Source organism: Pseudoalteromonas sp. SWXJ133, assembly GCF_015864365.1.
GTDB lineage: Bacteria > Pseudomonadota > Gammaproteobacteria > Enterobacterales > Alteromonadaceae > Pseudoalteromonas > Pseudoalteromonas arctica.
In genome coordinates this window covers 115,344-173,014 of the sequence record NZ_JADYXJ010000002.1, presented here as the reverse complement: position 1 = coordinate 173,014, position 57,671 = coordinate 115,344, and the positions used below count along the sequence as shown (strand labels likewise).

53 protein-coding genes (2 of these 53 cut by a window edge) are annotated in these 57,671 nt (G+C 39.4%); 22 read left to right on the top strand and 31 right to left on the bottom strand.

The annotated features are described in order from the left end of the window. From purD to rsmD, 11 genes are all read right to left on the bottom strand, one after another. On the bottom strand, positions 1-194 hold the start of the coding sequence (gene purD, locus I6F40_RS02315) for a phosphoribosylamine--glycine ligase (RefSeq protein ID WP_165725127.1). Its footprint begins 1,090 nt before the window's first position; only the first 194 of its 1,284 coding nucleotides appear in the window; the start codon lies at positions 192-194; the stop codon falls past the left edge of the window. Positions 195-209: 15 nt separating this feature from the next. Continuing rightward, on the bottom strand, positions 210-1,031 hold the full coding sequence (locus I6F40_RS02310) for a class I SAM-dependent methyltransferase (RefSeq protein WP_007586523.1): 822 nt from the start codon (positions 1,029-1,031) through the stop codon (positions 210-212). A gap of 106 nt (positions 1,032-1,137) precedes the next feature. Beyond that, complete coding sequence (gene purH / locus I6F40_RS02305) at positions 1,138-2,724, bottom strand: bifunctional phosphoribosylaminoimidazolecarboxamide formyltransferase/IMP cyclohydrolase (RefSeq protein ID WP_197119694.1); 1,587 nt, start codon at positions 2,722-2,724, stop codon at positions 1,138-1,140. Between the two features lie 191 nt (positions 2,725-2,915). After that, positions 2,916-3,206: a DNA-binding transcriptional regulator Fis gene (fis, locus tag I6F40_RS02300; RefSeq protein WP_002957804.1), complete on the bottom strand. Its 291-nt coding sequence runs from the start codon at positions 3,204-3,206 to the stop codon at positions 2,916-2,918. Positions 3,207-3,225: 19 nt separating this feature from the next. Next, positions 3,226-4,197, bottom strand: a complete 972-nt coding sequence (gene dusB / locus I6F40_RS02295) for a tRNA dihydrouridine synthase DusB (protein WP_010553368.1) — start codon at positions 4,195-4,197, stop codon at positions 3,226-3,228. Positions 4,198-4,478: 281 nt separating this feature from the next. Next, entirely contained in the window at positions 4,479-5,360 is an 882-nt protein-coding gene (prmA, locus tag I6F40_RS02290; protein ID WP_197102087.1) for a 50S ribosomal protein L11 methyltransferase, read from the bottom strand. Positions 5,361-5,427: 67 nt separating this feature from the next. Beyond that, positions 5,428-7,275 (bottom strand): RNA polymerase sigma factor RpoD, encoded by a 1,848-nt coding sequence (gene rpoD, locus I6F40_RS02285; RefSeq protein ID WP_007586533.1) that lies wholly within the window; start codon positions 7,273-7,275, stop codon positions 5,428-5,430. Positions 7,276-7,399: 124 nt separating this feature from the next. Further along, positions 7,400-9,151: a DNA primase gene (gene dnaG / locus I6F40_RS02280; RefSeq protein WP_166376408.1), complete on the bottom strand. Its 1,752-nt coding sequence runs from the start codon at positions 9,149-9,151 to the stop codon at positions 7,400-7,402. Positions 9,152-9,395: 244 nt separating this feature from the next. Then, entirely contained in the window at positions 9,396-9,842 is a 447-nt protein-coding gene (locus tag I6F40_RS02275) for a GatB/YqeY domain-containing protein (RefSeq protein WP_024590610.1), read from the bottom strand. Between the two features lie 19 nt (positions 9,843-9,861). Beyond that, positions 9,862-10,077 (bottom strand): 30S ribosomal protein S21, encoded by a 216-nt coding sequence (rpsU, locus tag I6F40_RS02270; RefSeq protein ID WP_002957797.1) that lies wholly within the window; start codon positions 10,075-10,077, stop codon positions 9,862-9,864. Positions 10,078-10,222: 145 nt separating this feature from the next. After that, on the bottom strand, positions 10,223-10,828 hold the full coding sequence (gene rsmD, locus I6F40_RS02265; RefSeq protein WP_166376409.1) for a 16S rRNA (guanine(966)-N(2))-methyltransferase RsmD: 606 nt from the start codon (positions 10,826-10,828) through the stop codon (positions 10,223-10,225). A gap of 207 nt (positions 10,829-11,035) precedes the next feature. Here rsmD and ftsY point away from each other — a divergent pair, with 207 nt between their 5' ends. The 4 genes from ftsY (at position 11,036) to rpoH (ending at position 16,184) form a co-directional block, all read left to right on the top strand. Continuing rightward, positions 11,036-13,258, top strand: a complete 2,223-nt coding sequence (gene ftsY / locus I6F40_RS02260; RefSeq protein ID WP_165727132.1) for a signal recognition particle-docking protein FtsY — start codon at positions 11,036-11,038, stop codon at positions 13,256-13,258. Between the two features lie 87 nt (positions 13,259-13,345). Next, on the top strand, positions 13,346-14,023 hold the full coding sequence (ftsE, locus tag I6F40_RS02255; RefSeq protein WP_007582842.1) for a cell division ATP-binding protein FtsE: 678 nt from the start codon (positions 13,346-13,348) through the stop codon (positions 14,021-14,023). Next, a complete protein-coding gene (gene ftsX, locus I6F40_RS02250; RefSeq protein ID WP_165727133.1) occupies positions 14,020-15,006 on the top strand; it encodes a permease-like cell division protein FtsX in 987 nt (328 codons plus the stop codon). The genes ftsE and ftsX overlap by 4 nt, the downstream gene beginning before the upstream one ends. A gap of 314 nt (positions 15,007-15,320) precedes the next feature. Further along, entirely contained in the window at positions 15,321-16,184 is an 864-nt protein-coding gene (gene rpoH, locus I6F40_RS02245) for an RNA polymerase sigma factor RpoH (RefSeq protein ID WP_166376410.1), read from the top strand. 316 nt (positions 16,185-16,500) lie between these two features. Here the strand turns inward: rpoH and I6F40_RS02240 are convergent, their stop codons facing one another. The 5 genes from I6F40_RS02240 to gpmM form a co-directional block, all read right to left on the bottom strand. Further along, positions 16,501-17,547, bottom strand: coding sequence for a GTP pyrophosphokinase (locus I6F40_RS02240; protein ID WP_166376411.1), 1,047 nt, complete (start codon positions 17,545-17,547; stop codon positions 16,501-16,503). 423 nt (positions 17,548-17,970) lie between these two features. Beyond that, positions 17,971-18,732: a divergent polysaccharide deacetylase family protein gene (locus I6F40_RS02235; protein ID WP_166376412.1), complete on the bottom strand. Its 762-nt coding sequence runs from the start codon at positions 18,730-18,732 to the stop codon at positions 17,971-17,973. Between the two features lie 49 nt (positions 18,733-18,781). Next, a complete protein-coding gene (locus tag I6F40_RS02230; RefSeq protein WP_166376413.1) occupies positions 18,782-20,047 on the bottom strand; it encodes a S41 family peptidase in 1,266 nt (421 codons plus the stop codon). A gap of 34 nt (positions 20,048-20,081) precedes the next feature. Then, positions 20,082-21,221 carry a murein hydrolase activator EnvC family protein gene (locus tag I6F40_RS02225; protein ID WP_024606965.1) on the bottom strand — a complete coding sequence of 380 codons (1,140 nt, stop codon included), beginning with the start codon at positions 21,219-21,221 and terminating at the stop codon, positions 20,082-20,084. 3 nt (positions 21,222-21,224) lie between these two features. Then, positions 21,225-22,769 carry a 2,3-bisphosphoglycerate-independent phosphoglycerate mutase gene (gpmM, locus tag I6F40_RS02220; protein ID WP_166376414.1) on the bottom strand — a complete coding sequence of 515 codons (1,545 nt, stop codon included), beginning with the start codon at positions 22,767-22,769 and terminating at the stop codon, positions 21,225-21,227. A gap of 280 nt (positions 22,770-23,049) precedes the next feature. On the opposite strand from gpmM, the gene I6F40_RS02215 reads away from it, so the two are divergent. Genes I6F40_RS02215 through gpsA form a run of 4 tightly spaced genes read left to right on the top strand, consistent with a single transcriptional unit; the run spans position 23,050 to position 25,301 of the window. Beyond that, complete coding sequence (locus I6F40_RS02215; RefSeq protein ID WP_007376037.1) at positions 23,050-23,481, top strand: rhodanese-like domain-containing protein; 432 nt, start codon at positions 23,050-23,052, stop codon at positions 23,479-23,481. A gap of 31 nt (positions 23,482-23,512) precedes the next feature. Next, positions 23,513-23,770 carry a glutaredoxin 3 gene (gene grxC, locus I6F40_RS02210; RefSeq protein ID WP_165740928.1) on the top strand — a complete coding sequence of 86 codons (258 nt, stop codon included), beginning with the start codon at positions 23,513-23,515 and terminating at the stop codon, positions 23,768-23,770. Positions 23,771-23,804: 34 nt separating this feature from the next. Then, complete coding sequence (secB, locus tag I6F40_RS02205; protein WP_010553360.1) at positions 23,805-24,290, top strand: protein-export chaperone SecB; 486 nt, start codon at positions 23,805-23,807, stop codon at positions 24,288-24,290. 3 nt (positions 24,291-24,293) lie between these two features. After that, entirely contained in the window at positions 24,294-25,301 is a 1,008-nt protein-coding gene (gpsA, locus tag I6F40_RS02200) for an NAD(P)H-dependent glycerol-3-phosphate dehydrogenase (RefSeq protein ID WP_007582822.1), read from the top strand. Positions 25,302-25,370: 69 nt separating this feature from the next. Here the strand turns inward: gpsA and trmL are convergent, their stop codons facing one another. Continuing rightward, on the bottom strand, positions 25,371-25,835 hold the full coding sequence (gene trmL / locus I6F40_RS02195) for a tRNA (uridine(34)/cytosine(34)/5-carboxymethylaminomethyluridine(34)-2'-O)-methyltransferase TrmL (RefSeq protein WP_007582820.1): 465 nt from the start codon (positions 25,833-25,835) through the stop codon (positions 25,371-25,373). Positions 25,836-25,996: 161 nt separating this feature from the next. Between trmL and I6F40_RS02190 the strand changes: the two genes are divergently transcribed. After that, positions 25,997-26,863, top strand: a complete 867-nt coding sequence (locus I6F40_RS02190; protein ID WP_165722175.1) for a cation diffusion facilitator family transporter — start codon at positions 25,997-25,999, stop codon at positions 26,861-26,863. Here the strand turns inward: I6F40_RS02190 and I6F40_RS02185 are convergent. Genes I6F40_RS02185 through I6F40_RS02175 form a run of 3 tightly spaced genes read right to left on the bottom strand, consistent with a single transcriptional unit; the run spans position 26,823 to position 29,856 of the window. Next, complete coding sequence (locus I6F40_RS02185) at positions 26,823-27,770, bottom strand: alpha/beta fold hydrolase (protein ID WP_197192441.1); 948 nt, start codon at positions 27,768-27,770, stop codon at positions 26,823-26,825. The two genes, I6F40_RS02190 and I6F40_RS02185, sit on opposite strands and share 41 nt — an antisense overlap. Before the next feature lie 3 nt (positions 27,771-27,773). Beyond that, positions 27,774-29,189, bottom strand: a complete 1,416-nt coding sequence (locus tag I6F40_RS02180) for an ATP-binding protein (RefSeq protein ID WP_197192440.1) — start codon at positions 29,187-29,189, stop codon at positions 27,774-27,776. After that, positions 29,167-29,856: a response regulator gene (locus I6F40_RS02175; RefSeq protein ID WP_101163286.1), complete on the bottom strand. Its 690-nt coding sequence runs from the start codon at positions 29,854-29,856 to the stop codon at positions 29,167-29,169. Before I6F40_RS02175 ends, I6F40_RS02180 begins: the two co-directional genes overlap by 23 nt. A 165-nt stretch (positions 29,857-30,021) precedes the next feature. Here I6F40_RS02175 and I6F40_RS02170 point away from each other — a divergent pair, with 165 nt between their 5' ends. Next, positions 30,022-30,510, top strand: a complete 489-nt coding sequence (locus tag I6F40_RS02170) for a periplasmic heavy metal sensor (RefSeq protein WP_197192439.1) — start codon at positions 30,022-30,024, stop codon at positions 30,508-30,510. A gap of 235 nt (positions 30,511-30,745) precedes the next feature. On the opposite strand, the gene yacG is transcribed toward I6F40_RS02170, so the two are convergent. From yacG to nadC, 8 genes are all read right to left on the bottom strand, one after another. Continuing rightward, on the bottom strand, positions 30,746-30,976 hold the full coding sequence (gene yacG / locus I6F40_RS02165; RefSeq protein ID WP_007586146.1) for a DNA gyrase inhibitor YacG: 231 nt from the start codon (positions 30,974-30,976) through the stop codon (positions 30,746-30,748). Positions 30,977-31,035: 59 nt separating this feature from the next. Next, positions 31,036-32,712 (bottom strand): type IV-A pilus assembly ATPase PilB, encoded by a 1,677-nt coding sequence (gene pilB / locus I6F40_RS02160; RefSeq protein ID WP_197192438.1) that lies wholly within the window; start codon positions 32,710-32,712, stop codon positions 31,036-31,038. 126 nt (positions 32,713-32,838) lie between these two features. Continuing rightward, on the bottom strand, positions 32,839-33,480 hold the full coding sequence (gene coaE / locus I6F40_RS02155) for a dephospho-CoA kinase (RefSeq protein WP_197192437.1): 642 nt from the start codon (positions 33,478-33,480) through the stop codon (positions 32,839-32,841). A gap of 1 nt (position 33,481) precedes the next feature. Continuing rightward, the gene (locus tag I6F40_RS02150; protein ID WP_197192436.1) at positions 33,482-34,417 is read right to left on the bottom strand and encodes a prepilin peptidase; all 936 of its coding nucleotides are present in this window, start codon (positions 34,415-34,417) and stop codon (positions 33,482-33,484) included. A gap of 137 nt (positions 34,418-34,554) precedes the next feature. After that, the gene (locus I6F40_RS02145) at positions 34,555-35,784 is read right to left on the bottom strand and encodes a type II secretion system F family protein (RefSeq protein ID WP_197192435.1); all 1,230 of its coding nucleotides are present in this window, start codon (positions 35,782-35,784) and stop codon (positions 34,555-34,557) included. An 87-nt stretch (positions 35,785-35,871) separates the two neighbouring features. Next, positions 35,872-37,215 carry an O-antigen ligase family protein gene (locus I6F40_RS02140; RefSeq protein ID WP_197192434.1) on the bottom strand — a complete coding sequence of 448 codons (1,344 nt, stop codon included), beginning with the start codon at positions 37,213-37,215 and terminating at the stop codon, positions 35,872-35,874. A gap of 63 nt (positions 37,216-37,278) precedes the next feature. Continuing rightward, complete coding sequence (locus I6F40_RS02135) at positions 37,279-37,713, bottom strand: pilin (RefSeq protein WP_197192433.1); 435 nt, start codon at positions 37,711-37,713, stop codon at positions 37,279-37,281. A gap of 483 nt (positions 37,714-38,196) precedes the next feature. Then, a complete protein-coding gene (nadC, locus tag I6F40_RS02130) occupies positions 38,197-39,048 on the bottom strand; it encodes a carboxylating nicotinate-nucleotide diphosphorylase (RefSeq protein ID WP_197192432.1) in 852 nt (283 codons plus the stop codon). A 327-nt stretch (positions 39,049-39,375) separates the two neighbouring features. Here nadC and ampD point away from each other — a divergent pair, with 327 nt between their 5' ends. Both ampD and ampE read left to right on the top strand, forming a co-directional pair. Beyond that, on the top strand, positions 39,376-39,930 hold the full coding sequence (ampD, locus tag I6F40_RS02125) for a 1,6-anhydro-N-acetylmuramyl-L-alanine amidase AmpD (RefSeq protein WP_166376424.1): 555 nt from the start codon (positions 39,376-39,378) through the stop codon (positions 39,928-39,930). 13 nt (positions 39,931-39,943) lie between these two features. After that, complete coding sequence (gene ampE, locus I6F40_RS02120) at positions 39,944-40,795, top strand: beta-lactamase regulator AmpE (protein WP_197192431.1); 852 nt, start codon at positions 39,944-39,946, stop codon at positions 40,793-40,795. A 233-nt stretch (positions 40,796-41,028) separates the two neighbouring features. On the opposite strand, the gene I6F40_RS02115 is transcribed toward ampE, so the two are convergent. Beyond that, positions 41,029-41,481, bottom strand: a complete 453-nt coding sequence (locus tag I6F40_RS02115) for an REP-associated tyrosine transposase (protein WP_197192430.1) — start codon at positions 41,479-41,481, stop codon at positions 41,029-41,031. 726 nt (positions 41,482-42,207) lie between these two features. On the opposite strand from I6F40_RS02115, the gene pdhR reads away from it, so the two are divergent. From pdhR to I6F40_RS02090, 5 genes are all read left to right on the top strand, one after another. Further along, the gene (pdhR, locus tag I6F40_RS02110) at positions 42,208-42,957 is read left to right on the top strand and encodes a pyruvate dehydrogenase complex transcriptional repressor PdhR (RefSeq protein ID WP_007586129.1); all 750 of its coding nucleotides are present in this window, start codon (positions 42,208-42,210) and stop codon (positions 42,955-42,957) included. A 90-nt stretch (positions 42,958-43,047) separates the two neighbouring features. Then, positions 43,048-45,714 (top strand): pyruvate dehydrogenase (acetyl-transferring), homodimeric type, encoded by a 2,667-nt coding sequence (gene aceE / locus I6F40_RS02105; protein WP_166376427.1) that lies wholly within the window; start codon positions 43,048-43,050, stop codon positions 45,712-45,714. Positions 45,715-45,724: 10 nt separating this feature from the next. Beyond that, positions 45,725-47,644 carry a pyruvate dehydrogenase complex dihydrolipoyllysine-residue acetyltransferase gene (gene aceF, locus I6F40_RS02100; protein WP_197192429.1) on the top strand — a complete coding sequence of 640 codons (1,920 nt, stop codon included), beginning with the start codon at positions 45,725-45,727 and terminating at the stop codon, positions 47,642-47,644. A 175-nt stretch (positions 47,645-47,819) separates the two neighbouring features. After that, positions 47,820-49,244 (top strand): dihydrolipoyl dehydrogenase, encoded by a 1,425-nt coding sequence (lpdA, locus tag I6F40_RS02095; protein ID WP_007586124.1) that lies wholly within the window; start codon positions 47,820-47,822, stop codon positions 49,242-49,244. Between the two features lie 323 nt (positions 49,245-49,567). Then, positions 49,568-50,248, top strand: a complete 681-nt coding sequence (locus I6F40_RS02090; protein ID WP_197192428.1) for a tRNA-uridine aminocarboxypropyltransferase — start codon at positions 49,568-49,570, stop codon at positions 50,246-50,248. A gap of 12 nt (positions 50,249-50,260) precedes the next feature. On the opposite strand, the gene I6F40_RS02085 is transcribed toward I6F40_RS02090, so the two are convergent. After that, positions 50,261-50,776 carry a hypothetical protein gene (locus I6F40_RS02085; protein ID WP_165727149.1) on the bottom strand — a complete coding sequence of 172 codons (516 nt, stop codon included), beginning with the start codon at positions 50,774-50,776 and terminating at the stop codon, positions 50,261-50,263. Between the two features lie 937 nt (positions 50,777-51,713). Between I6F40_RS02085 and I6F40_RS02080 the strand changes: the two genes are divergently transcribed. The 4 genes from I6F40_RS02080 to I6F40_RS02065 are packed head-to-tail and all read left to right on the top strand — an operon-like array spanning position 51,714 to position 56,347. Continuing rightward, a complete protein-coding gene (locus I6F40_RS02080; RefSeq protein ID WP_024590632.1) occupies positions 51,714-52,718 on the top strand; it encodes a Fe(3+) ABC transporter substrate-binding protein in 1,005 nt (334 codons plus the stop codon). Next, entirely contained in the window at positions 52,718-54,349 is a 1,632-nt protein-coding gene (locus I6F40_RS02075; RefSeq protein ID WP_197192427.1) for an ABC transporter permease, read from the top strand. Before I6F40_RS02080 ends, I6F40_RS02075 begins: the two co-directional genes overlap by 1 nt. Then, complete coding sequence (locus I6F40_RS02070; protein ID WP_197192426.1) at positions 54,350-55,399, top strand: ABC transporter ATP-binding protein; 1,050 nt, start codon at positions 54,350-54,352, stop codon at positions 55,397-55,399. It begins immediately after the preceding gene. A 48-nt stretch (positions 55,400-55,447) separates the two neighbouring features. Continuing rightward, positions 55,448-56,347 carry a Dyp-type peroxidase gene (locus tag I6F40_RS02065; protein WP_166376431.1) on the top strand — a complete coding sequence of 300 codons (900 nt, stop codon included), beginning with the start codon at positions 55,448-55,450 and terminating at the stop codon, positions 56,345-56,347. Between the two features lie 16 nt (positions 56,348-56,363). On the opposite strand, the gene argR is transcribed toward I6F40_RS02065, so the two are convergent. Further along, positions 56,364-56,831: a transcriptional regulator ArgR gene (gene argR, locus I6F40_RS02060; RefSeq protein WP_002957753.1), complete on the bottom strand. Its 468-nt coding sequence runs from the start codon at positions 56,829-56,831 to the stop codon at positions 56,364-56,366. A 225-nt stretch (positions 56,832-57,056) separates the two neighbouring features. Between argR and mdh the strand changes: the two genes are divergently transcribed. Next, on the top strand, positions 57,057-57,671 hold the 5' portion of the coding sequence (mdh, locus tag I6F40_RS02055; protein ID WP_007586102.1) for a malate dehydrogenase. It continues 318 nt past the right edge of the window; the window shows 615 of its 933 coding nt (coding positions 1-615); it begins with the start codon at positions 57,057-57,059; the stop codon falls past the right edge of the window.

Sequence of the window (57,671 nt, the reverse complement as noted above, 5' to 3'; positions counted from 1 at the left end):
ACCTTATTTTGCTGTGCAAAACTAAGTAAACCCTCTAAGTCGTCAACGTTTATTGCTACGTTTTCAAGTTTTGGTTCAAGTGCAGTACCTGCATTACCAGGGGCTACAAATACAGTATTTACTTTGGTGTTTTGAGCGGCTTTAAACGCAAGTGCGTGTTCGCGGCCGCCGCTGCCAATGACTAAAACATTCATGGCGAAAATTCCTATTTAAAGCGGTTTCTTAAATTTCAGCGTCATGCGGTCGCTTTCACCAATGGCTTTATATTTGTCAGCATCTTGTTCGCCGAGTCTTAAGCTTGGTGGTAGCGTCCATACACCTTTAGGGTGATCGGCTGTATCTTTTGGATTTGCATTTATTTCACTGCTTGCTACTAATTCAAACCCAGCTTGTTTAGCAAGGTCTACTACGTAGCTCTGCTTCATATAACCTGATGTTTTTTGATCTTCGTCAGCACGTTCTTCAGCTAAACGGTGTTCAACTAAACCTAATGTACCACCTGGTTTAAGGGCTTTATAAAAAGCTTGGAATGCACTTAATGCACCGCTTTTATCTTTGCCCATATACCAGTTATGCACATTACGAAAAGTTAAAACCATATCGGCACTGCCAGCTGGCGCAATATCTAAATGTGTTACAGGTGCAAACTCAGTAATTTTAACGCTACTAAAGCGCTCATCTTCAGCTACTTTTTGTTTAAAGCCCGCAAGAGAGCGTTGGTAGTAGCCAACTGATGAATCAGCAGGAAAGTGCGCGGCATAATAAGTGCCTTGCTCTTTTAGTGCTGGCGCTAAAATTTCACTATACCAACCACCGCCTGGCGCAATTTCAACAACTGTCATAGTTGGTTTAAAGCCAAAAAATGCAAGTGTTTGAGCCGGGTGACGATATTCGTCACGAACGCTGTTTTTAGCGCTACGTTCGCTTGATTGAAGTGCATGCTCAAGGCTCGATTCGTGGTTATGGCTAAGCGCCATAGTCGATGTCATCGTTAGTGTGGCTACAAGTAGCGATTTTAGCGCAAATTTCATTGTTTGTTCCTTCACATTATAATTTTAAATAGGTTATTGAATAATCAGAATACGTGAATTTATAGCAAACAAAAAGGGTTAAACCAACGTTTAACCCTTTGTGTGATTAGTGGCGGAAATGGCGCATACCAGTAAGTACCATTGCCATGCCAGCTTCATCAGCAGCTGCAATCACTTCTTCATCACGCATTGAGCCACCTGGCTGAATTACCGCAGTAATACCAGCGGCTGCGGCTGCGTCAATGCCATCACGGAATGGGAAGAACGCATCAGACGCCATAACTGAACCTTTAACTTCAAGGTTTTCGTCTGCAGCTTTTATGCCTGCAATTTTAGCTGAGTATACACGGCTCATTTGGCCTGCGCCTACACCAATGGTCATACCGTCACGGGCATAAACAATTGCGTTTGATTTAACAAACTTAGCTACTTTCCAGCAAAATAGTAAATCTTTAAGTTCTTGCTCTGTAGGTTGACGTTTAGAAACAACTTTTAAGTCGCCTTGCGTTACCATGCCTAAATCGCGGTCTTGAACTAAAATACCGCCGTTAACGCGTTTAATATCTTGGCCAGCTGCTTTACCTGTCCACTGTCCACATTCTAATAAACGAACGTTCTTTTTAGCTTCAACAATTTTTGCAGCGTCGCTCGAAATACTAGGTGCGATAATTACTTCAACAAACTGACGATCAACAATTGCTTGTGCAGTTGCTGCATCTAGCTCTCGGTTAAAGGCAATAATGCCACCAAATGCTGATGTAGGGTCTGTTTTAAAAGCGCGCTCGTATGCTTGTAGAATATTGTCCCCAATTGAAACACCACACGGGTTAGCATGTTTTACAATTACGCACGCAGGTACGTCAAATTCTTTAACACATTCAAGTGCTGCATCGGTATCTGCAATGTTGTTAAACGAAAGGGCTTTACCTTGCAATTGAGTTGCTGTTGCAACTGATGCTTCAGCAATGTCACTTTCAACATAAAAAGCAGCATCTTGATGTGAGTTTTCACCGTAACGCATATCTTGCTTTTTAGTGAACTGCATATTAATAGTACGAGGGAATTTAGTCTCTACAGCAGCTTCCTCGGTGTAATCAGGAACCATTTTACCGAAGTAGTTAGCAATCATGCCATCGTATTGTGCAGTGTGCTCGTAAGCTGCAATCGCTAAGTCAAAACGTGTTTTATATGTAGTAGAGCCATTATTGTTTTGCATTTCACTGATAACACGGTCGTAGTCACTCGCGTTTACCACGATTGTTACGTCTTTGTGGTTTTTAGCGGCTGCACGAACCATTGTAGGGCCGCCAATATCAATATTTTCAATAGCATCTTCAAGGCTGCAGTTTTCTTGAGCGACTGTATTCGCAAAGGGGTATAAGTTAACTACAACTATGTCGATAGCAGAAATGTTGTTATCTGCCATTACGCTTTCATCTTGTCCGCGACGGGCTAATATGCCGCCGTGAATTTTTGGGTGAAGAGTTTTTACGCGACCATCCATGATTTCAGGGTGGCCTGTGTGATCTGATACTTCAGTCACTTTTATGCCGTTATCAGCAAGTAGTTTACATGTACCGCCAGTTGATAATATATCAACGCCTTGCGCTTCTAGTGCGCGGGCAAATTCAACAATACCGGTTTTATCAGACACACTTAATAGTGCGCGACGAATGGGACGATGAGTATCCATTGTAGTTTGATTTCCTCAGTTAATGAGCTAGCTTAGAAGCGGGCATTTTAACTGATTACAACTCAAAAAACGACTTATAAAGCGCCGATGAGGGTGAGCATTTTGCAACTCGGCTATTAAACTACGGGCATAAAAAAAGCACCCTAGGGTGCTTTTTTAATAATTAGCTGTGATAAATCACAGCCAGCATATTAGTTCATTCCGTATTTTTTAAGCTTTTTACGTAAAGTACCACGGTTGATACCTAGTAAAATTGCTGCACGAGTTTGGTTACCACGTGTATATGTCATTACTTCTTCAAGTAATGGCGCTTCTAGCTCTGAAAGAACAAGGTCGTAAACGTCTTGCACATCTTGACCGTTAAGCTGCTTTAAATAGTGGTGAACAGCTTTTTTTACTGCATCACGCAATGGCTGCGGTTTCTCGTGTGACTGAACATGAGGGTTAGTGATAAATGGAGAAGTCACGTTTTGTTCGAACATTATTAAGTCTCTTTCTTTCTTAGTTAGCTGCTAGTGTTTTAAAGTATTGCTCTAATGCGACGACCTGTGCTTGTGGGTTGTCGAGCGCATTAAATACTCGCCTAAACTGACCATCACTGTCATGGGTTTGCAAATACCAAGATACATGTTTGCGAGCAATTCGCGCTCCCATTGGCTCACCGTAAAACAGATGGAGGTTTGTTAAATGCTCCATTAAAATACTGCGCACCTCTGCAATAGCAGGCGGCTGTAAGTGTTCCCCAGTTCGCAAATAGTGGTCTATCTCCCTAAATATCCAAGGGCGACCTTGGGCGGCTCGGCCAATCATAATGGCATCTGCACCCGTATAGTCTAAAACCTGTTTTGCTTTTTCTGGTGATGTAATATCACCATTGGCAACAACAGGAATCGACACTGAACGTTTTATATCCCTAATCGTGGCGTACTCAGCATCACCTTTGTACATACATGCGCGCGTACGCCCATGTACAGCAAGTGATGCAATGCCATAACGTTCAGCTATTCTCGCAATCTCTACACCATTACGGTTATCCGGATCCCATCCTGTACGGATTTTAAGTGTCACAGGTATATCAACAGCATTAACGACTGCATCAATAATCTCTTCCACAAGTTCAGGAAACTGTAATAAGGCAGAGCCTGCGAGTTTCTTGTTCACTTTTTTTGCTGGGCACCCCATATTGATATCTATGATCTGTGCACCGTTAGCAACATTGAATTGTGCGGCCTGCGCCATAAGCTCAGGATCTGCTCCTGCAATTTGCACAGCGCGTATACCCGACTCACCGCTGTGATCCATACGGTTCATCGACTTTTCCGTTTTCCAAACCTTAGGATTAGACGATAGCATTTCAGAAACAGCTAGCCCTGCGCCTAAACGACGGCAAAGTTGTCTAAATGGTCTGTCTGTAATGCCAGCCATTGGCGCGACAATTACATTATTCTCAAGTTGGTATTTACCGATACGCACTATATTCAATAGGCCTCTTTTCAAGGGGCGCTAAGTTTACGGTTTTTTTCACAAAAATCAAAGGCTATAAATTGAACAAAAGTAACTTTTTTTTGCCCTTTTCGTATTGACATTTGATAACCACATGACAAGTAGGTTGATTTGTTTGAAATTTATACAAGTTTTATTTTTTACACAATAATCAGAAAACTTTTAATATGTAAAAAAATAGTAAAGCCTGTTAAATACAGGCTTTACATGCAGGTTTTGAGTTAATGCTCTAAATTTGGTTATGCAGTTTATTACGCTTTTTTAGTGCCACTTACTCGAGTCCAATCACCTTCAACGGCAATGTCATCTAGTTCAATAAACGGTGCATAAATATCAGCAACTGATTGTGCTTGTTCTTCTAAAATACCCGACATTGCAATCTTGCCGCCAGGCTTTAATAAACCTAAAATTACACTGTGCAATTCGCGAAGTGGCTGGGCTAATATATTTGCCACTACTATGTCGGCGGTAAACTCAGGTTGGTTTTCTGGAAGGTATACTTCAAGTTTGTCTGCAACGCCATTACGGTTAGCATTATCGAGGCTTGCCTCAAGCGCTTGAGGATCAATATCAATCCCAATCATGCGCTCTGCGCCTAGTTTTATAGCTGCAATACCTAAAATGCCTGAGCCACAACCAAAATCAACAACCGTTCTACCTGTTAGATCTTGGCTTTCTAACCACTTAAGACATAAGGCCGTTGTTGCATGTGTGCCCGTACCAAAGGCAAGGCCAGGGTCAAGCAGTACATTTACTGCATCAGGATCTGGAATGTCGCGCCAGCTTGGACAAATCCATAGCCTTTCACCAAATTGAATAGGGTGGAAGTTATCCATCCATTCACGTTCCCAGTCTTTATCCTCAAGCTGCTCTATTTTGTATACTAAATTGTCTTTTAGTTCATCATGGCGTTTCAATAACGCAACGACTTCATTCATATCGTGATTAGCTTCAAACAAGCCAATTACTGTTGTATCAGCCCAAAATACAACGGTGCCAATTTTGGGTTCGTAAATAGGGGTGTCTTTTGCGTCAATAAAGGTTACTGAAGCACTACCCGCTTCCATTAATAGGTCACTTACTGCATCTGCTGTTGCAGCATTGGCGTTAATACGAATTTGGATCCAAGCCATGATTATTTCCTTCAAATAGAAAAAAGGCCGCTATAGCGGCCTTTTTAGTTTATATAGTAGCGCTAAATTATTTAGCGTCTAAAAAGCTTTTCAGTAAATCTGAGCGAGAAGGGTGGCGTAATTTACGCAGCGCTTTCGCTTCTATTTGACGAATACGTTCACGTGTTACGTCAAACTGTTTACCTACTTCTTCTAAGGTGTGGTCGGTATTCATATCAATACCAAAACGCATACGTAGTACTTTAGCTTCACGGGCTGTTAGGCCTGCAAGTACATCGTTAGTTGCGCCACGAAGAGACTCCATTGTTGCCGAATCGATTGGCGAATCAATAGTTGTATCTTCGATAAAGTCACCTAAGTGAGAATCTTCATCATCACCGATTGGTGTTTCCATTGAAATTGGCTCTTTAGCAATCTTAAGTACCTTACGGATTTTATCCTCAGGCATCATCATGCGTTCTGCTAATTCTTCTGGATTTGGCTCACGACCCATTTCTTGTAACATTTGACGAGAAATACGGTTAAGTTTATTAATCGTTTCAATCATATGTACTGGAATACGGATTGTTCTTGCTTGGTCAGCAATAGAGCGAGTGATTGCTTGACGTATCCACCACGTAGCATAAGTAGAGAACTTATAACCACGGCGATATTCAAACTTATCAACTGCTTTCATCAGACCAATGTTACCTTCTTGAATTAAATCCAAGAATTGTAAGCCACGGTTTGTATATTTTTTAGCAATTGAGATTACAAGACGTAAGTTAGCTTCAACCATTTCTTTTTTCGCACGGCGTGCTTTCGCTTCACCAATGCTCATTCGACGGTTAATGTCTTTAATACGCTCAATGCTTAAACCTGTTGTTTGTTCAATAACAGATAATTTATTAATGCTACGAATGATTTCTGGCTTAACTTCTTCAAGTTTAGCTGAATACTTTTCGTTACCCGAAATTTCTAAATCAACCCATGAAGCGTCAGTTTCGTTATTAGCAAAATGCTTAACGAATGTTTTCTTCGGTAATTTAGCAATTTGTACAGCTTGTTTCATGATTAGACGTTCTTGAACGCGAACACGATCCATCATTTCACGCATGTTATTTACCATGCGGTCAAACTGTTTAGGTATTAATTTAAAGGTTCTGAAAAGCTCACCAATTTCAAAAATGGCGGCTTGTGATTCAGGATGCGAACGACCTTTAGCTTCAAACGTATCACGTGCTTTATTGTATAAATCACGTAAATTTTCAAAATGAATGCGCGCTTCTTCAGGATCTGGCCCTGTGTCTACTTCTTCTTCATCTTCGTCATCGCTATCAGCATCATCTTTGTCATCTTTATCGTCATCAAGTTGCTTAGCACTTAATTCTGAACCGATATTAGTTGCTGAAATTGGCGCTGTATCTTCATTAGGATCGATAAATCCAACGATGATATCGCTTAAACGCATTTCTTCAGCTTCAAACTTATCCCACTGCTCTAGCAGGTAAGTGATTGCTTCAGGGTACTCTGCAACAGAAATCTGTACTTGGTTAATGCCTTCTTCGATACGTTTAGCGATTACAATTTCGCCTTCACGTGTAAGAAGTTCAACAGTACCCATTTCACGCATGTACATGCGAACCGGATCCGTTGTACGGCCGATTTCTTTTTCTACAGTCGCAAGGGCTGCAGCGGCAGCTTCAGCTGCGTCTTCGTCTGTCGTTGTTTCTTGCATCATTAATTCATCAGCATCAGGCGCGTTTTCGCTAACCTTGATACCCATATCATTAATCATGCTTATGATATCTTCTACTTGATCTGAGTCTATAATGTCTTGTGGAAGGTGATCATTTACTTCTGCAAAAGTTAAGTAGCCTTGCTCTTTACCTTTTTGAATCAGAAGTTTTAATTGTGACTGAGGAGTTGGATCCATAGAGATTGTTTCTTCCACTCTGATAAGTTGATACAACAGGCGCCATCATGTAGTTTGCATTAAAGCCAACTAGAATAATGTGACGCAGTGAATAGCACAGTATAACAGTTTAAATCAATTTTGACTAGCTGTTAGTGGCTTTTAACGCTGTCATTAACAAATGACACTCAAGTCTTTCGTCGCTACTAAGGCCTTGAGTCTTGTCCTTTATTAATAGGGTCTCGAGTCGATAATTTAAACACTGATCTTCAATAAACTTGAAAGTATTTTTAAAAACCGTCTCTAAACGCTCTTCATTTATGTCGTGTTGCCACGTTGCAAGCTTGATTAAGGGCTCGTAATCTTCAGTTCCTCTAAAAAATTCGAGTAGTTGCGCTGTGGTAATGCTTTCTTTTTCTAAAGCTTGCTCTTGTAAGCGTAATAATAGCCCTATACCAGCAATATTCATTTGTGCGAGTTCAGGTAAATATGGCACATTTTTAGCTAAGTTAGGGTGTTGAATTAAAATACCAATCGCTTGACGCATTGGTGTTATTTTAAACTTACGTTCAATCGAATGCTGTTGCTTTGGTGTTTTCAAACGGTTATTTAATTGCTCACGTGTTCTTCCGATTAAACGCCCTAATTGTTCAAGAATGTTTTCTTGATAAAATTCACTTGGGATTTTTTCAATTAATGGAAGTGCTGCACTGAGTAATTTAGCTTTTCCTGAGTCGAGTGTTAAATCAACTTCTTGGCTTAATTTATTAAACAATACCTTGGTAAAGTCATCTGCTTGGCTTAGGCGCAATTCGAATTGCTCCTTACCTTCTTTTTGTACAAGAGAGTCTGGGTCTTCGCCATCGGGTAAAAAAGTAAATTGCAGTGCTTTACCATCATTTAAATAAGGAAGTGCGTTTTCAAGCGCTCTCCAAGCTGCATCACGGCCAGCTCTGTCGCCATCGTAACAACAGATTACTTTATCTGTTGTTCTAAACAGCGTATGCATGTGCTCGCTTGTTGTTGCGGTACCTAGTGATGCAACGGCATATTCAATCCCTTGCTCGGCTAGGGCAACAACATCCATGTAACCTTCCACAACCATTACATGCTCAAGTTTTTTATGGGCTTGCTTTGCTTCATAAAGTCCGTATAGCTCAAAGCCTTTATGAAAAATTCGGGTCTCTGGCGAATTTAAATATTTTGGCCCTTGGTCGGCTTGCATTACACGCCCACCAAATGCAATAACGCGTCCGCGTTTATCGCGAATAGGAAACATTAATCGGTCGCGGAAAAAATCAAATTGTCTGCCTGGTGTTTTTTCTGAAGCTAGCTTTAATTCAACTAATTGCTCTTTTTGTTCTTTATTACGGCCAAGCTGAAGACATAATCCATCCCATTCGCTGGGAGCGTAGCCAATCATAAACTTTTTAACTGTTTCACCACTTAAACCACGGCCTTTTACATATTCAATAACGGCGGCAGAATTACTGTGGTGTTTTAATTGGTGCTGATAAAAGCGCGCAGTATGAAGCATTAAATCGTAATCAGAGCGCTTTTGCGCAGCAGTACGTTCTGGTGCTGAGTTTGTGCCCTGTTCTCGAGGTACTTCTAAGTTAAGCATGCTTGCTATTTCTTCAATAGCATCTACAAACTCAAGCTTTTCATACTCCATTACAAACGAAATAGCATTACCATTAGCACCACAACCAAAGCAATGATAAAACTGTTTGTCTTGCGATACGGTAAATGAGGGCGATTTTTCGTTATGAAATGGGCAGCAAGCTTGATAATCCTTACCTGCTTTTTTTAGACCTACTTTTGAGTCTATCAGGTCGACAATATCGGTTCTGGCAAGTAAATCGTCTATAAAGTTACGTGGGATATTTCCAGCCATTAGTAAAATACAGTCCTGAAATAATAAGAAGAATAACGAATATGAAATTTACTTTTTTATACTTGCTTGATGCAAAGTATAGCGTGCTTTAACTTACCAAAATGATAGCAAAATAAATAGGGAAGCTATAAAAAATTTCATTTTAAAGTAACCTAGTAGGTGTACTTTTTATCAAAGTTAAAAACAAAGAAACCGAGCGCAAGGCTCGGTTCACTTCAATCATACTTTAATGTATGTGGGAGTATTAGGCAGTTAATCGTTGCTTAATTAAACCAGAGATTTTGCCCATATCGGCACGACCTTCGGCTTTACTTTTGATTATACCCATTACTTTACCCATGTCTTGCATACCTGCTGCGTTAGTATCAGCAATAGCCGCATCAATGAGAGCAATGATTTCTTCTTCACTCAATTTTTGAGGTAAGAAAGTTTCAAGTGCCACTATTTCATTGGCTTCAATATCAGCTAAATCATCACGCCCAGCATCTTTGTACTGAGTGTAAGAGTCACGACGTTGTTTAACAAGCTTCACTATAACGGAGGTAATACCTGCGTCGTCTAGTTCTATACGCTCGTCAATTTCACGTTGCTTGATTGCAGCAAGTACCATACGAATAGGGTTAAGACGTAATTTGTCTTTAGCTCTCATCGCATCTTTTTGCGCATCTTTTAGCGTTATTAAAAGGCTCATTTATACAAGACCTAATATATTAGTATAATTTAACGCGACGTGCGTTATCACGAGAAAGTTTTTTCATGTGACGTTTTACTGCAGCAGCTTTTTTACGCTTACGCTCAGCTGTTGGTTTTTCATAGTGCTCGCGACGACGAACTTCTGAAAGGATTCCTGCTTTTTCACATGAACGCTTGAAGCGACGAAGTGCTACGTCAAACGGTTCGTTCTCTCTTACTTTAATTACTGGCATTAAAAATTCACCTACCTAAATTATGAGCGTTGCTCAAGTTGATCAAACATTGATCAAGTGGTTCAAAAATGGTGCGGTATTGTAATCCGAAGCAACACCACATGTAAAGGACAATATTAACAGAAACGCATCATGTAAAACAGTATTAATTTGATTGGCGCTGGTAGAGTTTGCAAAACACTTGGCCTGCCTTTTTTTCTTTAATTAACAACCAGTTGCTCGGGTTCTTGAAGGTGGTTAACTCTGTTTCTACTTCAACATAAATTAATGCATCATCGCTTAACCATTGGTTTTTTTCTAATAAATCGCAGGTTGTTTGCGCTAAATCTTTACGAAATGGTGGGTCAACAAATACAAGATTAAACGCTTCGTTTGTGTTTTTTTGCTCTAAAAAGGAGAGTGAATTAGTATGTTTAACGTATGCGTTGTCGAGCTTTAAAGTGCTAATGTTTTGTTCTAATTGCTTGGCAGCTGACGAGTCGAGCTCGATAAATGTGGCGTTTTTAGCAAATCGAGATAGCGCTTCAAATCCTAACCCACCAGAACCTGCAAAACAATCAAGTACATTTGTGTCACGCGTATCTTGCATTAGCCAATTAAATACAGTTTCTTTAATTCGATCGGTAGTAGGTCTTAAGCCTTCTACATTTTTAACAGGGAGTTTTCGGCCTCGAAATTGGCCACTAATCACTCTAATAAAGCCATCACTGGGCTTGTTAGTAGCTTTATTTTGCGTTGTTTTTTTTCTCATTTAGCTCACTAAAAAATGGTATATGGTATCTAGCTCAGATAATATTATGGGTGATTACGTGTAGCTTCATTTTTCAACCGTATTAAAAGTGTTACTATTGAACACTTACGTTTTGAATGGTTGTATTTATTAGCAACTATTGCTGGGCATTGCCAAGCTATTTCAAATTTTAGTTTATCAGATTTTTATAAGTGGTTATTAGCAAGTATGACAAAAAAAAGTAAATTCATGTCGTGGCTCGGTTTTGGCAAGTCAGATAAAAAAGAAGCAGAGCAAAAAGCAGCCGCTGATAAACAACAAGCATTAGCGCAAGAAGAAGCGCAGAAGCTAGAGCAAGAAAAGCTTGCGCAGCAGGCTGAAACTGAACGCTTACAAGCAGAAGCCGAAGCAGAGCGCTTAGAGCAGGAGCGTATTGCTGCTGAACAAATTGAAGCTAAACGTTTAGAGCAAGAAAAGCTAGCACAGGAGCAAGCTGAAGCTGAACGTTTAAAAGCAGAGGCCGAAACAGAGCGCTTAGAGCAGGAGCGTATTGCTGCTGAAAAAATTGAAGCTAAACGTTCAGAGCAAGAAAAGCTAGCACAGGAGCAAGCTGAAGCTGAACGTTTAAAAGCAGAAGCCGAAACAGAGCGCTTAGAGCTGGAGCGTATTGCTTCTGAACAAATTGAAGCAAAACGTTTAGAGCAAGAGCGTGCTGAAAACGCAGAAAAGATTGCCATTGAGCAGGCCAATGCTGAATTACTTGCAAAACAACAAGCTGATGCAGAAGCGCAAAGACAAGAACACGCACAACGTTTAGCCGATCAAGAAACGCAGATGCTGTTAGAGCAAGAGCGATTGGCTGCAGAAAAAATAGAGGCTGAGCGACTAGAGCAAATACGCCTTGAAAAAAAGGATGAAGCTGTAAAGGCTGAAAAGCTTGCAATAGAGCAAGCGAATGCTGAGTTATTAGCAAAAGAACAAGCAGATGCTGAAGCACAAAGACAAGATCAAGCAAAACGTTTAGCAGAACAAGAAGCGCAAATGCGTTTAGAGCAAGAACGCATTGCTGCTGATAAAGCAGAAAGCGAGCGCTTAGAACAAGAACGTATTACTGCTGAGAAAGCTCAGAACGAGCGTTTAGAACAAGAACGTATTGCGGCTGAAAAAACTCAGAGTGAGCGTTTAGAGCAAGAACGCATTACTGCTGAAAAAGTAGAAAATGAGCGTTTAGAGCAAGAACGTATTGCTGCTGAAAAAGCTCAGAATGAGCGCTTAGAGCAAGAACGCATTGCAGCTGAAAAAGTAGAAAATGAACGTTTAGAGCAAGAGCGCATTGCGGCTGAAAAAGTAGAAAACGAACGTTTAGAGCAAGAGCGCATTGCAGCGGAAAAAGCAGAAAACGAGCGTTTAGAGCAAGAGCGCATTACTGCTGAAAAAGTAGAAAATGAGCGTTTAGAGCAAGAACGCATTGCAGAAGAACTTGCAATAGAAGAAGCTAAAAAAGCAGAAAAGCCGAAAAAAGAAGGGTTTTTCTCTCGTCTTAAAAAGGGCTTGTTAAAAACTCGCGTTAATATAGGTTCTGGTTTTGCATCTATTTTTAGTGGTAAAAAAATAGATGACGAATTATTTGAAGATCTTGAAACACAGCTGCTCACCGCCGATTTAGGCGTTGATACCACCATGAAGTTGATTGATAGCTTAACTGATGCTGCAAACCGTAAGCAGTTAAAAGATGGTGATGCGCTTTATGAGTTAATGAAACAAGAAATGGCGGCGATGCTAAAAACGGCTGAACAGCCTTTAGTAATTACCAAAGATAAAAAGCCATTTGTTATTTTAATGGTGGGCGTAAATGGCGTTGGTAAAACAACGACTATTGGTAAGATGGCTAAGCAATTTCAAAGCGAAGGTAAGTCGGTTATGCTGGCTGCTGGCGATACGTTTAGAGCGGCTGCTGTTGAGCAACTTCAGGTTTGGGGTGAACGTAACAGCATTCCTGTTATTGCACAGCATACGGGTGCAGATAGTGCATCGGTTGTTTTTGATGCATTCCAAGCTGCAAAAGCACGTAATATAGATGTGTTAATTGCAGATACAGCGGGTCGCTTGCAAAATAAAGATAACTTAATGCAGGAGCTTGAAAAAATAGCTCGTGTTATGAAAAAAATTGATCCTGATGCGCCGCACGAAGTGATGCTAACCATTGATGCTGGCACAGGTCAAAATGCAATTAGCCAAGTGAACTTATTTAATCAATGCGTTGGCTTAACTGGTATTACGCTTTCAAAACTTGATGGAACTGCAAAGGGTGGTGTTATTTTTGCGGTTGCAGATAAGTTTAATATTCCAATTCGTTACATTGGTGTTGGTGAAGGTATTGATGATTTACGCGCTTTTAAAAGCGATGACTTTATTGATGCGTTATTTAGCCAAGATGAGGACGACGTTTAATTTACCAAAAGAGGGAGCTTGCTCCCTTTTTAATTGCGAGGAATACCAATTTTATTAGTAAACTAATTGAATTGGCATAATAAAAAAATGATAAATTTTCAGCAAGTAAGTAAGACTTATCCTGGAGGGCACCGCGCCCTCGAAAAAGTTAATTTTCATGTTAAACCGGGTGAACTTGCCTTTTTAACCGGCCACAGTGGTGCGGGTAAAAGTACGTTGCTTAAGTTAATTAGCTTAATGGAACGTCCATCGGCAGGCAGTGTATTTATCAACGGTGTTGATTTAAATAAAGTAAACTCGCGTCAAATTCCTTATGCTCGCCGTGATATAGGTATTATTTTTCAAAACCACCGTTTACTAGAGCGCTATACTATTTTTGATAACGTGGCACTGCCTCTTATTATTGAGGGTACTCACCATAAGCAAATAGCTAAACGTGTTCATGGTGCGCTTGATAAAGTAGGCCTGATAGACAAAATAAAATGTCATCCGTCTATGCTCTCTGGAGGCGAGCAGCAACGTGTTGGTATTGCCAGAGCAATCGTAAATTCCCCGCCAATTCTGTTAGCCGATGAGCCTACAGGTAACCTAGACCCTGAGCTTTCAATGGAAATCCTAAAGCTGTTTGAGGACTTTAATAAACACGGCACCACTGTTCTTATAGCGACGCATGACTTAGGTTTGGTTGCACGTATGAAGTACCGCAGTCTAACCTTAAAAGATGGCCGCATGCTTCAAGATCCGCTCGCTGAGGGAGCACTATGAGTTTACTTTTTAAAAGTCGTCAAAATAGTAACGACAAGCAAAAAAAATCAGTATTAGCTGGCAGCTATTTTTTCATTATTAATATTTTTCGCCAAGGTGTTCATAGCTTAGGTGAAATGTGGCGTACGCCGCTTGCATCTATGATGACTATTGCTGTACTTGGTTTGAGCCTAACGTTACCTGCAACACTTTATCTCGTTGTTAAAAACGTACAGCAAGTAAGTAGTGGTTTTGAAGAAGCGAGTGAAATATCGTTGTTTGTAAAAGAAAGTATGAACGAGCAAGAAACGCAAACATTAGTAAAGCGTTTAGCACTTTATCCAGAAGTGGAAAGCGTTGAATTTATATCAAAGCAAAAAGCACTAACAGAATTTAAAGACGTATCTGGCTTTGGGCAAGCTTTAGAGTACTTAGATAAAAACCCATTACCTGATGTGGTACTTGTTACTCCTACAAAACGTCACAGACACCCAAATGCCGCTAAAGTACTGCTAACTAAATTAGAAAGTGAACGTGAAGTTGATTTTGGTAAGCTCGATATAGCGTGGCTAGAGCGTTTAAATGCATTACTAGATTTACTGAAAGAAAGTGTAATAACCATCGCATTATTACTGCTTACCTCAGTGACGCTTATTATTGGTAACACCATCCGTTTGTCGATCATGGATAAAAAAGAAGAAATACAAGTAATGAAGCTAGTCGGCGCAACTAACACCTTTATACATGCCCCATTTTTGTGGACCGGTATTTGGTATGGTGTAATAGGTGGTTTATTCGCCTTTATATGCGTAGGATTAATGATGTGGTGGCTTTCAAGCGCTGTGAGTAGTGTAGCGGGGGTGTATCAAACAAGCTTCTCGTTAATTGGATTATCGCTTAATGAGCTCGGCTTTTTAGTGTTACTTGCAACAAGCTTAGGATTTGTAGGCTCGTACCTTTCTGTAAATCGATATATTAAAGAAATAGAACCCGATAAAGTATAAACAATCCTGCAAACTATAAGTGAACCAACCCAGCTTGATATGCGTATCGTACCGAACTGGGTTGTACCTCCTGTTATTAAAACTGTCATATTTATGTACTATCCTCCCATGAAGTAATGAGTTGTAAATAAGGTGATGCAGCGAGGTTAACCTGCTGCAGCCCCTCAATTCATCACTTATTCAGTCGCTTGTAGTAGACTAAACACATACTAAAAACTGCTTGATTTATACTTTAAAAAAGTTTTAAATTGGGGTTAGCACTCTTAAAGAAAGAGTGCTAAGATAGTTTCAAATGTTTATCACCGAGGTGAAAAATGAGTAAAGATTTATACGCAATGGCACTTACAGTCGGACAACAAAGCGCAAGCATGGACGGTTACCTTCAAGCGGTAAGCACTATCCCTATGCTTAAGGTTGAACAAGAGCAAGAACTTGCTAAAAAGCTTCAGGAAGAAGGCGATCTTAGTGCTGCCAAGCAACTCATTATGTCGCATTTACGCTTTGTAGCACATATTGCTAAAGGCTACTCGGGATACGGCTTACCACAAGCTGACCTTATTCAAGAAGGTAATATAGGCCTGATGAAAGCGGTTAAACGTTTTGACCCTTCAGTGGGTGTACGTTTGGTATCGTTTGCAGTGCATTGGATTAAAGCCGAAATTCACGAGTTTGTGCTTAAAAACTGGCGCATAGTTAAAGTTGCAACCACTAAAGCGCAACGTAAATTGTTTTTTAATCTTCGTAAAAACAAAAAGCGTTTAGGTTGGTTTAATCAAGCTGAGGTTAGCACTGTTGCTAGTGAGCTAGGTGTGAGTGAGAAAGAAGTTCGTGAAATGGAATCGCGCATGAGTGGCCAAGACATGGGCTTTGACCTAACGGGCGACGATAACGACGACGCACCAACAAGTACGTACTCTCCAGTGCAATATTTAACAGATGGCGCAGCTGATTTAGCTGACGACGTCGAACAAGAACAATGGAAAGAGCAAGCGCATACTCGTTTATTTAGCGCACTTAAAACACTAGACGAACGTTCACAAGATATTGTTAGCGCACGTTGGTTGTCGGATGATAAAGCGACTCTTCAAGAGCTTGCACACAAGTACAGTGTATCTGCTGAGCGTGTTCGCCAGCTTGAAAAAACAGCAATGAAAAAATTACAAAGCGCTATGAGCTAAACACAGTTCAAGCAGCAAAATTTAAAAGCCCTGCATGAAAATGTGGGGCTTTTTGCTTTAGATAGGCGCTTTAAGTGAATTATTCACAAAGAGATTTAGAGGCGCTGCGCTTTAGAGCTATTAATGTAGGTTGGTTTGAGCGCAGCGAAACCCAACGGGGTCCAACGAAAAAATACCCGACCAATTAGCGTCAGTATTTTCTATTATCGGTTGTCTGAAAACAAGCTTTAACCCTCTGGATTTATTTGCCTCTACTCAATATTAGAGGCGACAGCTATCATGATTTGGAGGAAGCTGTATTGAGAAATTTATTTTATTAGTGGTGCAATGAAACACCAAACCTAGCATTAATATCATCCCAATCAACATTATTACGCTTAAATATAGCTTTAACTTCTTCGGTTTCTTCGTCCAACCCAAAAGTTATATAGGTATTCGGGTAAGCTACTTCAAAATATTTACTGTAATCAGCAAGAATCATACTAATCCTAATAACGCCAATTTCAGAGATATATTCTCCGTCAATCATTAAAAAATATAGCTCTTTAACATCTTCTGTGAAAATGCGGGAGAAATTGTCTAACATACTTATTCCAAAAAGCTCTAATTCATTAATACCTTCGGCTTCATGATCGGCATTAAATGTATAGCCTTCCGATAGTTTTTCAGAAAATACATTTTGTAAAAACTGTGACATTGAAACCGATGTGATTGGAATATCTAAATTTCCAGAGTTTGTAGCCTCTTTTGTATTTTCTGAAATAATATCTATTTCTTGGGAGATATTGTTAAATTCTCGGTCCGCCATTTCTAGAACGCCGGCTACGATTTTAAAGCGTCTACTAATATCGTCAGGGAGTTTCCCTGAAAACTTATAATTTCGATCATGCTCAATTTCAGCCCAAGCATGTTGTAAGATAGTTCGTATTTGTATTTCAAATACTTTGTCTTGAAATTGTTTATATTCAGGTAGTTTCATTCGGTCTGTTTTTAAACTAGCTACGTAATGAACTGATTTGTAGCCAACTTTATCGATTCCTAATGCATCACTTTTATTTGAGCTATTGGCAGGGTCAATAGCAAAATTTTCTTCTATTAATTGACATATAACTGATATTTCGTCTTCAACATATGTGATAATTCTCACACCAGAAAAGTCTTGAATTTCTTTTATTGGATCTGTGTATTTATCATTTTTCCCTTTATGCCTAACACTATCGATCGTTTTAGTTCTAGAGCTAACTAAATGGTAAGGGGTATTGTTTATCTCAAAGACTTCTGACAATAACGACTCAACTTTTTTTGATAATCTTTTGTAGATAGGTTCATTTTTTATATACCAATCAACTAACTTATTTTCCATTGATTTCCAATGTTCAGTGCAAAGCTCGTAGCTTATTCAGTCCGCTTTACTTGTGGTGTATAACATCTCAAAACGGTTGATTTTACAGGTTGTAATAATTTCACCAACAGGTACATTTGTAAACAAGTAATTAAAATAACAAAAACTCAAAGCTTCTTATTTTGTATCAAAACGGCGGGTAGTAATGTATCGAACAAAATTGTAAACTCTATACTTATAGAGCTAAGTTTTAAGCTATGTGAATGTCGGGTAATCGATGCAAACTGTCACTCAATTTTACTCTTATATCGTTGGTTTTTATTGCTTTAACCCACAACCTACGGTAGTTAATATAACGACGGCCTATGCTGTTCTCCTAGTACCTGTTCTCTTGCAACTTGTCGCTTTTAACTTACAATTTGACAGCTGACTGATCTGACCGTTTTACCGCGCACTTATACCTTTATGCTCGGCCTGTGCGAGCTGTATATATTTTCTTTCTACTAATTGCGAAACCGGCACGAGCTCAAAACCTTGCTTAGTTAGCTCGGGTAAGGCATGACGTAAAAATTCGATTGTTTCTGGATAGGGATGAGCAATTGCAATAGCGGAATTATGAGTGATGGCTAGTTGTTTTAATTCTTCAAGCCTTAGCTGCAGTTGTTCTGGTGTAGTTATATTGTCTAAGAACACTTGGCGACTAATATTGGCAACACCTAAAAAGTTAGCAGCATTTTGTGCTTGGCTTAAATCTGTTGTACGGCTATCTAAAAAATATAAATGGCGCTTTTTAAGCACTTCCATTGTCCACTTCATAGCTTGGCTTTGCTGCGTAAGCGCTGAGCCCATGTGGTTATTAACGCCTTTAACTTGCGGTAAACTAGCGAGAGCGGTTCCTAGAGTTTGCTGAAGCTGCTCTTTATTCATATTTAAAGTAAGCGCGCCAGGTCCGAGTTCTTTACCGTTAAGTGCCTGCATAGGTACATGAAGTAATAGTTCTTTATTTGATTGACTAGCAAGCGTTGCAAAAATTTGCGAATAAGGAGTATGGGGCAAAATTGAATACGACAATTGCCCTGGTAAGGAAAGGAACTCTAAGTCCCGTTGATGATAGCCTATATCGTCTATCACTATTGCTATTTGTTTAGCGCTAATTGTTGCTGAGCTAAAACAAATAGCTAATATTAGCCATTTTGTTATTTTCACGTTTATAGTTTTTATTATCTTTTTAGCTTTGTTTAACAGCTTATACAAGCTACTGCATGCTGAGTAATTGTTTGGCTTTAACTAACTGTAAGTCGGCTAAGTTACCAGTAAGTAATTGCGCGTTACTGTTAGTGTGTTCATTTTTTATTATAACGGCTTTATTACTTTGTGAAAGGTTTGTTTGATTAACCGCCACATCTGGGGTTATTCCTATTCCATCAATCGATTTACCTAGCGGCGTAAAGTATTTAGCTGTGGTGAGCTTTAATGCAGTGTTGCCGTCACCTAGCGGAATGAGCGATTGTACAGAACCCTTCCCAAAAGACTGACTGCCAACAACGGTTGCTCGTTTATTATCTTTAAGTGCTGCTGCAAGTATTTCGGCTGCAGAGGCTGAGTTTTCATTTATAAGTACAACAATGGGGGCATTTTTTAGAATGTCTCCACGCTTTGCATAAAATGCTTGGTTGGCATCGTAAAAACGTCCTTTAGTAGTCACTATAGTGCCACTTTGTAAAAATAGGTCTGATACCGCTACTGCGCTTTGTAATGTACCCCCTGGGTTATCACGTAAATCAATTACTAAGCCTTTAAGTGGGTAACCAAAGTGGCTTTGCAGGGCAGCAACTTGCAGAGCAACCTCATGTAATGTGTGGTTAGAGAAGTTATTGATAGCTATATAACCAGTACCAAAATCTAGAAGTTCGCTTGTTACGCTTTCGAGGTTTATTTGGCGGCGTGCTACATGAAACGTGAGTGGGTTTTTATTGTTATCACGACTTATAATTAGGTCTATATTTGAAAATTTACTGTCTCTTATTAGTGTTGCTACTTCATCGATTGTAAGGTTTTGGGCTGCTTGGTTGTTTACACTTACAATAATATCGCCTGGCAAAATACCCGCTGCTTTTGCGGGGGAGTTATTAACCACATTAACAATAGTCATATTCTCGTCGATATTTTTAACCTCAATACCGATACCGGTGTAACGTCCATTTGTGTTATCAAATAATGAGGTTAGTTCGTGCTCATTTAAGTACTTAGAGTAAGAGTCGAGCTTTGAATATAAACGCTCAAACTGTTGGCTATTATATTTAATGTGGTGGCTATTTTGTAAGGTGAGATCTTCAACATAGTAGGCATGAATGTTAAAGAGTATTTCGTCTATTTGTTGTCTTTTAAGATCTTTAATCGAGCTTGCTAGTGCGTTACTAGAAAAAGCGATTAAGGTTAGTAATACAAGCAAATACAGACTTATATAAAAGCCTGTATTTTTTTGATCAATGGTAGTTACTACAGTTTTTTTAGTTGTCATCAGCTGCTCCAGAGCGGTGCAGCGATTTATTTAATTAAATGCGTTTGCACCATTTTACAGGATTTACTGCGCGTCCTTTGTGGCGTATTTCAAAGTATAGACCAGAACTAGCTTGTCCGCCGCTTTGGCCAACTAAAGCAAGGGTTTCGCCTTCGCGTACCATGTCGCCTACATCTCTTAGCAGTGTTTGGGCATGACCATATAGGCTCATAAAACCTTCACCATGGTCTACAACAATTACCCAACCATAGCCCTTTAGCCAATCGGCAAATACAACTTGGCCGTTATGTACGCTATTAATATTAGTGCCTTCTTTTGCACCAATTAATACGCCTTTCCAATCAATACCACCATGTTTACGTTGGCCGAATGTGTGCTCTAACTTGCCTTTGCTGGGCCAGTCTAATTTGCCTTTGTTTTTATTTAGGCCCAGTAATTCAATTTTCTGTGTTTTTTCTTTTTCGAGTTCTTCAATTGTTGCTACTAAAGTTTGTTGGTTTTCTTTTAAATAGTTTATTGAACTTTTGGTGCTGTTGAGCTGAGCTTGTAAATTTTTAAGATTAGCTTGGCGTTCACTTTGTGCATTAAGCAATGCAGTTTGACGTCTTTTTTGCTCATCAAATAAAAGCGCTAGTTTTTCTTGTGTTTTAACAAGCTCTTCTTGGTTTTGTACTATTTGCTGTTGAAGGTCTTTTAGATCTTCAATTTGTTCAATACGGGCTTTATTTAAGTAGTTGTAATAACTAAGTGTGCGCTCAAATTTTGCAGTGTCTTCTTGATTTAACAGCATTTTAGAGTAGTCGTCGCCACCGGCCATATAGGCGCTTTTAAGTTGCGCGGCTAAAATTTTCTGAAATTGAGTGTGCTTTTTATCGAGCTCATCGGCTTTATTTTGTAGCTCTTTTTGCTGTGTTTTAGTTTCTTTTACTGATTGTTCTGCCATGTTAAGTGCTTTAGCATTTTTAGCTATATCGAGTTCATGGCTTTTTAGGTTTTTTTGTAGCGACGCTATTTTTTTTCTTTGGGCGTTATACTCAGCTTGGCTTTGCTCAAGTGCATTTTGAACTTCTGATAAGTCTTTTTTAGTACGATCCTCATTAGCAACTGCAGATGCAGTCACTAATGAAGTGAGTATTAAACCGCACTTAATTAACCGGTTAATACGTCTATTCATGTGTTATTTCAACATCATGATAGGCGTACCAGTCATTTCGCTTGGTTGCTCCATGCCCATTAAGTGAAGCATTGTAGGGGCTACATCGCTTAATGCTTTACCTTGCATAGGCTCTGCATCGCGACCAACATATATAAAATGTACCGGTTCACTAGTGTGGGCAGTATGCGCTTGGCCTGTTTTAAGATCAGCCATCTGCTCAGCATTACCATGATCGGCTGTTATTAGTGCTTCACCACCAAACTCTTCAAGTGCATCAACAACACGTCCGATACAGCTATCTACAGCTTCACAAGCTTTAACAGCAGCTTCAAATACACCTGAGTGACCAACCATATCGCCGTTAGGGTAGTTACAAATAATAGCATCGTATTTTCCGCTTTTAATTGCTTCTACGAGTTTATCGGTTAACATTTCTGAGTTCATTTCAGGTTGTAAGTCGTAAGTTGCAACTTGCGGCGAAGGAATTAGTTCGCGTGTTTCACCTTCAAATTCGCTTTCGCGACCGCCACTAAAGAAAAACGTAACGTGTGCGTATTTTTCGGTTTCTGAAATACGAAGCTGTGTTTTGTTATTTTTTTCAAACCATTCACCAAGTACATTTACTAACGGTGTTGAACCAAAGGCAACAGGGGCATCTATATCAGCTGCGTACTCTGTCATCATTACAAATGCGCTAAGCTTTGGTGTTCTTTTTCTTGCGAATCCATCAAAATCAGGCTCAACAAAAGCGCGAGTAATTTCGCGGGCTCTGTCTGCTCTAAAGTTGGCAAAAATTAGAGTGTCGCCATCGTTAATTTCGGCTGGCTCTGCACCTGTTGGTGTAATAGTTGTAGCAGCTACAAACTCATCGTTTTCGTCGCGCTCGTATGCTGCATTAAGTGCCTCTACGCCGTTATCAAAATTAAAGTCGCCTTCGGCTAATGCAATTACATTGTAAGCTTTTTCTACTCGGTTCCAGCGGTTGTCTCTGTCCATTGCGTAGTAGCGACCAACAAGTGACGCTAAACGACCGCATTTAAGTTCGCTAAACAATGCTTCAATACGTTCGATTGATGCTTTAGCGCTACGTGGAGGTGTGTCGCGGCCATCTAAAAAGCCATGAAAGTAAACTTCTTTAGCGCCACGTTTTGCAGCCAGTTTTATACTAGCAACAATGTGATCTTCGTGACTATGTACGCCACCTGGGCTTAAAAGACCCATTATGTGAACTGCTTTTCCTGCACTTACCGCTTTATCTATGTTTTCAACTAGGGCTGGTGTTGAGTCAAATTCGCCATCGTTAATTGCTTTGGTGATACGAGTAAAATCTTGATAAACAATGCGCCCAGCACCTAAGTTTACATGGCCAACTTCAGAGTTACCCATTTGGCCATCAGGAAGACCCACATCTAAACCCGAAGCTGATATTAATGTGTGAGGGCGTGTTGCCCATAAATTGTCTAATACCGGTGTGTTAGCTGCAAGAATGGCATTGCTCTGCGTATCTTCGCGGTATCCCCAACCGTCTAAAATCATTAATACCAGTGGTTTTTTATGCTCTGTCATAATAGCTCCTGAAAATTAGTATCTGTTGATGGATACTGTGCACCTAAAAAGGTTTATTAGCGTGGTTTTAGCATACCGTGTTTTTAAGCTAGGATCAGCATTGAAAACAAGATATTAATTTTTTTCACTTACTTTATATATGGGGGGCTTTATCGTTTTTTAAACGCTTCTAAGTACTCCTAAACTCGCATTTTAGGTTGGTTTGGGTATACTTGCGTGGCTAAAGTACAAAATCCTTAAAACATCACGTTTTAAAACATAATTTCATAGTGGAAGTAGAATGGATCAATATATTGAATTTATTACAAATCATCCCATTTTAAGCCTTGCTTGGGTTGGTATTGTTTTCCTTATTGTTAGTGGCTGGATAAAAAGTAAGTTTTCAGCTGTTCGTCAAATAAATCCTCAGCAGCTTACGTTACTTATAAACCGTGATGACGGCCAAGTAATCGATATACGTGCACAAAAAGAGTTTAATGCAGGACGTATTTCTGGCGCTGAGCACTTAAGCCCAGAGAATGCGAAAAAATCTGACTTTTCAAGCCTTGAAAAGTACAAGACTAAACCCATTATAGTTGTATGTACTACAGGTATGACTGCCCAAGGTACTGCAGCCGCTATGAGTAAAGCTGGTTTTGAACGAGTTTACTTATTAGCAGGTGGCATGGGTGCGTGGCAATCTGCCAGCTTACCAACTACAACAGGTCGCTAATCAGTTTAGCTAGGCCGATAGAGGATTTATTATGAGTAATGTTGTTTTATACACTAAGGCGTATTGTCCATTTTGTCAGCGTGCTCTTTCGCTTTTAAATAGCAAAGGCGTTGAATACACTAATTATGATATTGGTGTACAACCAGAGCTACGTGCCGAAATGATTACTAAAGCTGGTGGTGCAAGCACAGTACCGCAAATTTTTATTAATGATGAACATATCGGTGGCTGCGACGACATGATGGCTATTGAAGCGCAAGGTAAACTTGACGCTAAGCTAAACGCTTAATTTAATTATAATAACGAACAAGTTAGGAATAACAATGAACGAAGAAAATCAAAACGTAGCAGCTGCAGAAGCCGGCGCACAATTTACTATTCAACGTATTTACACTAAAGATGTATCGTTTGAAACGCCAAACTCTCCGGCTATTTTTCAAAAAGAATGGACGCCAGAAGTTAAGCTAGACCTAGATACACGCTCTAATAAACTAGACGAAGGTGTATTTGAAGTTGTTTTAGCGCTAACTGTAACCGCTTCTCTTGGTGAAGAAACTGCGTTCTTATGTGAAATTCAACAAGCAGGTATTTTTACTATTGCTGAAGTTGAAGAAGTGCAACTTGCGCACATGCTAGGTGCATTTTGTCCTAACGTGTTGTTCCCATATGCACGTGAAGCTGTTTCAAACCTTGTTAACCGTGGTACTTTCCCACAGCTTAACCTTGCGCCAGTTAATTTTGATGCGTTATTTGCACAATACATGCAACAACGTACTGCGCAAGCTGACCAGGCTTCAGCAGACGCATAACTTATGAGTACAGCAACTACAGCTGTTACTGTATTAGGGGCGGGGTCTTACGGCACCGCCCTTGCTATTTGTTTAGCCCGAAATGGTCACCACGTGACACTTTGGGGAAGAAATAGCGACGACGTTGCCACGCTTGCAGCTGAGCGGAAAAATCAACGTTACTTACCTGATGCTCCTTTTCCAGATACTCTTACTCTTGAAGCTAACTTACAACATGCCGTTGCTAGCAGCGCTATTGTACTTGTTGTTGTGCCAAGCCATGCTTTTGGCGACACACTTGCGCAGATCAAACCTGCATTGCAAGACGGTGCTAAAGTAGCGTGGGCAACTAAAGGGCTTGAGCCTAATACTGGACGTTTGTTACAAGAAGTGGCTTTGCAAGAATTGGGTGATGATATTCCACTTGCGGTACTGTCGGGTCCTACGTTTGCAAAAGAAATGGCGATGGGTTCACCTACAGCTATTTCAGTGTCTTCTACGTCACCTGAATTTGCTCAGCAGCTTGCTGATTTACTTCATTGTGGTCGCTCATTCCGTGTGTATAACAATGATGATTTTATTGGTATACAGCTCGGTGGTGCGGTTAAGAATGTAATTGCCATTGGTGCCGGTATTTCGGACGGTGTTGGTTTTGGCGCTAATGCGCGTACCGCACTTATCACCCGAGGCCTTGCAGAGCTTACTCGTTTAGGTTGCGCTCTTGGTGCTAAGCCAGAAACCTTTATGGGAATGGCAGGCCTTGGCGATTTAATACTAACGTGTACAGATAACCAATCACGTAATCGTCGATTTGGTTTAGCGTTAGGTAAAGGCGAAAGCGTCGATGCTGCTATTGAGTCAATTGGTCAAGTAGTGGAAGGCTTTAGAAATACCAAAGAAGTGTATTTATTAGCGCAGCGTAGCGGTGTAGAAATGCCGATTACCGAGCAAATTTATAAAGTGCTTTATGAAAATAAAGATATGAAAGAAGCTGCAATGGCGCTATTAGGCCGAGAGCAACGTTCTGAATAATTTTATAAGCGTTTATAAAACTAAAAAACCGACGTTATGTCGGTTTTTTGTTGTTTAGCTCAAAGCTATTTACTGCGCGTTAGGAAAACCCAACTGGCGCCAAGACTCGTAGACAAACACAGCTACTGCGTTTGACAAGTTCATGCTGCGGCTATTGGCTTGCATAGGAATACGCACACGCTGCTCTTTTGGCAGTGCTTGGATCATATCGTCAGGCAAGCCGCGAGTCTCTGGGCCAAATACCAAGCAGTCACCCGCTTCGTAACTTGCTTCATGGTGAAACTGACTACCTTTGGTTGTACATGCATATATTTTTTTTGGTTTACATTTTTCAAGGTAATCTTCAAATGAGGCATGGCGTTGAACATGACTAAATTCATGATAATCAAGTCCTGCACGTTTCACGCGCTTATCGTCCCACTCAAAACCTAACGGCTCAATTAAATGTAATGCATAGCCGGTATTGGCACATAGGCGAATAATATTACCAGTGTTAGGCGGTATTTCAGGTTGGTATAAAACAATATCCAGCATAATGAGCCTTATAAAATAATCTGTAGTTTGACGAAGGGCAGTATACACGAAACCTTTTAAAAAAATGATATACTCACACTATTGAGTACTCCTAATTATCGGATTAAAACGTGCATAACCGTAGCTACGAATTTTGGGTTAAAACTTCAAGCATTGTTACCATGGTAATGGTTAGTTTAATGATTGGCGCAAAAACATGGGCATGGCTGGCTTCTGGCTCGGCTTCAATGCTTGGCTCGTTAACTGATTCGTTAATGGATATTACTGCCACCGCCATGAGTTTTTTAGTGTTAGGTTACGCACTGCGCCCAGCGGATGATGACCATAGATTTGGACACGGTAAAGCCGAAGCACTTGCAGGATTAGGGCAAGCTGCGTTTATTGCAGGCTCAGGTTGCCTACTTGCTTTTCATGGTATTGAGCGATTATTTAACCCTATACAGTTAAGCCATTCTTTATTAGGTGTGTGGGTAAGTATTTTTGCTATTGCGTGTACGCTGGTCATTGTATTTGTACAAAACAAGGTGGTTAAGTATACCGATTCAATTGCTATAAAAGCCGACTCAGTACATTACAAAGGTGATTTAATATTAAATGCCGCTGTGCTATTAGCTATTTTGTTAGCTTATTATGGTGTGTTGTATGCAGATCCTGTTTTTGCGATAGGTGTAGCAGGTTATTTGCTTTATAACAGTTGGGATATTGCTCGCGATAGCGCCGATCATTTAATGGATAAAGAGCTGCCAGATGATGAAAAGCAAAGCATATTTGATATAGCCAGAGCCCATGCAGATGTACACGGCGTACATGACATTCGTACTCGTCAAGGCGGAAAAGTTAAGTTTATCCAAATGCACTTAGAGCTTGATGATCATTTAAGTTTGATTCGCGCACATAATGTGGCTGATGAAGTAGAGGCAATGCTTAAAGAACGCTTTGAGTCTGAGGTAGATATACTGATCCACCTCGACCCTTTGTCGGTACTTGTTAAGCCGTCACCGACTCACAAAACTGATACAAGCTTTTAAGCAATGGCTGGCGTATTTCATCACGTTCAAAAAACAGCTCGTGTTTAGCGCCTTCAAAGCTTTTAAGTACAGTGTTTACGTGCCTGTTTGCTAACTTATATTGGGCATTGTTATCAACCACTTCGTCGTTTTGCGCACTGGCAATATAAAGTGGAATAGTCACGCTCAAGTTATCCACAGAAGTTATAAATGCAAACGTCGCATTTAGCCAGCCGTAAGTAACACCGCCGAGCTGTAGTAATGGCTCTTCTTGATATGTTTGCCTAAATAGCTCGTAACGCACTGGGCTGCTGGTTAATACATTTGTAGCAAACTCATCGGGTATGTAATCGGTTTGCCCTAGTGCGTAATTGTCTTTTTGACCCAAAAGGGTTGCAGTACTTGCTATTAATTTAGCTAAAGGCTTTGGTGTATTTTTTGTATAAATATCAAGCATAGGCGCTGATAAAAACGCGCCACTAAAATTGTGTTCAAAATGCACAAGATAATCAAATGCTATGGCGCCGCCCATTGAATGACTCACTAACACCTTTTTACCTTGCCAATGAGTATCCACTATTTGTGTATTAAATAAGTTTAGGTCTGCGCTGTAATCTTTAAATTGATTAACATGGCCTTTGTGCTTATTTAGTAGGTGGCGATAAGAGCGGCCTTGTCCTTGGTGATCGGCTATGAATATGGCAAAATTATTGTTATACAGCTCCCATAACAACTCTTTATATTTATCTAACCCTTCAAGGCGCCCAGAGCTTATTACAATGGCATTTTTGGCTTTATCTGGTATGGCATAAGCATAAAATAATTGCCCGTTAGGTGTATCTAAATAAGCTTTAATTAGCGTGTTTTTATAAAAGTTATTAATTGTTATTTGATTACTCTTAAGCTCACGCTCACTACTATAAAACATGCTTTACTCTTTTATTAATGGCAAGGTTATATTAGCACACAAGCCACCTAGTTCTTTATTTGATAATACTAAACTGCCGCCATGCGCAGTAATAGCATTTTTAGCAATCGCAAGACCTAAACCCGTGCCACCACTTACGCGATCCCGCGCATCTGACTGTCTAAAAAAGGGCTCGCAAAGCTTGCTTAGTTGCTCATTTGGCACACCAGAGCCATCGTCACATATTTCTATATAAATGGCATCAGCATGCTTTAGAGTAATGCTAATTGTATTATTTGCGTATTTAATAGCGTTGCGAAGTAGGTTTTCAAGCGCACTGGCAATAAGGCCTTCGTCGCAATTAATGTTTACGTCTACAGCGCCCACTATATTTAGCTGCTTATTATTTTGTTTTGCTTCAAACTGCGCATCGTTAATAACGTGATCTACAATTATTTGTAATGATTGTTTTTGCAGTGAAAGCGCTTGGCTTTTTGCTTCTAAGCGAGAAACTTGCAGCACGTCGGCAATCATTTTATCGAGTTGGTTAGCTTCTTTTTCTATGCGTAATAAATACGATTGGCTAGCGTCGTTAGCTTGCATTTGTGCAAGTCCGGTAGCCATTTTTAAACGTGTAAGAGGCGATCGTAATTCATGTGATATGTCGGCTAATAAGCGTTTTTGTGAACTAATTAAAAGCTCTAACTGATTAGCCATGCTGTTAAAATCTCGCCCTAGTATTCCCAGCTCATCTTTTCGGTTTACAGAAATGTCGGCTCTTGCGCTTAGGTTACCCGCTGATAGTTTAATTGCCGCTTTTTTAAGGCTATTTATAGGGGCTATTAAGTTACGGCTAAATACAAAGCTTAAAATAAGAGAGGCAACAATTGCGATGACTATTTTCATCCAATTAGGCATAAGCTTAAAGCGCATTATTAGCGGTGGTTGATGGTTAATATCTATTTCATAAAGATAAAAACTCCCTTCAGGCACGTTTATATTAACAGGGCCAAAGGCTTGATATTTTTCAGTGAAAATAATTTGCGGTGACATGTTTTGAGTGAAGTTTAATAAACTTAAGTCGATGCTCTCTGGCACCTCTTTACTACTAAGAGAGTCCTCGCTTTGAGCTGCGCTTAAGTATAAAAGTTTACGCTTTGATAGGCGAGGGTGTACTAATACTTCACTTAGGCTGCGCTTATGTTTAATGGCAGTACGCTCAATACTTTTGGCGGTGTATATTAGGTTTTTTTTCATAGGGCCATAAAGTGGCTCGTTAGATACCGCATTAATAGCGGTTATATTACTTAAAAATATAAGCGCTGCTACGGTGCCGATTATAGTTAACCAAAACCAAATAAATACTTTAAAAAACAGGTAGTGCCCAGGGTGTTTTAACCAAGCAAAGTAAGTGCTTTTATTCGCCTTGGATAAAGACATAACCCGTACCTCGCATTGTTTTAATTCGCTCACCTGAAATATGCTCAGCTATTTTTTTACGGATATTACTTACATGCATATCGATAGAGCGATCAAAAGAAGCTAAACGCCTGCCTAGTACTTCTTCGCTAATTTGCTCCTTACTAACCACTTCGCCTGCATTTTTACACAATAGTGTGAGTATTTCGTACTCTGTACCAGTAAGTGTTAGTGTAGAGCCGTCTATTGAGGCCTCTCGCGCTGCAAGATTAACAGTAATACCATTAACGAGTAACTTACTCGTTGTGGCTGCATTTAAGCTATTAATGTGCTCAATACGGCGTGTTATTGCTTTTACGCGGGCTAGTAATTCACGATGATTAAAAGGCTTTGGAATATAATCATCAGCGCCTAGCTCTAGGCCAAAAATACGGTCAAAGTCTTCACCTTTTGCAGTAAGCATTATGACCGGTGTGAGTTTTGTTTGCCTAAGTTGTTTAAGTACTTCAAAACCATCAAGCGTTGGTAACATTACATCTAGCAATATAAGGGCGTAGTCATTTGCTTGTGCTAGCTTAAGGCCCTGCTCACCGTCGTGTACGCTTTGTATTTCAAACCCTTGGGCGGTTAAATATTCACTTAATAGCTCACAAAGGCCCGTATCGTCATCAATCATTAATAGTTTCATTTACAAACCCTTAGAGTTGTTTATAGCGTTATTTTACCCGCTAAATAGTGCAAAGGTGAATCTTTACACAACCTTTACACTGCTTTGCGTTACTTTGCATTGAGTTAGGTATAGTTAACTCACTGGCTTAGCAGCCACAACCAACCCAATATTAAGGTAATGATTATGACTAAATTAAACACACTTTCAAAATTAGTACTTATCTGTGGCTTAGCAACAGCAACGCTTGGTGCTGGTAGCGTATTAGCTAAAGGCGACGGACATAAACAAGGCCATTCTCAAGCTCGCTTTTTACTTTCTGAGCGCGGCGTTGAAAAATTAAGCTTAACAGATGAGCAGCAAACTAAGCTAAAAGCTATTTTTGAAGCGCAAAAAACACAAATGAAAGCGTTGCGTGGCGACGATAAAGAAGCCCGTAAAGCGATGCGTGAAGCGCATAAAGCTAAAATGGATGCATTACTTTCGGCGGCAACATTTGACGAAAATGCAGCAAAAGAGCTACTAAATGAACGTCATGAAAAAGGTGAGCAATTTGGTTTAATTAAACTAAAAACGCAACACCAAGTAATGCAAGTACTTAACGCTGAGCAAAAAGAGAAATTTGCTAAAATGCAAAAGCGTATGAATAAAAAGAACCGTAAACAAAAAAGCTAATTTTACTTTTTTGTAAATACTAAAAAACCAGCGTAATGCTGGTTTTTGCTTTTATACCAATTCGCTTAATTAAGTGATCTATTTTGAGGGAAGAAAATCGTGTCGATAACAAGGCAAAAATTTCGTTATTTAGTTGTTCTATATCAGAAATTTTTAACGCAGTTAACGTCAGATTTAACCCCTCAAATTGATTAAGTATTATTGCGGATTGGTATTAGGGCATAATGAAGATAAATTACTTAAAAAAGTCATCTTCATTTTTAGCCAGCATAGCTTCAATATCTTCAATCATGTCTTGGCTAAACTCTTCAGCCGAGGTGATTGGTGCAGAAATTCTGTTATTTTCAAACGACCATTCACCTAAATCAATTAGCTGACAGCGTTTTGAGCAAAACGGGCGAAATGGGCTTTGCTCTGACCACTCAACTTTAGTTTTACAGGTTGGGCAGTTTACAATAGTTGGCATACTTTACTCTCTACAATTTTGCTTTATAGCTCTAAGAACAATAACTCAGAGCCATATATTTACATATTAGTGACGCGGTTTATTTCAGCGAGCGACGTTAAACCATCAGCGGCTTTACGCAAACCCGATAATCGTAAATTATTAAACCCAGCTTTAAGGGAAACATCAGCTATTTCAAGTGAGTTACCACCGCGCATAATAATTTGGGCAATTTCAGGGGTAATTTGCATTACTTCGTAAATACCAACACGACCTTTATAACCATCGGTACAGCTATCACACCCTTTGGGCGTATATAACGTCATTTCTTCAATTTGCTTGGCGCTAAATCCTTGGCGAACTAGTTCTTCACTCGGAAGTTGTTCTGGCGTTTTACATTTAGGGCATAAACGACGTGCTAAACGCTGCGCTATAATTAAGCTAATTGAACTTGCTACGTTATAAGCCGGCACACCCATATTTAATAAACGGGTGATTGTTTCCGGCGCTGAGTTTGTATGCAATGTTGATAAAACCAAGTGACCTGTTTGCGCCGCTTTTATTGATATTTCTGCGGTTTCTAGGTCACGTATCTCACCTACCATAACTACATCAGGGTCTTGACGTAAAAATGCACGCAGTGCGTTGGCAAAAGTCATATCGGCTTTAATATTAATTTGTACTTGGTTTACACCTTCAAGGTTAATCTCAACCGGATCTTCCGCAGTACTAATGTTGCGCTCTGGCTGGTTTAATATATTTAAGCCTGTGTATAGCGATACTGTTTTACCAGACCCCGTTGGCCCTGTTACAAGTATCATCCCTTGAGGCTGGGCAAGTGCATCCATATAGAGCTTTTTCTGCTCAGGCTCATAGCCTAATACATCAATGCCTAACATAGCGCTTGATGAATCAAGGATACGCATTACTATTTTTTCGCCCCACAAGGTAGGCATAGTACTTACACGAAAATCGATACTTTTGCGTTCAGTAATTTTTAGCTTTATACGACCATCTTGTGGTTTGCGTTTTTCGGCAATATCGAGTCTCGACATAACCTTAATACGCGCAGAAAGCTTGGTGGCCAATGTATTAGGCGGGCTTGCTACTTCATGCAAAATGCCATCAATACGAAAGCGAATACGGTACTTGTGCTCATACGGTTCAAAGTGTAAATCAGACGCCCCTTTTTTAATGGCATCCATTAAAATTTTGTTGATGTAAACGATGATAGGCGCATCATCTTTGTCGTCATCTTGTGGTGCTGTATCTCTTTGGCTTTCTGAGTCTAAGTCAGCAAATTCTTGAAACTCGTCATCAGTTAAATTTAAGCTGCCAGCAGCATCTAGTAACTGCTCAATTTTGGCATCGAGTTGAATATAATCAACAGCAACAACTTCGCATGATAGACCGGTACTAAACTCAAAGTTTTCAAATGCGCCATAATCTGTAGGGTCGGATGCTGCTATATAAACTTTTCGATCTTTTTGAACAAGCGGTAAAATATGATGCTTGCGAATAAGTTTTTCTTTTACAAGATCGGCTGGAATTTTTGTAGGGTCAAAATCTTTTAAATCAAAATAAGGTACGCGAAATAAATCGATGCACTGCTCAACTAAATCTTTACTATCGATTTTTCCACATTTAGAAATAAGCTCAGCTGTTGAGGCAAATTCATTTTGTTTGTTTTTAACCGTGTCGGCATCAATGCGGCCAAGGGTTATAAATTTTCTCAATAACGGTGAGTTAATATTCATTGCGCACCTGTTTTATTCCTTCAATAGTAAGCAATTTATCAGAAAAAAGAAGGTGATTACATCACCTTTCATTCTTTGTTGTGATTTTACTAACTAAAATACGAGTTCGTGTGAGTTAAGACAGTATTAAAGTGAGTTAGTTTTGTTGCGTAATGCATATTGTAGGTACTTTTTATGTAGATCAACAAGCTCTATATGCACTAGGTTTAAACTACGGTCATTATTTAAAATATCATCCGCTTTTTGCTGTTTATCGACGCGTGACATTTGCGAGGCAATAATACTTTTAACTTGCTCAATACTTGTGCTGTCGCGTTTTGCTGTACGCGCTATTTGTACAGAGGTTGGTACGTCAATAAGTAAGGTATGGTCGCAATATTTATCAAGGTTGTTTTCAAATAATAAAGGCGCTACTAAAACAACATAAGGGCTGGTTGCATTATTTAAATCGTTTAGTATTTTTATCCGTATAATAGGGTGCAATAACGCATTAAGCCATTCTTTGTCATTGTTGTTAGTAAATATTTTTGCGCGCAATTCTGCTCTATTTATTGTGCCATCAGGCAATAAAATATCTTTGCCAAAGTGGGCTGTAATCGCTTTTAGCCCTTTGCTATTTGGGAGTACTACTTCACGCGCAATTATATCGGCATCAACTATTGTAATACCAAGTTCTTCAAACATATTGCTTACGGCTGTTTTACCACAGCCAATACCACCTGTTAAACCTAATACCCAGCTGTTTACTTTAGTTATTTGTTCACTCATGTTAATAACCAATTAAATTAAAATAAGCGCTTTGAATTTGGTTGCCCCAAAGCATAGTGATCCAGCCAGCTATCGCTAAATAAGGCCCAAAAGGGATAGGGGTCGCTTTGTCTTTACCTTGTATGCTCAACAGCGCAATACCTATAATGGCACCTACTACGCTCGAAAGCAGAATAATAGTAAGCAGGGACTGCCAGCCAAGTAATGCTCCAAACACAGCAAGCAATTTAAAATCGCCATAACCCATGCCTTCTTTTCCGGTTAGTAACTTAAATAACCAAAACACGCTCCACAAGCTTAAATAGCCACAAGCCGCACCAATAATGGCATCGGTTGGTGTAATTGTGTAACCCATTACTGAGGCAATAAGTGCAAGCCATACAAGCGGAAGTGTAAGTTGATCTGGCAGCAGCATGTGGTCAATATCAATAAAGGTTAGTGCTACTAAAATCCACGTTACAAAAATATATAAAAGGGCTTGCTCGGTCGCACCAAAACTATAGGCAACAATTAAACTTAATAGGGCAGTAATTAGCTCTACAGCAGGGTATCGAGCCGAAATAGGGTTACTGCAGCTTGCACATTTACCTTTAAGTGCTAACCAACTAATAATAGGAATATTCTGCCAAGGCTTAATGGCAGTTTTGCATTTAGGGCAGGTAGAATTGGGTTTTACTAAGTTAAAAGGCTCGTTGATGTTTGGGTTAGAACTATCAGGCTTCGAATTACCTGGTTTAGAGCTATCCGAGTTCGAGTTGTTTTTTTTAAGCTCGTCATCTAGCAATATACGGCATTCACTTTGCCACTCGCGCTGCATCATTAATGGTAAACGATAGATAACCACATTTAAAAAGCTACCAATACATAAACTAATTAAGCCAATCGAGGTTAAATAAAACCATAATTGGCTTTGCATTACTTCTATAATACTTTGCATTTGTTTACCTAAAACTAAAATTCTTTAATAACACACTTAGGACGACGCGATATAAAATTAGGAGAACGCGATATAAAATCGCTGCTACATGTGCGTCCCTTTAAAATCGCAAGGTTTCTTATATTTTTCCAAAGGAATTAAATTACAGAACCTAATTGGAAAATAGGTAAGTACATCGCGATAATTAAACCACCAACAAGTACACCAAGTACAGCCATAATAAGTGGCTCAAGCAAGCTTGAAAGGCCATCTACTGCATCATCGACTTCTTGCTCGTAAATAGTAGCCACTTTCGCGAGCATGCCATCTAGTGAGCCAGACTCCTCACCAATCGCGACCATTTGTATTACCATATCAGGGAATATTTTTGAGTTGCGCATTGCCCAGTTCATCTGATTACCTGAGCTAACCTCTGCCTTAATATCTAAAATGGCATATCGGTAAACAGCATTACCAGAGGCTCCTGCTGCAGAATCAAGCGCATCAACCAACGGCACACCAGCGGCAAACGTAGTTGAAAGAGTTCGTGCATAGCGAGCAACTGCTGCTTTATTTAAAATCATACCGATCACAGGGAGTTTTAGTATTGCTCTGTCGGTAGCGTCTCTAAGTTTTAAACTCCTCAGTTTAGCTTCTTTAAAAGTATAACCGAAAGCAATTATAGCTATTAGTATTACCCACCAATACGCTTGCATAAATTCTGATATACCAATAACAAACAAAGTAAATGCAGGAAGCTCCGCGCCAAACCCTGCAAAAATATCTTGAAACTGGGGTACTACAAATATTAATAATATTGAGGTTACAATACCTGCAATAACTAATACTGACATAGGGTAAAACATTGCTTTTTTAATTTTTGATTTTAGTGCTTCAGACTTCTCTTTATAAATAGCGACACGATCAAATATTCTATCAAGCGCACCTGATTGCTCGCCCGATGCGACTAAGTCACAGTATAAATCATCAAAATAGCGAGGGTGCTTTCGAAGTGCGGTTGATAGTGGTTGGCCTGCTTTAACTTCATCCGCAATAGTCTCCATTAATTTGGCGACACTTTTATTGGTCGAGCCAGAACCAATCATTTCAATAGACTGTATTAACGGTACTCCTGCCATTAGCATGGTCGCAATTTGGCGAGTAACTAGTGCGATATCTTTTGGCGTTATTTTTTGGACACTTTGGATGCCAAATAATGGCTTTGCCTTTCGCTTTACTTTTGATGGCGTGATGCCTTGTTTGCGAAGCTGAGCTTTTACTAATGCAATACTATTCCCGGTAAGCTCGCCTTCAAGTTTCTTTCCTCGCGCACTCACACCTACCCACTGAAAAGTATCGAGGCCTTTATCTTTTTGTTTTATTGCCATTGAGAGTACCCAGCTGAATTTGGTTTAAAACTTCATTATTATAAGCATAACTTAAACTAATGATTCTTGGTAGAAAAGTTGGGCGCTTTAAAATCGTTGCCCAACGGACCAAAATCTAGGTCCGTAAATATACCCTTTATCAGGATCTATATTATTATAAATACTTATCGCTTTTTGTAGGTAAAGGTACCATGCAAAAATAAATAAGATGGCTATTAAAGCTTTTAAGTATTTATTTATGCTAAGGCTTTGGTTGCTTTTTTTATTAATTCTTCCAAGTAGCAATCCCCACATGATAAATAAGAGTGTTTGCGAAACCGGCATTACATGCACACCAGAAAATAGTGAGTATGTAATTCCTATAGCAAAAGAATAAAAAATACTTTCAGTAATTATATCTTTTTTATGATTTTTTAAATGTGTTATGGCTTTTTTAAAGGTCGTACAAACAGTGGTTAAAATACATATAAGAGCGATAAGACCCCATTCATTTAAAATTTCAATTAATGAATTGTGGGGATGACTAAAAGGCGCTGAGCTGCCAAGTGACATTTCAAACACTCCGGGACCATTGCCTATAAATAAATGCTTTAAAGATAGGCTTGAAAGAGTATTAAACCATAAATCAATACGGCCCGAGGTGGACGTGCGTAGTATTTCGGCCCCCCCTTTATTTAATGAGTCCAGAGCATAAAAAGCAATGCAACTTAAAACAAAGCAAGCTAATCCGATAAGTACTTGTTTTTTTAATGTGGTTTTTAAAGCAAGAGCAAAAATAGAGAAAACTAAAAATGAGAGTAAAGCGCCACGAGCTTGCCCAATAAATATAAGTAATAAGTTTAAAAACAAAATGATAAATACAATACGCTGAATATTTTTAAATTTGAGGAGTAGCACCAAAAATGGAAGAACAAACACCTGTACTTGATTAAAAAAGCGAATGTTAATAAATCCAGAGTAAATTATGTAGGGGTTTAAGGGTTGTTGTTCAGATAGCGTAAAAATTATATTAAGTAGGCATATTAAAATGAGGCTTGTATGGGTTATCAGTAATGCATAAATAATAAATAAAATAGATTTTATATTATTTATAGTACTTACATAACACATAGTTAAAATAAGTAAGCTTATATGAAAGGTGTAAAGCAAGCTAAAACTTTGATCCGCACTCATTAATGCAGATAAACAACCACAAAAGATAAAAACCGAAAATAACATTCCATTTTTTTTGTTTAGTGCCAGCTTAAAAGTAGGCTCTATATTGCCTAAAAAAGAAGTAAGCGCTATAAGGCTCATACTAAGTAACAAAGCTATTTGAATTATGCGTTGGTGATTATGATAATCGTAGGAAAATATGGGTATTAAAGGTATTAGCGTACACAGAAAAAACAAGCAGATAAGCGATGGTTTTATTATATTTACTATATTCATGAATGCTGATTCTTACGCATTAAAAAAGCGCCTAACTAGGCGCTTTTAGTAATCAATATATGATTAAGATTGTGGACAACTTTTTGGAGCCAATGTTTTATCATCAGCTAAAGTAGTTGCACATGTCCATTCACCAGAAGTAGCTCTAGTCCAGGTGATAACTGCTTTAGAAACCTGAGACGGTGCATTTTTTATAGCACATGCGATAGTACCTTCTGCACCAGCTGTCATAGAGGCCGTGATAGTACAATTTTGAGTCGATGCATTTTTAATTGCTTTTATATCGTTAACGCTACCAACCGCTTCACCGTTATTTGCAAGTATTTCCATTTCAGTTTTAGCACCTGATATCTCAGCTAAACCAGCTGTCAATTTAGACGATGCTTGGTAGTTTGAGTAAGCAGGCAATGCAATTGCAGCAAGAATACCGATGATTGCTACTACAATCATTAATTCAATTAGGGTGAAACCCTGTTGTTTTTGAGTCATTGTTTTCATTATTCCTCTCCTAAAGGATATATTTTTGTAACTTAAATAGCTTAAGCAGTAAAAGTGCCTAACTTAATTAACTGATTTACTTTACATTTTTACTTAAAATTAATTTTATTACACTCTAGCTTTAGGGTATGAAACACAAAAGCCGTATGTGAATTCATTGTGTTTAGTACTAACTATAAAAGTTTACTAAGATCACTACACGTTGTAGCAACAAATAGTATAGGCATAAAGTAAGTAGTTTAGTTGCTTTAGTTTTTAATTATGTCTTTAAAAACTAAAGGTACTAGTTATTTATGACTACCTTTTAAAATAAAATAGTACAACAGAATTAGTCTATCATTTTATTTTAGTATTTAGCACGTATCTTCTTATAAAAAAGCGATTTTATTTAACAAAATGTTACAAAGTAAGCCTTTCGGGTTATTTAATGCTTTTTTACTTAACTTGTCAATCGATTAGGGGGATTAATTGGCAGTTTTTGCTTTAAAACTGTTCAAAACGCATCGATAAATCGATTGATTGTAAGTTTTTTGTTAACGCTCCGCTTGATATAAAATCGACGCCGGCTTGTGAATAAGTTTTGAGCGTTTCTAGGGTCATATTGCCCGAAACTTCTAATTTTGCACGTTTGTTGGTCAAAATTACAGCTTGTTTAATTTGCTCTACGCTAAAATTGTCGAGCATGATTATGTCGGCACCAGCCTCAATAGCTTGTTTAAGCTCTGGGAGTGATTCTACTTCTACTTCGACAGGTTTGTTTGGGTGGTTTTGTTTAGCTTGAGCTACTGCTTTGTTTATTGTGCCGCAAGCTGCTATGTGATTTTCTTTAATTAAAAAAGCATCAAATAACCCAATACGATGATTTGCACCTCCGCCACATTTTACTGCGTATTTTTGAAGAGCTCGCAGACCTGGAATTGTTTTACGTGTGTCGAGTAGTTGCGTATTTGTACCGCTTAGCTCTTTTACATAATGCGCTGTAGTAGTGGCTGTACCCGATAAGGTTTGCACAAAGTTAAGTGCAGTGCGTTCGGCAGTTAATATTGAACGAGCTGAACCAGTGGCTGTAAATAATGTGCTGTTTGCTTTAACTGCGTCGCCGTCGTTTATTAGTACATTAACCTTAACGCTTGAGTCCACCTGCTTGAATACTTCAAGGATGATATCTTTTCCGCAAAAAATGCAGTCTTCGCGAGTGATTACTTTGGCGCTTGCTAGCTCGTTTTGTGGGATTAGTTGCGCAGTAATATCGCCTGCTTGCGCGGTTTGATAATTTAAATCTTCGTCAAGTGCAAGAGTGACTAGTTGAGTAATGAGGGAGTGCGAAATAGACATAGGATGCTCATAAGCGTTAATAAATTAAGCAAATTTTACTATGTTTATAAAAGAAAGAGAAGCGATTGCCTTTTCGCCAATATAAAGATAAGCGCGTGAAGTAAATTCGTACCTACGTATGGGTTTGAATTATCCATAGGTGAGGTTTTATACCTCGTTTTTAATTTCAAAAGTTACGTTACATGAGCGGATGTAAATTCGCACCTACGTGTGGGTTTGAATTATTTGTAGGTGAGGTTTTATACCTCGCTTGTTACTATCATTTTTTTTACAAATCCTTTAGCATCAACGATATGTATATCTTGATATTTGTATAATAAACGTATCATGAAAATAGATTTAAACGGTGTTTTAAGTACGGTAGCGCAGCGGCCTTGTTCGCATTTTGATGAACGCCCTGATGAGGCTGATATTTCTTTGTTGGTTATTCACAATATATCTTTGCCAGCCGGGCAGTTTGGTACACCTTTCGTTGATGAGTTATTTATGGGTAGCATCGACTGCAATGCTCATCCGAGTTTTAGTGACTTAAAGAATTTACGTGTATCGGCCCATTGCTTTGTAAAGCGCACCGGTGAGGTTATACAATATGTGCCTTTTGAAAAGCGTGCTTGGCATGCAGGCCAATCTGAGTTTGAGGGGGTACCTGCTTGTAATAACTTTAGCATTGGCATTGAGCTTGAAGGTACCGACAGCACGCCATATTCTTTAGCACAGTACAAAACATTAACTATTATTAGTAAATCTATAATGCAACGCTACCCAAAAATAACCTCTTCGCGTATTGTGGGGCATTGCGATATTGCCCCTGGGCGTAAAACCGATCCTGGCAGTAGCTTTAATTGGCCATTGTTTTTTAATATGCTTGAACAACTAAGTTAAGAGAATTATTCCCATGATTTTAGTTTCTATAATAATTGCATTAATACTAGAGCGCTTAGGCGCTCGGTCTAATTACTGGCAGATAAGTTATTACGCAAATGGTTATTTAAATCGCTCTAACAAATTACTTGGTGATAAGGGCTTATTTAGCTCAGCACCGGGCTTTTTAATTTGGCTTTTGCTTCCGGTGATTGCGATGGCACTAATTTATTGTTTATCTGATTTTGTTTTGTGGCAGTTGGGCATTAATATCGCGGTGCTTTTAGTGTGCTTTGGTTGTGCTAAACAGCGTGCTTTATATAAGTCGTACTTAAATGCGTTAACGCGAGATGACGGTACAGCAGCATCTTTATATGCAATGCAAATAGGTCAAAAGCGTACTGATGATCAAGATGGTGGTGAAACCTTTGGGCAAACATTGGCGTGGGTAAACTTTAGATTTTACTGCGCAGTTATTTTTTGGTTTGTTGTTTTAGGCGCGCCAGGTGCAGTTTTATATGCACTGGTACGTACTTTAGCTGATTTAGTACGAGAAGATCATAAAGTAATATTTGCTAAGCGTTTTAAGCTTATACATAAACTATTGTTTTGGCTCGACTGGTTACCTGCACGTATTACCAGCTTTGGTTATTTAGTAATAGGTAACTTTAATAAAGGCACAAGCTGTTGGTTACGTTACGTACTTAACTTTAAATCTCCAAACCGAGAAGTAGTAACATGTACTGCACGTGCTGCAGAGCAAGTTGAAAAGCGTTATTACGGCTGTACCTACGAAGCCACTTGTATGATTAAGCTTGTTAAGCGCAATGTATTATTTTACTTAGTACTTATAGCGCTACTTACATTATTTGGTGGACTATCGTAGTCGCGATTTTACATCGCGCATTGTGTTTTTCGGTTGGGAGGTTAGTTGTCAAATGTCGCGGGGTAAACCCGCTGCTACGATATTGCGTAGTCGCGATTTTACATCGCGCATTGTGTTTTTCGGTTGGGAGATTAGTTGCCAAATGTCGCGGGGTAAACCCGTTGCTACGATATCGCGTATTGTGTTTTTCGGTTGGGAGATTAGTTGCCAAATATCGCGGGGTAAACCCGTTGCTACGAGTTTAGATAAATACTATCCCAATATGGGTAGTCTGCAATATTTTCTATTAAATTTGCACGCAAAGGGTTTGCGACTATGTATCTAGCACAGCTATTTAAGTCTTCGGTACTTCTTATTAAGTGATCATAAAACCCTTTTTGCCAAAGCTTTTGTCTGCCAAATTGTCTATACACCGTGGCTGAGCGTCCTTTGAAGCTTCTAATTACCTCACTTAATGTTGCGCTATCGGATAATTGTAATAACCAATGAATATGGTTTGGCATTATCACGAAAGTATTTGATTTAATCAGTTGCTCTCTTTCTAATCCCCTCATTTCATTGATAATAGCTCTATTAATTATTAAGGTTGTGAATAGGTTGTTTCGCTCATGACAAACCAGTGTAATAGCGTAATAGTGATTTGCTTTTGATACTCTTCCCTTTCGTAATAAATATGAACGATGCATAACATACCCGTATTTTAGCAATCACAGACCCACGAATTTAAAGCATATGCAATTTTTATAAATTTGCGTAGTCGCGATTTTACATCGCGCATTGTGTTTTACGTTTAGGTAATTACTTGCACAATAGTCGCGGGTAAATCCGCTGCTACGATATTGCGTAGTCGCGATTTTACATCGCGCATTGCGTTTTACGTTTAGGTAATTGCTTGCACAATAGTCGCGGGATAAACCCGCTGCTACGATATTGCGTAGTCGCGATTTTATATCCCACATATGTTTTTCGGTTGGAAGATTTTTTGCATAATAGTCGCGGGGTAAACTCGCTGCTACGATATTGCGTGGTCGCGATTTTATATCGCGCATTGTGTTTTATGTTTAGTTGATTGATCGTGTGTAAATTGCAGCTATTTCTTTGGTACTTTTATCCTGTTATTAATTTCTTTAATAAATTCAACTAGAGTTAACACTCTATTTTTCTGGTCAGACCAATTGTTTTCATCCTATTAACGTTATAACAATTTTTGTAAATTGCGCATTGTTTAATCTTCGTTCAAAATGCGTTACGCTGCTTTAATTGCTCAAGTTACCTGTAAATTGACAGCTAATAAGGTTTTTGATACCGTATTGAAAATTTTTGGTATGACCAATTTACCTTTTGGGTAAGTCATACTACTCAAAGCCCCGCTTTATGGGCTCTTGGTATTTATACAACGCGGACGTTGATTCATGTCTTTAAAGATCAAAGCAGCAAAGTTATCTGATGTTATTTTACAGCAACTCGAGAACATGATTCTTGAAGGCTCGTTAGCACCAGGTGAAAAGTTGCCACCAGAGCGTGAACTAGCAAAGCAATTTGAAGTGTCTCGCCCGTCACTGCGTGAGGCAATTCAAAAATTAGAAGCGAAAGGTTTAGTTACGCGTCGCCAGGGTGGCGGCACGTTTGTAAAAAATCAGCTCGAAGAAGGGCTTACTGATCCACTTTTTGATTTGATTAGTAAACACCCTGAGTCGCAGTTTGATTTACTTGAATTTCGTCATGCATTAGAAGGGATTGCTGCTTACTACGCGGCACTGCGCGGGACCAGCAACGATTTTAGCAAAGTGAAAGAAAGCTTTGATAAAATTGCCCTAGTTAATGATGATTTACAGCAAAAAGCAAAAGCAATTAATGCATTTCACTTTAGCGTGGCAGAAGCTTCGCATAATGTGGTGTTACTGCATTTAGTAAGAGGCATGAAAGCGCTGCTTGAGCAAAATGTATTGCAAAATTTAACTGTTTTATTAAAAAAGTCAGATATTAGCAGTCAATTAGCCCAACACAGGCGTTTATTAATGGATGCCGTTATTGACGGTAATCCAGAACAAGCCCGTTTAGCAAGTAATGCGCACTTAGCATTTATCGAAGAAGCACTACTTGAAGCAGGCAAAGAACATTCGCGAATTGAACGTAGTTTAAGACGCACTAAACAAAATTAAGTTAGTACATAACTACTTTGAACACACAAATTAAGTAGCTGTGATATTAAATTAACAATATTCGTATTTTAAACATAAGGAAACCTCCATATGTCTGAAGTCAATAAAATTGACGTAGACGCGCTAGAAACACAAGAGTGGTTACAAGCTCTTGAATCAGTTGTGCGCGAAGAAGGTGTTGAACGAGCTCAGTTTTTACTTGAGCAAGTATTAGAGCAAGCCCGTTTAGACGGCGTTGATATGCCAACGGGTATTACCACGAACTACGTTAATACTATTCCTGTAGATCAAGAACCTGCTTACCCGGGTGATGTAAATCTTGAGCGTCGTATTCGTTCAATTATACGTTGGAACGCGATTATGATCGTTCTACGTGCATCTAAAAAAGATCTCGACTTAGGCGGCCATATGGCGTCTTACCAATCATCTGCTGCATTTTATGAAGTGTGTTTTAACCACTTTTTTAAAGCGCCAAATGATGTAGACGGTGGTGACTTAGTTTATTACCAAGGTCATATTTCTCCTGGTATTTATGCACGTGCATTTGTTGAAGGTCGTTTATCGGCTGCACAACTAGATAACTTCCGCCAAGAAGTTGATGGCGAAGGCTTACCATCGTACCCACACCCTAAGTTAATGCCTGAATTTTGGCAGTTCCCTACGGTATCAATGGGCTTAGGTCCTATTTCGTCTATTTACCAAGCGCGCTTCTTAAAATACTTAGATGGTCGTGGCTTAAAAGATACTAAAAACCAACGTGTATACGCGTTTTTAGGTGACGGTGAAATGGATGAGCCAGAATCACGTGGCGCTATTTCTTTTGCTGCACGTGAAAAACTAGATAACCTTTGTTACTTAGTTAACTGTAACTTACAGCGTTTAGACGGCCCAGTTATGGGTAACGGTAAAATTATTCAAGAGCTAGAAGGCTTGTTTAAAGGCGCTGGCTGGAACGTAATTAAACTAGTGTGGGGCAGCGGTTGGGATATTCTTCTAGCTAAAGACACAACGGGTAAATTACTACAGTTAATGAACGAAACTGTTGATGGCGATTACCAAACATATAAAGCTAAAGATGGCGCGTACGTACGTGAAAATTTCTTTGGTCGTTACCCAGAAACAGCAGCACTTGTTGCTGACATGACAGATGACGAAATTTTCGCGCTTAAGCGTGGTGGTCATGAGTCATCAAAATTATTTGCTGCATTTAAAAAAGCAGAAGACACTAAAGGTCGTCCAACTGTAATTCTTGCTAAAACTGTAAAAGGTTACGGCATGGGTGAAGCAGCTGAAGGTAAAAACATTGCGCACCAAGTGAAAAAAATGGACATGTCGCATGTTGCACATTTACGTTCACGCCTTGGTCTTGATGATTTAGTATCTGAAGAGCAACTTGCAGAACTACCTTATTTAGAGCTTGAAGAAGGTTCACCTGAGTATAAATACCTACATGCTCGTCGTGATTCACTTAAAGGTTATACACCTAAGCGTATACCACGTTTTAGTGAAAAACTTACGTTGCCAGAAGTAGACGCGTTTAAGCCGCTACTTGAAGAACAAAAACGTGATATTTCTACGACTATGGGTTTTGTTCGTGCACTTAATATCTTATTAAAAGACAAAGGCATTGGTAAAAACATCGTACCAATTATTGCCGATGAAGCGCGTACATTTGGTATGGAAGGTTTATTCCGTCAAATCGGTATTTATAACCCGCATGGCCAAAACTATACGCCACAGGATCGTGATATTGTTTCTTACTATAAAGAAACTGTATCAGGGCAAGTGCTTCAAGAAGGTATTAATGAGTTAGGTGCAATGTCGTCATGGGTTGCTGCTGCAACTTCATACAGCACTAACGATTTACCAATGATCCCATTCTACATTTACTACTCTATGTTTGGTTTCCAACGCGTTGGCGACATGGCATGGATGGCGGGCGATCAACAAGCACGTGGTTTCTTATTAGGTGCTACTGCGGGTCGTACCACGCTAAATGGTGAAGGCTTGCAACACGAAGATGGTCACAGTCATATTCTTGCTAATACGGTTCCTAACTGTATTTCATATGACCCAACTTACGCGTTTGAAGTAGCTGTTATTGTACAAGACGGTATTCGTCGTATGTACGGTGATGACCAAGAAAATATTTACTACTACCTAACGCTTATGAACGAAAACTACCATCAGCCAGCTATGCCAGAAGGCGCTGAAGAAGGTATTCGTAAAGGTATTTACAAGCTTGAAAGTTACGAAGGTAAAAAAGCCAACGTACAGCTATTAAGCTCAGGTACTATTATGACTGAAGTACGTAAAGCCGCTACGATTCTAAGCGAAGAGTATGGCATTGCGTCTGACGTGTTCTCTGTAACGTCTTTCAACGAATTAACGCGTGAAGGTCAAGATGTTGAACGTTTCAACATGCTTAATCCTGAAGGCGAGCAAAAAACAGCATTCATCACAAGCGTATTAAACGACTCTGTGACTGTTGCAGCAACGGATTACATGAAAAACTACGCAGAACAAGCGCGTTCATTTATTCCAAGCAGCAACTACAAAGTGTTAGGTACAGATGGTTACGGTCGTTCTGATAGCCGTGAAAACCTACGTCGTCACTTTGAAGTTAACGCGGGCTACGTTGTTGTTGCTACGTTATCTGAACTTGCTAAACGCGGTGAAGTTGAGAAGTCAGTAGTTGTTGAAGCTCTTAAAAAGTTCAACATCGACACTAACAAACTTAACCCACTGTACGCATAAGAGGTTTGCAATGAGTATTGAAATTAAAGTACCAGATATTGGTGACGACGAAGTAGAAGTAACCGAAATATTAGTAAGCGTTGGCGACAAAGTAGATGTTGACCAATCATTATTAAATGTTGAAGGCGACAAAGCATCAATGGAAATACCTGCTTCGCAAGCGGGTACAGTTAAAGAAATTAAAGTAAACGTTGGCGACACCGTTACAACTGGCTCTTTAGTATTTTTGTTTGAAGGCGAGAGTGAAAGCACTGGTGAAGAAAAAGCATCAGCCGCTGCTCCAGCTAAATCTGAAGAGGCAGCACCTGCTGCTTCTACAGGTTCTTCAACTAAAGAAGTAACCGTACCAGATATTGGCGATGATGAAGTTGAAGTAACTGAAATCATGGTTGCTGTTGGCGACACCGTTTCAGAAGAGCAATCTATCTTAAACGTGGAAGGCGACAAGGCAGCAATGGAAGTTCCAGCTCCATTTGCCGGTATAGTTAAAGAAATTAAAGTCGCCGCTGGCGATACAGTTAAAACAGGCTCATTAGTGTTTGTCTTTGAAGTAGCAGGAAGTGAATCTGCAGCACCGGCTAAAGAGTCGGCTCCTGTAGAAGCGCCAGCAGCTAGCTCAACAGCAAACGCAGCACCAAGTACTAAAGAAGTGAATGTACCTGATATTGGTGGCGATGAAGTTGAAGTAACTGAAATTATGGTTGCAGTTGGCGATACGGTTGAAGAAGATCAATCAATCTTAAACGTTGAAGGCGACAAAGCTGCAATGGAAGTACCCGCTCCATTTGCAGGTACAGTTAAAGAAATTAAAGTAGCCGCTGGCGATAAAGTATCGACTGGCTCATTAATTTTTGTATTTGAAGTTGCAGGCAGCGCGCCAGTAGCAGCACCTGCACCAGCTGAAAAATCAGCACCTGCAGCTGCGGCTAAAACTGAGTCGGCACCGGCTCAAGCGGCACCAGCAAAAGCAAGTAATGAAAGCTTCACAGAAAACAACGCGTATGCTCATGCATCACCTGTTGTTCGCCGTTTAGCGCGTGAGTTTGGTATTAACCTAGCTAACGTAAAAGGCACTGGTCGCAAAGCCCGTATAGTTAAAGAAGACGTGCAAAACTATGTTAAAAACTTAGTTAAGCAAGTTGAGTCGGGTCAATTGTCAGCAGGTAGTAGCGCTGGTGGCAGCGAGCTTGGTCTTATTCCATGGCCTAAAGTAGATTTTGCTAAGTTTGGCGAAATTGAAGAGCAAAAGCTGTCTCGTATTCAAAAGCTATCAGGCAAAAACTTACACCGTAACTGGGTGCAAATCCCACATGTTACACAGTTTGACGAAGCTGATATCACAAGCCTTGAAGTATTCCGCAAAGAGCAAAATGTGCTTAGCGAGAAGAAAAAGCTGGGTGTTAAAATTACGCCACTTGTGTTTGTAATGAAAGCAGCTGCAAAAGCACTTGCTGAATTTCCAAAATTCAACTCATCGCTTTCTGCAGACGGCGAAAGCTTAATCCTTAAAAAGTACATTAACATTGGTGTTGCAGTTGATACGCCAAACGGTTTAGTTGTACCAGTGTTTAAAGATGTTGATAAAAAAGGCATTATTGAACTATCACGCGAATTAATGGAAGTATCTGTTAAAGCACGTGACGGGAAGCTTACATCGTCTGATATGCAAGGTGGTTGTTTTACTATTTCTAGCCTTGGCGGTATTGGCGGTACGGCATTTACGCCGATTGTTAATGCACCAGAAGTGGCTATTTTAGGTGTGTCTAAATCTGAAATGAAACCCAAATGGAATGGCAAAGAGTTTGAACCAAAACTAATGGTTCCGCTGTCTATGTCATACGACCATAGGGTTATTGACGGAGCCTTAGCTGCACGCTTTACTGTGACTCTTGCAAGTTACATGAGCGATATTCGCCAATTGGTGATGTAATCGCTGGACAATGAATAGAATCAAATCCCAGCCAGTTGTTTTTAGCTGGGATTTTTACCATTTGCAATGATACAATCTTTGCACAAATTTGTGATCTGCTCTCACTTTCTGCCTTGCAGAAACATGGCAGTTAAACTTTAGGGCAGTGTCCCGTTCAAACAATTAAGGTAATAGCATGAGCAACGAATTAAAAACTCAAGTTGTTGTACTAGGCGGTGGTCCTGGTGGTTACTCTGCGGCATTCCGCGCTGCTGACTTGGGCTTAGAAGTTACATTGGTAGAATCTCGTGAAACATTAGGCGGCGTATGTCTTAATGTTGGTTGTATTCCTTCAAAAGCACTTTTACACGTAGCTAAAGTGATTGATGATGCAGCTGAAATGTCATCTCATGGTGTTACTTTTGGCGCACCAAAGATCGATCTTGACCAAGTTCGTACTTGGAAAGATTCTGTAGTTGGCCAGTTAACTGGTGGACTAGAGGGCATGGCTAAAATGCGTAAAGTGAAAGTTGTATCTGGTTACGGCAAATTCACTGGCAGCAATACTTTAGTAGTTGAAGGCGAGAAAGACTCTACAACTATCACGTTTGATAACGCGATTATTGCAGCAGGTTCTAAACCAGTTAACTTACCTTTCATCCCACAAGATGACCGTGTAATTGATTCAACTGGCGCGCTAGAGCTTAAAGATGTACCAGAAAAACTACTTGTACTTGGTGGTGGTATTATCGGTCTTGAAATGGGTACGGTTTACCGTGCACTAGGTTCTGCAATTGATGTTGTAGAATTTGCTGACCAATTAGTTCCAGCAGCTGATAAAGACATTATCAAAATTTACCAAAAATACGTAAGCAAAAAATTCAACGTAATGCTTTCAACTAAAGTTGTTGGTGTTGAAGCTAAAAAAGATGGCTTATACGTAACGTTTGAAGGTAAAAACGCACCAGCAGAACCTGTACGTTACGACAAAGTGCTTGTTGCAGTTGGCCGTACTCCAAACGGTAACTTACTTGATGCTGAAAAAGCGGGCGTAAACGTTGATGAGCGTGGCTTTATTAATGTTGATAAGCAATTACGTACTAACGTAAGCCATATTTTTGCAATTGGTGACTTAGTTGGCCAGCCTATGCTTGCGCATAAAGCGGTTCATGAAGGTCATGTTGCTGCAGAAGTTATTTCTGGTCAGAAGCATTTCTTCGACCCTAAATGTATTCCTTCGATTGCGTATACTGACCCAGAAATCGCTTGGGTAGGTGTTACTGAGAAAGAAGCAAAAGAGCAAGGCCTAAAAATTGAAACTGCGGTATTCCCGTGGGCAGCTTCTGGTCGTGCTATTGCATCATCTCGTACTGAAGGTTCTACTAAACTTATTTTTGATAAAGAAAGTGGCCGTATAATCGGTGGTGCTATGATCGGTATTAACGCGGGCGAAATGCTTGGCGAAATCGGTTTAGGTATTGAAATGGGTGCTGATGGTGAAGACTTAGCGCTTACTATTCATGCTCACCCTACATTGAATGAATCAATCGGCCTTGCAGCTGAAATTTTTGAAGGTTCGATCACTGACTTACCAAACAAAAAAGCAGTTAAAAAGAAGTAATTTAACTTTTTGGCATTTGTTTGAAAAACCCAACTTCGGTTGGGTTTTTTATGTCTGGTTTTTAATTTAAGAGATGTTGAATTAATTCAATGATACCAATCTGCTTATATATGGGGTCTATTTAACGTTAAGAAAATTACGCTAGAACTAGGCAAAAGTTTTTGTATCTAGTTGTTCTAAATAAAAAATTTTTAACGACGTTATAGTGCAATTTAATTCGTTAAATTGATCAAAGATTTATGCAGGTTGGTATGACTATAAATATAAGATTAAATAGCGATAAGTCGTTACAATGCGCGCTTAATTAATTGAAGGTAAATACAGTGAAAAACTCAGTTTTAGCATTACGCGCTCAACAAATAAGTGAATCCCGTCGAGAGTTTAATGCTCGAGGCGGTAAATTAGATCGCTGTGAGCAATGCTTAATAGCTAAGCACTACTGTATTTGTAAAGGTGTTGAGCATGCAGATTGTAAAGCAGCTGTGTGCTTATTAATGTATCACAATGAAAGTTTTAAACCTTCTAATACTGGGCGCTTAATTGCTGAAATAGTGCCAGAGAACCACGCATTTAGATGGGATAGAACAGACCCTAACCCCGCTCTTTTAGCTTTGATAAGCGATTCACAATATCAGCCAATGGTAGTATTCCCTGCTGAAGATGTAGAAGAGGGCAGGGCCATTACCGAAATAAGTATTGAAGAGGGTAAAAAACCGCTATTTATATTTTTAGATGGTACCTGGCGTGAAGCTAAAAAAATGATTCGCAAAAGCCCATACTTAGATAACTTGCCTGTACTTTCTGTTACTGCTGATAAACTATCTGATTACCGATTACGTGTTGCCCCTCATGCGCATCAACTAGGCACTGCTGAAGTGGCTATTATGGTGCTAGCGCTTGCGGGAGAAATGGATGCATCTTCTAAATTAGAACAGCATTTTATTAAGTTTCGTGATGCGTATTTGCTTGGTAAGCGCAATAAAGGCAGGCCATTAGAAGACTAATTTTTTACGCAGTTAAGCGAAAGCTTGCTGCTCTTTTAAGTGAGCAAGTGCTTTATTTTGAATTGCTCTGAAGCCTTCTTCAGATGTTAATTGTAAAACCGTATTATATAATTGGCTTACGCTATTGTGAGCCTGAATAAACGAGGTGCAGTCCTCACCAATCATATCCTTAGCCTCTTCGACTCGCTTTAAAAAGTAACAGCTAATATCGGTTTTTCCTTTAAAGTGAGTAGTCGCAATAGCGTTAGATATTCTATTAAGCTGATAACTAAATTCATCAGGTCGAGAACCCTCACCCCATTTACTAATAGAAATATCGCTTTCTAACTGGATAATTACGTTAAGTATGTTTTTAAACTCACTCATTGGCATATTTAAAAAGTTATAACCTTTGGGGCTAAATAAAGCTTTATACGGATTTTCGTTGGGAGTTTGGGCACTAAAAACGCCAATTGGTTTTGCTGTACTTGCGTCTGATACTTTACATAAAAAGGTATTGCTTTGCGGCGTTTTAAAATTCATATCCATTGAGTATTTATGATCCTTGCGTTACTTAGTTATCGGCGCAATTAATGAAAAACTTAGCGAAATTTAAAATATTAATAAAGTATTTGAAGGTATTAATATTGATTAGCTGGGATGCAGTATTACCCTGCAAAAGTTAGTGGTAGTTGCTTAGAGCTTTACTAAACCCAAATTTTAGGCAAAGAAAAGCGCGCTCTATCTCTAGGCGCGCTTGCGGAATCTTCTAATTTTCTGCATCCTGCAATTGAACTTAATCAACTCCAATTTTTACTAATCCATGTTTATTACTATATTACTTTTTAGTTCTATGTAATGTAGACCATCCGGGCCTGTATCCTTAAATTCCTAAATATCCTGTAGGGTGAATACTATTACCAAATCCTTAATTACACTTCCTAGTGTATCCCTATTTTAACCAATCCATTGTGTTGCCTTAAAGGCCTGTCCATTTATTCCTTAAACATCCTGTTAAACAACTTAGCCGTGTTGTTATCCTTTTCGCATCTTCCTGACGCTGTCCTTTTTACAACATCGCGTTGTGATACTCATCCTGAGCCTGTCCTAAAATCCGTGTTGTCCTGGTAACCTAATCATTGGTTGGTTGAGTAAGCAGTCCATTTCCTTTTACTCAATAAGCGTCATTGCTTGGTTGATGCGTAAATTATAGTGCAATAGAGCAACTAAAATAGGGATAAAACTACATTCAATTAGTATTTATGCAATAGTAATAATGTAAAAGTTCAATTAATACAGGTTGTTAGGTTGTTTTTGTGTGTTTTTTATCTTGATTTTTACTCATTAGCTGTCACATCCGTGAGACATCTCTTACACTGCATTTCCTTTTTGGGCGTTATTTACATATTTACATTTATTTAAAGTGTGCACTTTTTGAATGAGCGCGGTAGAATTCAATGATAATAACAATTATTTAGGTGAAATAATGAAGACAGTATTTACACTTGTTTTAGGATTAGCAGCATCGGCACCAGCCTTTGCAAGTGACGTTGTTAATATCTATTCTTTTCGTCAGCCGTTTTTGATTCAGCCAATTTTAGAAGATTTTACAAAACAAACGGGAATAAAAACCAATGTTGTTTTTGCTAAAAAAGGGTTAATTGAGCGTGTTAAACGTGAAGGTAAACATAGTAAAGCCGATTTAGTATTAACCTCTAATTTTAGTGCGCTTATTCAATTAGAAGATTTAAAATTAACACAAACTATAAAAAGTGACAGTGTAAATAATAACGTGCCTGCAGCTTTTCGTGACGGTGATGGCCAATGGGTCGCGCTTACTAAGCGAGTTCGTAATGTGTATTCATCAAAAGAGCGAATTGGTGCGTTACCTAAGCTCACTTATGAAGATTTAGCAGATCCTAAATACAAAGGACAAATTTGTACGCGCTCTGGCAAACATCCATATAACTTAGGTTTAGTGGCTTCTATGATTGCACACCATGGTGAAGCGCAAACCAAAGAGTGGCTTGAAGGTGTTAAGGCTAATTTAGCACGTAAACCTCAAGGTAACGATCGTGCTCAAGTTAAAGCAGTTAAAGAAGGTTTATGTAACTTGGCATTAGGTAATAGTTACTATCTTGGTAAAATGCTAGAAGATAAAGAGCAAAAAGGTTGGGCAGAGGCCGTAAATATTAACTTTCCGAATCAAACTAATCGTGGCTCACACATAAATGTTTCGGGTGCGGTTATTACCAAATATGCTAAAAACCCTGAAAATGCATTAAAGCTCATAGAATATATGACCGACAGCAAAGCACAAAACATGTATGCCTCATTAAATATGGAGTATCCAGTTAAGTCGGGTGTTGAACTATCAAGTTTGGTTGCCTCTTGGGGGAGTTTTAAAGAAGACAGCTTGCCACTTGATGAGATTAGTAAATATCGTCCGTTAGCGCTTAAGCTAATTGATGAGGTGAAGTTCGATCTTTAATGACTAATAAATTTAAGCTGTCTAAATGGCAGCTCTTTGCGTGGTCGACTGGCTTAATTCTATCGGCCCCGTTGTTTTTTCTTCTTTTTGAATCTCTACAAGGTAGCTCTGAGGTGTTTTCTCACCTGTGGGATACCGTGCTTTGGGATTACATAACCAATACCGTATTGCTTGTTTTAGGTGTTTGCGTCCTTAGCTGCGCCATAGCTTTGCCACTTGGATGGCTAACGGCTTACTGTAGTTTCCCGGGTAAAAAACAGTTTGAATGGGCACTTATGCTGCCCCTTGCTATGCCCACCTATATTATTGCCTATGTATACACTGATTTATTAGATTATGCGGGCCCGGTGCAAATAGCGCTGAGAGAATGGTTTGGCTGGCAAACGCCTAATGACTATTGGTTTTTTGATATACGTACATTACCCGGCGCCATAGTTATGATTGCCTTGGTGCTTTATCCGTATTTATTTTTGATTTTTAAAACGGCTCTTCGCGAGCAGTCATTCAAATTAGTACAAGCTAGCCAGTTAATGGGGTTATCTCCTTGGCAAAGTTTCTTTAAAGTAAGCTTAGTGCTCTCTCGTGGGGCTATTGTCGCGGCTCTTGCGCTTATAAGTATGGAAACCATGGCTGACTTTGCAACAGTGAGTTATTTTGCCGTAAGTACATTAACAACTGCCGTATACGATACGTGGTTTGGTTATTACTCACTTACAGCGGCAGCTAAAATATCGGGTGTGATGTTATTACTGTTATTTTTAGCATTAATGGCAGAGCGCTTTAGTCGTCGTAACCAAGCGGTATTTGAGCGCCAATCAAGTGTAAATAGCGAATCTCTCTATGTATTAAAAGGAAAGTCAGCTTGGCTCGCAACGGCATTTTGCAGCTTTATTTTACTTATCGCGTTTGTGATCCCTATTGCAGTACTTATAAATTACGCCATTACCTACTTTGATAAAGCATGGAATGTAGAGTTTTTTAGTTACGCTTGGCAAAGTTTAAAAGTGGCTGGGGTTGTGAGCCTAATAACGATTACGTTGAGTATTTTTGTCGTTTTTTATCAGCGTGTGGCAAAGCAAACGTATCCGCTTATTCCCGGGCGTTTAGCAAGCACAGGCTATGCGTTGCCTGGCACAGTACTCGCTATTGCGGTTTTGTTACCTCTTACATTGTTAGAGAACACCATCAACACAGCGCTCGAGCCGTATAATTTAGATATTGGCTTGCTGCTTACAGGTAGTATTCTTACTATTATTATTGCTTATATTGTTAGGTTTTACGCCATTGCACACGGAGCAATTGAGTCGAGTTTTTTACGTATTAGCCCATCACTTGATATGGCAAGCCAATCAATGGGTAAAAGCCAAGGGCAAACGCTGCGTTTAGTGCACCTACCTTTACTGCGAAGAGGATTACTTACTGCTGCGTTATTGGTATTTATTGAGTGTATGAAAGAACTGCCAGCTGCGCTATTGCTCAGACCGTTTAATTTTGAAAGCTTAGCTACTCATGTATTTCAGTATGTGAGTGACGAGCAGTTAGAGCTTGCTTCTATATCGGCATTATTTATTGTTATTGTTGGGTTTATTCCTTTGTATTTTATTAATCGTTCTATGGAGCAGCGTAGTTAAATGAGTAGTTTAATTTTACAAGGCGTGAGCTATCACTATAACGGTACAAAGGTTATTCACGATTTAGATTTAACAGTGGGTAAAGATGAAATTGTTTGTCTACTCGGAGCGAGTGGGTGCGGCAAAACGACCACGTTAAAAGCGATTGCAGGTTTAATTGAAGCTAAGCAAGGGTCTATTTTTATAGACGGTAAATTAGTGAGTGATGAGCAATCGTTTGTCTCGCCTGAGCACCGTAACATCGGCATGATGTTTCAAGATTATGCATTGTTTCCGCATTTAACGGTAGCAAATAATATCGCATTCGGGCTTAGTAAAATGAGTAAAGCTCAAAAGCAGCAACGCGTTGATGAAATGCTTAAGCTGGTACATTTAATTGGCTGTGCTGACAGGTTCCCGCATCAGTTATCGGGTGGTCAACAACAACGCGTAGCTATTGCTCGTGCATTAGCTTATAAGCCTAGTTTATTGCTACTTGATGAACCTTTTTCAAATATCGACACACAAGTACGCTTTGAATTAATTGCCGATATACGTCGAATTATTAAGGCAACTCAAGTATCTGCTGTATTTGTTACACACTCAAAAGAAGAGGCGTTTGCCTTTTCAGATACACTTGCCATTATGCATCGCGGTAAAATTGAGCAACAAGGCACGCCTGAGCAGCTTTTTGCAGCGCCATGTTCAAAGGAGGTTGCAGAATTTCTGGGTCAAGGCATATACTTGAACGCAGAAGTGTTAACAGCAACTGAATACAGAACACCATTTGGTTTAGTCGAGTCCTATGTTGAAAATAAGCATAGCGTAAGCGTAGGGCTTATATATGTGCGCCCTCATCAAATAGAATTAGTGGTAGATAACCAGAGTGACAAGTTCAGCAAGCGAGCTACAATCATAAGTCGTCGCTTTATTGGTTCTGCGTATGTTTATTCGGTTGTTATTGATGAACAAGAAATTGAAGTTGCTGCACAATATGGCCAGTCATTTGAAAATGATGAGCAGGTTATAATAAAAATAAAACCTCACACGGTGAATTTTTTCGAATCGTAATTAATTTGTTATTCGCTGTGTTTTTATCTGTAAAATTAAGGAATAACAATGGCGCAAGCGCAATCAGGGATTTGTGCTGAAGCAAACTTACACGGTTTGCACTTATTTTTTAATGTGTTTGATGGTCAAGATGAATCACTTCGCGCAAAGTTAAAACAAGTAAGCGCTATTGAAGAAGAGTTTAGCGATCAATTTTCAGAATCAATGCTCTCTTGTATGGTTGCTATTGGCGCCCAGTATTGGCCGCATATTCTCCCAGAGTTCATTCCTAGTGAATTACAGAGCTTTCCTAATATAAACCACAGCGATCACCAAATGAGCGTACAACCGTGCGATTTATTTGTGCAAATTCGCTCTGACCGTGAAGACGTTAACCATTTATTTGCGCTGCAAATTTTAAAACTATTTGCCCCCGATGTTGAGCTGGTAGAGCAAATTCGTAACTTTCGCTTTTTAGATGGTCGTGATTTTAATGGTTTTATTTATGGTGGCGACACCGCGCATGGAAGAAAAAAACGCGCTACGGCTTTAATTAGTAACCCTGGTAATTTTGAAGATCAGGGGAGTTATATTCATGTACAACGTTATAAGCATGACTTAACTATGTGGCAGCACTTATCATTGAGTGAGCAAGAACAAATAATGGGGCGTACGCGCCTTGATAACACACTAATTACCCCCGCGATCGAAACCAGCCATGCTTCGCGAAGTGAGCTAAAAGACGAAGACGGGCAACCGCTACTATTAAATCAGAGCATGCCTTATGGCGATGTGTATGAGCAGGGAATGTTATCAATTACATGCGCTTGTACGGGCACCGCATTTGAAAAAGTACTTAATAGTCGTTTAGGGGAAGGAGATTGTTACGACCACTGGCTTGATTTTACTCAAGCCGATATGGGTTCTGCTTTTTTTGCACCTTCAGTCGGGTTTTTAAAACAGATTTAGTTTACTAATTTAGTTATTAAACCGTATCAAATAAAATGCGAACACGTTCAAGTGTTACGTCTATTTCAGATATTTTAGCTGGGGCGATAAAAATAGTATCGTCGCCTGCAATTGTGCCTAGTACGCCATCTGCTTTACCTAATGAATCTAATAATCGTGCTATTAATTGTGCTGCACCAGGACTGGTACGAATAATGATCATCATTTCGTTGTGCATAATGTCGATTACTAATTGGCGTAATGGGCTTTTAGCCGTAGGTACACCCATTTCAGCTGGTAAGCAGTAAACCATTTCTTGTTTGGCGTTACGTGTGCGTACAGCACCAAATTTACTTAGCATGCGCGATACTTTACTTTGGCTTATATTGTCAAAGCCTTGATCTTTTAATGCATCAACTATTTCGCCTTGAGAGCCAAAATTTTCTTCTTTTAATAGTGATTTAAATGCTTTTACCAGTGCTTCTTGTTTATCTTGTGGTTGCATAGTCTTTATTCGTTTTTGTTATTTATGCCGCAAATTCTACACAAAAATGAATAATTATGCAGCAGTTGTTTAGTTAACTTGCCAGTTTGATGCGTTAAATCACAAAAGTTTACGACTATGGTCGAAAATATACTTGAAATAGACAGGATAAATTTGTTTTTAGTCGCTAATTTCATTATCTTAAGAGCCACAAATGTTTCCTACCTCAAATTACGGAGAATTCCAATGAAAGTTGCTGTATTAGGTGCTGCAGGCGGTATCGGCCAAGCGTTGTCTTTATTATTAAAAACAGGCTTACCAGCTGGCTCTGAATTATCACTTTATGATGTTGCACCAGTAGTACCAGGTGTTGCGGTTGACCTTTCTCACATCCCAACAGATGTTAAAGTAGCAGGCTTTGGCGCAGACGAATTAAACAAAGCGCTTGAAGGCTCTGACATCGTTCTTATCCCAGCGGGTATGCCACGTAAACCAGGTATGGATCGTGCTGATTTATTTAATGTAAATGCTGGCATCATCAAAACTTTAGCAGAAGGCATTGTTGCTAGCTGTCCTAAAGCGTTAGTAGGTATTATTACTAACCCAGTAAATGGCACAGTTCCAATCGTTGCTGAAGTATTCAAAAAAGCAGGTACTTACGACGCTAAACGCGTATTCGGTATTACTACGCTTGACGTTATTCGTTCAGAAGCATTTGTTGCTGAACTTAAAGGCGTAGACGTAGCAACTGTGAAAGTACCAGTAATTGGTGGTCACTCAGGCACAACTATTCTTCCTCTACTTTCTCAAGTTGAAGGTGTTTCTTTCACTGATGAAGAAGTTGCTGCACTTACTCCACGT

Coding starts and splice junctions, on each gene's coding strand:
- I6F40_RS02310 (WP_007586523.1), bottom strand. CDS start 1,031: ATGAAATTTGCGCTAAAATCGCTACTTGTAGCCACACTAACGATGACA.
- purH (WP_197119694.1), bottom strand. CDS start 2,724: ATGGATACTCATCGTCCCATTCGTCGCGCACTATTAAGTGTGTCTGAT.
- fis (WP_002957804.1), bottom strand. CDS start 3,206: ATGTTCGAACAAAACGTGACTTCTCCATTTATCACTAACCCTCATGTT.
- prmA (WP_197102087.1), bottom strand. CDS start 5,360: ATGGCTTGGATCCAAATTCGTATTAACGCCAATGCTGCAACAGCAGAT.
- rpoD (WP_007586533.1), bottom strand. CDS start 7,275: ATGGATCCAACTCCTCAGTCACAATTAAAACTTCTGATTCAAAAAGGT.
- dnaG (WP_166376408.1), bottom strand. CDS start 9,151: ATGGCTGGAAATATCCCACGTAACTTTATAGACGATTTACTTGCCAGA.
- I6F40_RS02275 (WP_024590610.1), bottom strand. CDS start 9,842: ATGAGCCTTTTAATAACGCTAAAAGATGCGCAAAAAGATGCGATGAGA.
- rpsU (WP_002957797.1), bottom strand. CDS start 10,077: ATGCCAGTAATTAAAGTAAGAGAGAACGAACCGTTTGACGTAGCACTT.
- rsmD (WP_166376409.1), bottom strand. CDS start 10,828: ATGAGAAAAAAAACAACGCAAAATAAAGCTACTAACAAGCCCAGTGAT.
- ftsY (WP_165727132.1), top strand. CDS start 11,036: ATGACAAAAAAAAGTAAATTCATGTCGTGGCTCGGTTTTGGCAAGTCA.
- ftsE (WP_007582842.1), top strand. CDS start 13,346: ATGATAAATTTTCAGCAAGTAAGTAAGACTTATCCTGGAGGGCACCGC.
- ftsX (WP_165727133.1), top strand. CDS start 14,020: ATGAGTTTACTTTTTAAAAGTCGTCAAAATAGTAACGACAAGCAAAAA.
- rpoH (WP_166376410.1), top strand. CDS start 15,321: ATGAGTAAAGATTTATACGCAATGGCACTTACAGTCGGACAACAAAGC.
- I6F40_RS02240 (WP_166376411.1), bottom strand. CDS start 17,547: ATGGAAAATAAGTTAGTTGATTGGTATATAAAAAATGAACCTATCTAC.
- I6F40_RS02230 (WP_166376413.1), bottom strand. CDS start 20,047: ATGACAACTAAAAAAACTGTAGTAACTACCATTGATCAAAAAAATACA.
- I6F40_RS02225 (WP_024606965.1), bottom strand. CDS start 21,221: ATGAATAGACGTATTAACCGGTTAATTAAGTGCGGTTTAATACTCACT.
- gpmM (WP_166376414.1), bottom strand. CDS start 22,769: ATGACAGAGCATAAAAAACCACTGGTATTAATGATTTTAGACGGTTGG.
- I6F40_RS02215 (WP_007376037.1), top strand. CDS start 23,050: ATGGATCAATATATTGAATTTATTACAAATCATCCCATTTTAAGCCTT.
- grxC (WP_165740928.1), top strand. CDS start 23,513: ATGAGTAATGTTGTTTTATACACTAAGGCGTATTGTCCATTTTGTCAG.
- secB (WP_010553360.1), top strand. CDS start 23,805: ATGAACGAAGAAAATCAAAACGTAGCAGCTGCAGAAGCCGGCGCACAA.
- gpsA (WP_007582822.1), top strand. CDS start 24,294: ATGAGTACAGCAACTACAGCTGTTACTGTATTAGGGGCGGGGTCTTAC.
- trmL (WP_007582820.1), bottom strand. CDS start 25,835: ATGCTGGATATTGTTTTATACCAACCTGAAATACCGCCTAACACTGGT.
- I6F40_RS02190 (WP_165722175.1), top strand. CDS start 25,997: ATGGTAATGGTTAGTTTAATGATTGGCGCAAAAACATGGGCATGGCTG.
- I6F40_RS02185 (WP_197192441.1), bottom strand. CDS start 27,770: ATGTTTTATAGTAGTGAGCGTGAGCTTAAGAGTAATCAAATAACAATT.
- I6F40_RS02180 (WP_197192440.1), bottom strand. CDS start 29,189: ATGTCTTTATCCAAGGCGAATAAAAGCACTTACTTTGCTTGGTTAAAA.
- I6F40_RS02175 (WP_101163286.1), bottom strand. CDS start 29,856: ATGAAACTATTAATGATTGATGACGATACGGGCCTTTGTGAGCTATTA.
- I6F40_RS02170 (WP_197192439.1), top strand. CDS start 30,022: ATGACTAAATTAAACACACTTTCAAAATTAGTACTTATCTGTGGCTTA.
- yacG (WP_007586146.1), bottom strand. CDS start 30,976: ATGCCAACTATTGTAAACTGCCCAACCTGTAAAACTAAAGTTGAGTGG.
- pilB (WP_197192438.1), bottom strand. CDS start 32,712: ATGAATATTAACTCACCGTTATTGAGAAAATTTATAACCCTTGGCCGC.
- coaE (WP_197192437.1), bottom strand. CDS start 33,480: ATGAGTGAACAAATAACTAAAGTAAACAGCTGGGTATTAGGTTTAACA.
- I6F40_RS02150 (WP_197192436.1), bottom strand. CDS start 34,417: ATGCAAAGTATTATAGAAGTAATGCAAAGCCAATTATGGTTTTATTTA.
- I6F40_RS02145 (WP_197192435.1), bottom strand. CDS start 35,784: ATGGCAATAAAACAAAAAGATAAAGGCCTCGATACTTTTCAGTGGGTA.
- I6F40_RS02140 (WP_197192434.1), bottom strand. CDS start 37,215: ATGAATATAGTAAATATAATAAAACCATCGCTTATCTGCTTGTTTTTT.
- I6F40_RS02135 (WP_197192433.1), bottom strand. CDS start 37,713: ATGAAAACAATGACTCAAAAACAACAGGGTTTCACCCTAATTGAATTA.
- nadC (WP_197192432.1), bottom strand. CDS start 39,048: ATGTCTATTTCGCACTCCCTCATTACTCAACTAGTCACTCTTGCACTT.
- ampD (WP_166376424.1), top strand. CDS start 39,376: ATGAAAATAGATTTAAACGGTGTTTTAAGTACGGTAGCGCAGCGGCCT.
- ampE (WP_197192431.1), top strand. CDS start 39,944: ATGATTTTAGTTTCTATAATAATTGCATTAATACTAGAGCGCTTAGGC.
- I6F40_RS02115 (WP_197192430.1), bottom strand. CDS start 41,481: ATGCATCGTTCATATTTATTACGAAAGGGAAGAGTATCAAAAGCAAAT.
- pdhR (WP_007586129.1), top strand. CDS start 42,208: ATGTCTTTAAAGATCAAAGCAGCAAAGTTATCTGATGTTATTTTACAG.
- aceE (WP_166376427.1), top strand. CDS start 43,048: ATGTCTGAAGTCAATAAAATTGACGTAGACGCGCTAGAAACACAAGAG.
- aceF (WP_197192429.1), top strand. CDS start 45,725: ATGAGTATTGAAATTAAAGTACCAGATATTGGTGACGACGAAGTAGAA.
- lpdA (WP_007586124.1), top strand. CDS start 47,820: ATGAGCAACGAATTAAAAACTCAAGTTGTTGTACTAGGCGGTGGTCCT.
- I6F40_RS02085 (WP_165727149.1), bottom strand. CDS start 50,776: ATGGATATGAATTTTAAAACGCCGCAAAGCAATACCTTTTTATGTAAA.
- I6F40_RS02080 (WP_024590632.1), top strand. CDS start 51,714: ATGAAGACAGTATTTACACTTGTTTTAGGATTAGCAGCATCGGCACCA.
- I6F40_RS02075 (WP_197192427.1), top strand. CDS start 52,718: ATGACTAATAAATTTAAGCTGTCTAAATGGCAGCTCTTTGCGTGGTCG.
- I6F40_RS02070 (WP_197192426.1), top strand. CDS start 54,350: ATGAGTAGTTTAATTTTACAAGGCGTGAGCTATCACTATAACGGTACA.
- I6F40_RS02065 (WP_166376431.1), top strand. CDS start 55,448: ATGGCGCAAGCGCAATCAGGGATTTGTGCTGAAGCAAACTTACACGGT.
- argR (WP_002957753.1), bottom strand. CDS start 56,831: ATGCAACCACAAGATAAACAAGAAGCACTGGTAAAAGCATTTAAATCA.